Source organism: Sagittula salina, from assembly GCF_017813235.1.
Lineage (GTDB): Bacteria > Pseudomonadota > Alphaproteobacteria > Rhodobacterales > Rhodobacteraceae > Sagittula > Sagittula salina.
In genome coordinates this window covers 114362-170823 of sequence record NZ_JAGISH010000010.1, presented here as the reverse complement: position 1 = coordinate 170823, position 56462 = coordinate 114362, and the positions used below count along the sequence as shown (strand labels likewise).

The window sequence follows — 56462 nt, the reverse complement described above, 5'->3', positions numbered from 1 at the left end:
TACTGAAAGGCGGCCCCTCGGCAGAGCGTGAGGTCAGCCTTGTTTCCGGACGGGAATGTGCCGCTGCCTTGAGGGGCGAAGGATACGAGGTCGTGGAACTGGACGCGGGCGCCGATGTGGCGCAGCGACTGGCGGAGGCGCGGCCCGATGTGGTCTTCAATGCATTGCATGGCCGCTGGGGCGAGGATGGGTGCATCCAGGGAATGCTGGAGTGGTTGCGGCTACCCTATACGCATTCCGGGGTGCTTGCCTCGAGTCTTGCCATGGACAAGGAAAAGACCAAGGCGGCCTACCGGGCGGCGGGTCTCCCTGTTGCGGAAAGTATTCTCGCTAACAAGAGCGATGTCTCGGCCGCGCATGTCATGGCGCCGCCCTATGTGGTGAAGCCATACAACGAGGGGTCGTCGGTGGGCGTCTACCTTGTGCACGAGGCGGCAAACGGCCCGCCGGTGCTCAGCGCGGCCATGCCCGAAGTTGTCATGGTCGAGGCCTTCGTTCCCGGACGGGAACTGACCTGCACAGTCATGGGGGACCGGGCGCTTGGAGTGACAGAGATCCTGACCGACGGCTGGTACGATTACGAGGCAAAGTATACGGCTGGTGGATCACGCCACATCTGCCCGGCGGAGCTGCCCGAGGAGATCACCGAGGCCTGCATGGATCACGCGTTGCGCGCGCACACGGCGCTCGGGTGCCGGGGCGTGAGCCGGACTGATTTCCGCTGGGATGACGCCAAGGGGCAGGCTGGGCTGGTACTGCTGGAAACCAACACCCAGCCGGGGATGACGCCGACCTCGCTGTCGCCGGAGCATGCCGGGCTCATCGGCCTGAGCTTTGGCGAATTCTGTGCTTGGATGGTGGAGGACGCTTCTTGCGACAGATAATGCGGCGACCGCTGATTGCGCGACGGGTCGAAGGCGTGCAAAGCCGTCGCGGCCTGCAGGAGGACCCCGGAGCCGACACCGGCATGGCAAAGCTCGACCCGCGGATGAGCCGTCTGAAGTACCGGCTGGAACGGCTGATGCTGACGCCGTTGTTCCGCTTTGGCCTTCGGGTGGTGCTTCCCATCGTGGTGGTCGCTGGCGGGGTCGGGATCTGGTTTTCGATGGAGGGAAACCGCACCGCCTTTGCCGGAATGGTCGTGGATCTACGTCAAGCCGTTCAGAACCGCCCCGAGTTTCAAGTCAAGGTGATGGCGATCGATGGCGCATCCGAGCCGGTGGCGGAGGCGATCCGCGAGGCCGTACCGCTGCGTTTTCCGGTCAGTTCTTTCGACCTCGACCTGGCGGCGATGCAGGCCACGATTTCCTCGATGGACCCGGTGCGGGCGGTCGACCTGCATGTGCGGCAGGGCGGTGTGCTGCAGGTCGACGTGACAGAGCGCAAGGCGGCGGTGCTGTGGCGCTCCGCCGAGGGGCTGGTGATGCTTGATGATGGTGGCGTGACGGTGGGCGCGACCCAGAGCCGCCTTGACCATCCGGAATTGCCGGTGATCGCGGGCGAAGCGGCGCAAGGCGCGGTCGCGGAGGCGCTCAGGCTGTGGTCGGTGAGCGAACCGATCCGACAACGGCTGCGCGGGTTTGAACGCATTGGCGCGCGGCGGTGGGACGTGGTTCTGGACCGTGACCAGCGCATCAAGCTGCCGGAAACGGGCGCGGTGCAGGCGCTGGAGCGGGTGATCGCGCTGGCGATGGCGCCGCAGATGGACCTGCTGGCGCGCGACCTGACGGTGGTGGATTTGCGCCTGCCGCGTCGACCGGTGATCCGGATGAGCGATTCAGCAGCAGAGCAGATGTGGCAGATCAAGTTGATCGAGGCGGGTAAACAATGACACGGACACAGAATTCCGGGGGATACGGGCAATGATCGAGCTTTATGAATCCCAGCGCGCCATGCGTAACATGCGCCGCGCGGCGATGCAGCGTGGCGTGGTGGCGATCCTCGACGTCGGCACGTCGAAGATCGCCTGCCTCGTGCTGCGCTTCGACGGCACCGAGGCGCGCGAGGAGGGCATCGGCTCGCTGGCGGGGCAATCGGGCTTTCGTGTCATCGGGGCGGCGACGACGCGCTCCCGCGGGGTGCGGTTCGGTGAGATCCACGCCATGGGCGAGACGGAGCGCGCCATCCGCACCGCCGTGCAGGCGGCGCAGAAGATGGCGGGCATCCGCGTGGACCACGTGATCGCCGCCTTCTCCGGCGCCGAACCGCGCAGCTACGGCCTGGCGGGGCAGGTGGAGGTCATGGGCGTCACCGTGGACGAGCAGGACGTGGCCCGCGTGCTCTCAGCCTGCGACGTGCCGGAGTTCGGCCAACTCCGCGAGGTGCTGCACGCCCAGCCCGTGAACTTCGCGCTGGATCACCGCTCCGGGCTGATCGACCCGCGAGGCCAGATCGGCACCGAACTGTCCTGTGACATGCACATGCTGACCGTCGACGCGCAGTCGGTGGCGAACCTCGCCCATTGCGTGAAACGTTGCGACCTGGAACTGGCCGGGCTTGCCTCCTCGGCCTACGTGTCGGGTATCGCGGCGCTGGTCGAGGACGAGCAGGAACTGGGCGCGGCCTGCATCGACATGGGCGGCGGATCGACGGGCATCTCGATCTTCATCAAGAAGCACATGATCTATTCGGACTCCGTGCGTATGGGCGGGGATCACGTGACCTCCGACATCTCCATGGGGCTGCAGGTGCCGATGGCCACCGCGGAGCGGATCAAGACGTTCTATGGCGGTGTGGTCGCCACCGGCATGGACGACCGCGAAATGATCGAATGCGGCGGCGAGACCGGCGACTGGGAACACGACCGGCGCACGGTGAGCCGCGCGGAACTGATCGGCATCATGCGGCCACGCGTGGAGGAGATCCTCGAGGAGGTGCGGGAACGGCTGGACGTGGCGGGGTTTGACCATTTGCCGAGCCAGCAGATCGTGCTGACGGGGGCCGCGTCGCAGATCCCCGGACTGGACGGGCTGGCATCGAAGATCCTGGGTCAGCAGGTGCGGCTGGGCCGTCCCCTGCGGGTACACGGCCTGCCCCAGGCGGCGACGGGACCGGGGTTCGCCGGGGCGGTCGGGCTGTGCCTTTTCGCCGCCAACCCGCAGGACGAATGGTGGGACTTCGAGATCCCGGTGGACCGCTATCCGGCGCGTTCGCTGAAGCGTGCGGTGCAATGGTTCCGGGACAATTGGTGACAGGAATTCCCTTTGACGCACTGTCTTGTCGGGCAATCGCACCCGCCGGGACCGGGCCGAAAGGGGTGGCAAAGGATCGCCTAAGCCCCGCCCGCCCGGCTATTTGAATGGTGACAGCTCCATGTCGGGGTGTTAGTGAGGCTGTGGATAAGGCCGGGATAACCGGCCACGGAGGGATCGGGCAGATCCTTTGCTTGTATGAGTTGACCAGCTTGCTGCGGGGCCGTGTTGTCCTGTGGCTGGTGCTGCCTGTTCGCCGCCCTACAGGATCTTGTCCGCGTCGCCAAAACTCGCGGATCCCCGCCGAAAACCCGCCATATTTGGTGTTTTTACCCTGTTTTTTGCGTGACGCCGTGCTGAAGTCTCGGTAAACTCACCCTTAACAGGCAGAGGACGTGCCTGGATCGGTGAGATCACCAAATCGATAACGGTCGATAGAACACTCGATAAAGAACACAGGCGGACACACCATGGCACTGAACCTTTCCATGCCCGGACAGGAAGACTTGAAACCGCGCATCACGGTCTTTGGCGTGGGCGGGGCCGGCGGCAATGCCGTAAATAACATGATCGAAAAGCAGCTGGAGGGGGTCGATTTCGTCGTTGCGAACACCGATGCCCAGGCGCTGCAGCAGAGCATGGCGCAGAACCGCATCCAGCTGGGTGTGAAGGTGACCGAAGGGCTTGGCGCAGGGGCGCGGGCCGCAGTCGGTGCGGCAGCGGCGGAAGAGTCGATCGAGAGCATCGTCGACCATCTTGCCGGCGCGCACATGTGCTTCATCACCGCCGGAATGGGAGGCGGGACCGGGACGGGTGCGGCGCCAATCATTGCTCAGGCAGCACGTGAACTTGGCGTTCTAACCGTCGGTGTCGTCACGAAACCCTTCCAGTTCGAAGGCGGGAAGCGGATGCGCCAGGCGGAAGAGGGTGTCGAGACACTCCAGAAGATGGTCGATACGCTGATCATCATTCCGAACCAGAATCTGTTCCGCCTCGCCAACGAAAAGACGACCTTCACCGAAGCGTTTTCGATGGCTGACGACGTGCTGTACCAGGGCGTGAAGGGCGTGACCGACCTGATGGTGCGTCCGGGCCTGATCAACCTCGATTTTGCCGACGTACGCGCCGTGATGGACGAAATGGGCAAGGCAATGATGGGTACCGGCGAAGCCGAGGGCGAAGATCGCGCCGTTCAGGCCGCCGAGAAGGCCATAGCGAACCCGCTGCTGGACGAAATCTCGCTCCGGGGTGCGAAGGGCGTCCTGATCAACATCACCGGCGGTACCGATCTGACGCTGTTCGAACTGGACGAGGCGGCCAACCGCATCCGCGAGGAAGTCGACCCGGACGCGAACATCATCGTCGGCTCCACCATGGACGAAAGCCTTGGCGGCATGATGCGTGTGTCGGTTGTGGCGACGGGTATCGACGCCACCGACATGCCGCACGAGATGCCGGTTCCGCGCCGGTCCCTGTCGCATCCGATCCGCCAGCAGGCCGCACCGGAAGAGCAGGCCGTCCGGGCCGCAGCCCCCGCGCCGCAGAGCAAGCAAGAGCCGGTCCAAGAGCCGCTGTTCGACCATTTCGAGGACGACCAACTGAACGGGCGGGACGACGTTCTGGAAGACGAGGCCCCGTCGGCCGCGCCCGTGGCCATGGACGACGACGGCCTGCCTCCGCCAGCCTACCGCCCGAAGATGTCGGATTTCCTGCCGCAGCAGGATAGCATCGAAGCGGACCCGAACGATTTTGTCGCGCCGCGCAAACCCACGCCCGGCGAACCGAGCCCGGCCACGCTGGATCGCCTGAAGGCCGCCGCTGCGCGGACGCGCGAAGCACAGGGCCGTCCCGCTGCCGCACCGGCGCAGCAGACGGAAGAAAAGTCGCGTTTTTCGGTCAACTCTCTGATCGGCCGGATGACCGGCCACGGTGGCGAGGCCCCGCAGGGGCACGCTCAGGCGCGCCGCCAGCCTCCGGTTCAGGGCCATCGTCCGGCCCCGGCTCCCGCACCGGCACAGGACGTGGAGCAGGAAGAAGATCGCATCGAGATCCCCGCATTCCTGCGCCGTCAGGCAAACTGATCGAAAACCGGCGGGGCTGACCGGTCGGTCGGCCCCTTCGGGTGCACGAACCAAGGTCTACCTCGTCTCGGACTCCGAGACCCTCGTGGAAGGCACCCCCTGTGAGAACAGGGGGTGTTTTTCCGTTTGTGGGCTGTCGGGCTTTGAGCCTTTGGGTCGATGCATCGCGCGCGATCTGCTGGTCTTTACGTTGGATTGACCATGCGTCAGGCTGGGGCTGGGTGCTGTGCCTGATAACGATTTCCGGTGCAATAGGCCGAAGATGGTCATTTCCACTACACTTCCACCCCGCACGCACGTCTGTGGACATGTATGTTTTTTTAAATGTTTCAAATGGTTGCATGTCGTTCCGAGTTGGGTTGGCGGGCCATCGCTTATGGCGGATCGGGGATGTTTCACTTGGTTACAATCTTTGATTTGAGGCTGGAGGTCGCTTCGCCCTATCTCTGAAGAAAAGCCGCGCCGGGTACTTTGGGGGGCGTTGGCAGTGACAGGACGACCACGTGCAGACTACCATCGGTACCGCGATCAGCTTTGACGGCCCCGGGCTTCATTCCGGGGCACCAGCACGGCTGACAATCCGCCCGGCCGGTGCCGACCACGGCATCTGGTTCAAGCGGTGCGACGTGGAACTGGGTGATGCGATGATCCCGGCACGCTGGGACATGGTGCGGACCTCGCCCTTGTGCACGGAAATCGTCAACGCCGCCGGCGTGGCGGTGTCCACCGTCGAACACGTCATGGCCGCGCTTGCGGGCTGCGGCGTGCACAACGCGTTGGTGGAGATCGACGGCCCGGAGGCGCCGATCCTCGACGGGTCTTCCGTGCCCTTCGTGCGTGGTATCCTGAAGGCGGGTCTGCGGCCGCAGGGCGTGCCGGTTCGCGCCATCGAAATTCTCGAAGCGGTCGAGGTGGAAACACCCTCAGGGTGGGCGCGGCTATCGCCCGCAAAGCCCGGAACAGGGCTGGAAATGTCCTTTCACATCGACTTCACCGACGCCGCTATCGGGCGCCAGGAAAAACGCCTGAACCTCGCCAATGGAACCTTTGTCCGCGAACTGTGCGACAGCCGGACATTCTGCCGCGCGGCGGACGTCGAGGCAATGCATGCAGTCGGCAAGGCCTTGGGCGGAACGCTGGAGAATGCGGTTGTGGTTGACGGCGACAAGGTATTGAGCCCGGGCGGCTTCCGCCGCGAAGACGAAGCGGTGCGTCACAAGATGCTCGACGCACTCGGCGACCTCGCGCTTGCGGGGGCGCCGATCCTTGGCCTTTACGAAGGCCACAAGGCTGGCCACGCGCTGACCAACGCACTGCTGCGCGCGCTATTCGCCCGGCCGACGGCTTGGCGCATGGTGTCATGCGACGCCGAAATGGCCGAAAGCCTGCCTGGGTCGGGTGTCGAGCGCGACGAGATTCCGGCAGTCGCCTGAGGCACGGGCCGGGATATTGTCCGGGTCCGGGATGCGGGCCTGAGACGCAGGGGGGCAGCACAAAAACCTTTCTGGAAACCGGGAAACGCCGCCCGGCAACATCTTGCGTCACTTTGCGCCGAGCGGCGCCGATAGGGCGTTTTGCACCGGAATTTTCTGTGCTAGACCCGAGCCAAGGGAGGCCGCCTGACGGTGCGTGCACAAAGTGCGCCGCAGCGGTCCGAAAAGAACAGAGGACGGTGGTATGACTGGGGGCAAGTCGCGGGCTTTGGTGTTCGGGATGGGCGTGTGTGCGCTCCTGCTGTCGGGATGTGGGGAGTTGTCCCGCAAGGACCGCGGGCCCGACGGGCAACCGCTGGAAACCTACACGGCAAAGCAGATATACGAGCGCGGCGAATACGAGATGTCGCGCAAGGACTGGGAAGACGGTGCCTTCTACTTCGGTGAGGTGGAGCGGCTGTATCCCTATTCGGATTGGGCAAAGCGGGCCCTGATCATGCAGGCCTATTCTTACCACAAGAACAAGGAATACGAAAAAGCGCGCGGGTCCGCGCAGCGCTTCATCGATTTCTATCCGGCTGATGACGACGCGGCCTACGCGCAATACCTCCTTGCGCTGTCCTACTACGACCAGATCGAACTGGTAGGCCGCGATCAGGGGTTGACCTTTCAGGCACTGCAGGCGCTGCGCGCGGTGATCGAACGCTACCCGGATAGCGAATATGCGCGCTCCTCCATCCTGAAATTCGACCTCGCCTTCGACCATCTCGCGGGCAAGGAAATGGAGATCGGGCGCTACTATTTGAAGCGCGACCACTTTGGCGCGGCGATTTCGAGGTTCCGCGTGGTGGTGGAGGATTTCCAGACCACGACGCACACGCCGGAAGCGTTGCACCGACTGGTTGAGGCTTACCTCTCGCTCGGACTGACGCAGGAGGCGCAGACCGCTGCCGCGATCTTGGGCTACAATTACCAGTCGACGGAGTGGTATCAGGACAGCCACCGGCTGCTCACGAAGCACGGGCTGGAGCCGAAAGTCTTTGAAAACAACTGGCTGGGTGCGATCTACCGCCAGATGGTGAAAGGCGAGTGGCTCTGACGAGGACGGGGCTGGCGTCCAGTGGTCGCGTGCCCGTCTTGTGCCCGTCTGAGCCCCGAGAGATGACCGATGCTGCGCGCGCTTGAAATTCGGGACATGCTGATTATCGACAGGCTGGAGCTGGATTTCCGGCCAGGTCTGAACGTGCTGACCGGGGAAACCGGGGCTGGCAAATCCATCCTGCTGGATTCGCTGGGCTTTGTGCTCGGTTGGCGGGGGCGGGCAGAACTGGTCCGGGCGGGCGCCGGGCAGGGCGAGGTCGTGGCGGTCTTCGATCTTGCCTCGAACCACGCGGCATGGGGTGTGCTGCGCGAGGCGGGGCTGCCTGCGGAGGGCGAACTGATCCTGCGGCGGGTGAATACCGCTGACGGGCGCAAGACCGGATGGGTCAATGATCGTCGCGTATCCGGCGAGGTGCTGCGGGCGCTGTCGGATACCCTGGTGGAATTGCACGGACAGCACGACGACAAGGGGCTGCTGGACCCGAAGGGGCACCGCGCGATCCTCGACGATTACGCGGGGACGGACGCCGCACTGGAGGGGGTGCGCAAGACCTGGCGGGGCGTCGGGTCAGCGCGGCGCGATCTCAGCACGGCACGCGCGGCGCTGGAGGCGGTGCGCGCGGAAGAGGATTTCCTGCGGCACGCGGTAGCGGAACTGCAGGCGCTTGGCCCCGAAGAGGGCGAAGAGGCGGTTCTGGATGCCCGGCGTCGCCGGATGCAGGCAGCGGAGAAAATCCGGGACGATATCGCGCAGGCTTCGGCGGCACTTGGGTACGAGGGCGCCGAAGGCGCCATGTCCGGCGCGCTGCGCTGGCTGGAAGGGGCATCGGAAAAGGCCGAGGGGCAGCTCGATGCCCCGATCGAAGCGCTCGTGCGCGCCATGGCGGAGTTGGACGAGGCTGCGCGCGGAGTTGCGGACTGCCTGGACGCGCTGGATTTCAATCCGGCGGATCTGGAGGACTGTGAGGAAAGGCTATTCGCTCTCAGGGGCCTGGCGCGGAAACATCAGGTGATGCCGGACGCGCTGCCTGGGCTGGCTGCGGAGCTTTCGGCGCGACTGGAGGCACTCGACGCGGGAGAGGCGCGCATTGGCGGCTTGGAAAAGGCCCTGCGCGAGGCGGAAGCCGCCTATGACGCTGCGGCGCAGGCGCTGACCGCGCAGCGCAGGGAAGCGGCGTTGCGGCTGGATGCGGCGGTGGCGGCGGAGCTGGAGCCGCTCAAAATGGGCCGAGCGGTTTTCGAAACCGAAGTGGTTGTGGGGCCGGACGGGCCGGAGGGGCGCGACGCTGTGACTTTCCGTGTCGCCACCAACCCCGGCGCGCCGGCAGGTGCCCTGAACAAGATCGCCTCGGGCGGGGAATTGTCGCGTTTTCTGTTGGCCTTGAAGGTCGCGCTTCATGTCGAGGCAGGGCAAGGCGTAACGATGATTTTCGACGAGATCGACCGTGGTGTTGGCGGCGCCACGGCGGATGCGGTTGGGCGGCGCCTGAAGGCGCTGGCGGATGACGGGCAGGTGCTGGTCGTGACGCATTCGCCGCAGGTTGCCGCGCTGGGGGCGCACCACTGGCGCGTCGCGAAACGCGTTGAAGGTGGCATGACACTGTCGGAGGTCGTCCCGCTCGGCGCCGAAGAGCGCGAAGCTGAACTCGCGCGGATGCTGTCTGGCGATACCGTCACGGAGGCGGCCCGCGCTGCTGCGCGGGCCCTCCTCGACGGCTAAGGGGCTTTGTCCAATCGGCCGTAATTCGGTTTACGCGATGTTCAGGTAACGCGCTGTACGGTTGAGGCGACCGCTCAACCGGAGGTGCGAAGAGTTTGACCGATCGTCACGAACGCGAAGCTGAGATCGCCGAAGCGGCGCTGGGGCTTCTGGCGGAGAAAGGCTATGGCGGCATGTCGATGCTGGCAGTGGCCAAACGGGCTCGGGCATCGAACGAGACGCTCTATCGGTGGTACGGGGACAAGACCGGGCTGTTCGAAGTGATGATCGCCCGCAACCTCGGAGCGCTGGCGGAACGGCTGGAAACAGTGGGCGATCCCCCGGAGGCGCATACGCTAGCCCGGCTAGGGGAGGTGCTGCTGGAGGGCCAGTTGTCGCCCGCCTCCATCGGCCTGCACCGCGCTGCGGCGGCGGATGCCAGCGACCGGCTCGGAGCGACACTGGCGGAGGGCTGGTATCTGCTGGTGTACCCGGTGTTACTGTCTGCATTCAGCCGCTTGCGGAGCGCCGGCGTGATCGCGGTGGAACCGGCAGACGCGCTGGCGCTCTGGTTGGACCTGCTGCCGGGGGACAGGCCACTGCGCTGCGTCACGGGCGCGATCACCATCCCGGGCGAGGTTCTGCATCGGGCACGGGCGGCGCGGGCGCAGGCGGCGGTGCTGGCGCTATGCGGGTGAATGGTTCAGTTGCCCGGAACCAGTTTGCCCGGGTTCAGTATATTGCCGGGGTCGAGCGCGATTTTCAGGTCGCCCATGATCGACCAGGCTTCGCCATGCTCTGCGGTCATGAAGGCCTTCTTTCCGATGCCGACGCCGTGCTCTCCGGTGCAGGTACCACCCAGCGCAAGTGCGCGTTCGGCCATGCCGGTCGACAGGGCCTTTGCCCGATCGAGATCGTCGGTATTCTCCGGGTCGATCAGTAGGATGGCGTGGAAGTTGCCATCGCCAACATGCCCGAGGATCGGGCCAGGGATCCCGGACGCAGCGATGTCGGCCTGCGTTTCTTCAACGGCGCGGGCCAGTTGGCTGATCGGCACGCAGATGTCGGTGACTATCGCCCGTGCACCGGGCCGCGAGGCGAGAATAGCGTAATAGCCGTTATGGCGCATGGCCCAGAGGGCGGTGCGATCTTCCGTATTCGAGGACCACTGAAATTCCGAACCGCCGTGATCGGCGACGATTTCCGCGAAACGCGCGGCATCCTGCGCAACGCTTTCTGGCGAGCCGTGAAATTCCACCAGCAGATGCGGCAGCGCCGCCATATTGGAACCGGCGTAGGCGTTGAAGGCGCGCGCGGTTTCGCGACAGACGAATTCGATGCGGGCCAATGGAATGCCCATCTGGATGGTGTCCATCACCGCATTCACGGCCGAGGCCATGTCGGGAAAGGCGCAGATCCCGGCAGAGATCGATTCCGGTATGCCATGCAGGCGCAAGGTGATCTCAGTCACCAGCGCCAGCGTGCCTTCGGAGCCGACCAGAAGCGCGGTCAGGTCGTAACCGGCTGCGGTCTTTCGCGCGCGTGAACCGGTGCGAATTACGCGACCATCGGCAAGAACCGCCTCAAATCCCATAACATTGTCGCGCATCGTGCCGTATCTTACCGTTGTCGTTCCCGAAGCGCGCGTCATCGCCATGCCGCCGATGGTGGCGTTCGCTCCGGGATCGACCGGAAAGAAAAGGCCGGTGGCGCGCAGTTCCTCGTTCAGGGCCTCACGGGTAACACCAGGCTGGACCGTTACATCCATATCTGCGGGGCGCAGGGTGAGCACCCGGTTCATGCGCGCGAAATCCACCGTGACGCCGCCCTGAAGCGCCTGTGCCTGCGCCTCCAGCGAGGTGCCCGCGCCGTACCCCGTGACGGGAACGCCGTGACGGGCGCAAATCTGCAAGATGCGGGAGACTTCTTCGGTTGTCTCCGGCCAGGCCACCGCGTCGGGCGGCGCGGGGGCGAAGTAACTTTCCGAAAGACCGTGTGCGTCCAGATCGGGCTTGGCCGTGCTGAGCCGTTCGCCTAGGAATGCCTGTAAGTCGTCGAGCGCCTTGGCGAGGGGCATATGGGGCCTCCGAGTGGTTAACGAAGCCACTCTAGCCAAGCGTGCAAGGCGGGGGAAGTCGCGGGATCGGAGGAAGCACCTGTGTCAGGGGTGATCGGGCAACACCTTGAAACGATCCGGGGGGACCTGCGTCGGGGATGGGACCTGATCCGGCACAAGGGCCCCGGACAGGTCACCTTCTGGTTCGTGGCGCTTTCGCTGGGGACGGTCTGCGGTTTCGGCGCCATCGGGTTCCGTTTCGCGGTGGAGTGGTTGCAGGAGGCGCTGTACCGCACAGATGACGTGAACCGGCTTGCCAGTTGGGCGGGGCAACTGCACTGGCCGTGGGTCGTGGCCATCCCGGTCGCGGGCGGCATCGTCGTCGGGGTGATCCTGCAACGCTTCACGCCGGACGGGAGGGTACGGTCAGTCGGCGACGTGATCGAGGGCGCAGCGCTGAACGACGGGCGTGTGGAGCGGCGTGCGGGCGTGGCCTCTGTCCTGTGTTCGTGGATAACGCTGTCGACGGGGGGCAGCACGGGGCGCGAAGGCCCGGTGGTGCATATGGCGGCACTGCTGGCGACTTGGACGGCGAACCGGATGAAGGTCGACGGCATCACCGGGCGCGACCTGCTGGGCTGCGCAGTGGCGGCGGCGGTTTCGGCCAGCTTCAACGCGCCCATTGCGGGGGCTCTTTTCGCGCTGGAGGTCGTGTTGCGGCACTTCGCCTTGCACGCATTCGCGCCGATCGTGGTGGCTTCGGCGGCGGGGACGGTGATCAACCGGCTGGTCTATGGCGACGTGACGGAGTTCCTGTTGCCCGGTACCACGACGGTTGAGTTTTATCTGGAGTTGCCGGCCTTCTTTCTGCTGGGGCTGGTCTGCGGCATGGTCGCGGTGGTGATGATGCGGGCGATCTTCTTTGCCGACGACGTGGAGACGGCGGTGCAGCAGCGGCTGAAACTGCCGCGGTGGGCGCGCCCGGCGGTGGCCGGGCTGCTGCTGGGCATAATCGCGGTGAAATTCCCGCATATTATCGGCGTGGGATACGAAACCACGAGCCTCGCGCTGACCGGGCAATTGGTGTTGGGGCAGGCCTTTACCTTTGCCATGATAAAGGTGCTGGCGGTGTCGATCACCATGGCTGGGCGCATGGGCGGAGGGATCTTTTCACCTTCGCTGATGGTCGGGGCGCTGACCGGGCTGACCTTTGGCCATATCGCCACGGCCTTCTTTCCGGAGGCATCTTCGGCCTTCACGCTCTATGCGCTGGCGGGGATGGGGGCGTTGGCGGCGGCGGTACTGGGGGCGCCGATCTCCACCACGCTCATCGTCTTTGAACTGACGGGCGACTGGCAGACGGGGCTGGCGGTGATGATTTCCGTATCGATGTCGACGGCGCTGTCCGCACGCGTGGTGCATCGCTCGTTCTTCCTGACACAGTTGGAGCGGCGCAAGGTAGCGCTTGCCGCGGGTCCACAAAGCTACCTTCTGGGGATGTTCCGGGTGCGCGGCGTCATGCGCAAGCCCGACGATGCGCGCGCTGCCGAAGAGGCGGAGTGCATTGAGATGATCGAGACGGGGCTGTACATTCTGGAGGACGCCACGCTGAAGACTGCCCTGCCGCAACTCGATGCATCGTCGAAACCCTTCCTGCCGGTGGTGCGGATGGAGGGCGGGCAGCCGGTTCTACAGGGGGCGCTGTTCCACGTCGACGCGCTGAAAGCCTACAACAAGGCGCTGGCGGCCACGGCGGCAGAGGAGCATTCCTGACCGAAGGCAGGCACGGCAAGCGTGTCGAAGGCGTGTCGTCGGCTACGCCCCCGGCTCCTTGCTCAGTGCCAATTCGATCAGCGCCCGTCGCGCCGATCGATCTGGCGCGCGATGCAGCGGTCGAGATTTCCGGAGAATGCGCAGGCGGCCAGCAGGCCGGGCAGTTCTTGGGGCGTGACGCGGATCACGCGGCGACCGTCGCGGTATTCCTCGCGGTTTTCCTGTCGCGTCACGCGCGGAGCGGGGCGATCGACCGACAGGTAGTTTGCGGCGGCAAAGCCAACAGCGCCATCCTCCGTTCTTACCAGCCGCCAGTTGTCGGTCCCGCCGTCCAGCACCTCCACCTGCGTTCCGTGCGACATGGTGGCGGCGATGGCAAAATCCGTGCCCGGCCCCTGCCGCAGGTTCAGCGCACCGTAGTCGGGCGCATCGACAAAACGCGTGCCGCGGGCCGGCGCACCGGGCTGTGCCCGGTTGAGCGGAGCCTCGGACGTCAGGTAGTTGCCGTGTACGTAGCCGACCTGCCCTGACTCGCTGCGGACGCGGCGCCATGGATCGCCGCCGCCGAGGATGGTGACGGGGCTGCCATGCTGCAGGGTGTCGAGCACCGCCGTATTCGTCCCCGGTCCCTGCCGCAGGTTCAGCGCGCTGGTGCGGGAACTGACGTACATGCGTTCCCGTCCATCGTCGCGGCTCTGATCGCGCGGAAAGTCGCGCCCCGAGTCGCGCCCCGTCTCGCGCCCCGTCTCGCGCCAGGCCCCGGTGCTGCCCCCGCGCGAGGCATCGCGGTGAATCCAGTCGGGGCGGTCGGAGGCGCGCGGCAGCGTCGGGTTTTCCGCGCGGGGCTTTTCGGATGCCTCCACGGGCGGCTGGGCGAGTGCGGAGCGGCGAATCCAACCCTCCGCCCCGGATGGATGACGCACCTTCACCCACATGTCGGCGGGGTCGTTGCCCAGTACATCCACCGTAGCGCCGGGGCGCAGCAGGCGAACGAGGTCGAAGGCTTCCGCCGGTCCGCGGCGCATCTCGATCGTGGTGCCGCGTGGCGCGTCGATAAGGGCCTGTGCCGCCCATGCGGCCGAAAGCGGCGCGGCAGTGGCGATCACGAGGCTGGCGAGCAGGGGCAAGAGCCGGGGCATGGCGGTGTCCTTTCCTTCGTCTTCCGGTCGCTCGGCCGTTTCCCTCCCGGGCAGCGCGGGACCGGATAGGGGGAAGCTGGGGGCGGGGCCGGTGTCATGCAATAACATGGACCAGATATGGTGAAGCGACGGTAAGCGGCGTCCAGTCAGGCGCCTGTCATGAGCGATTTCCCGCGTGCCGTTGACGGCCATGAGGCCGTGACACAGCAGCGAGAGAGGGGCGTTCCGTGCATGAAAAAAGGCGCGCCCAGCGGGGTGCGCCTGTTTCCGGGATGTTCGGGGCGGGGAGGTCAGACCTGTTCCACCGCGACTCCGTCCTGAACCATGAAGGCGAGGTGGCCCTTGATCTCCGCCGCTGCCTCCAGTGGAGATTCGTAGGACCAGACGGCGTTCTCGTAGGTGCGCGACTTCGACATGATCGAATAGTAGCTCGCCGTGCCCTTCAGCGGGCAACTGGTGCTGTGGGACGTGGCGTCGAGGAAGGCCATGCCGATGTCTTCGCGCGGAAAATAGATCACGGGCGGCAGGTCGCCCTCCCGCATTTCCAGCGCACGAGAGGATTCGCCCAGCACCGCACCACCGGCCCGGACGACCCAGGTGCCGACGGCGGGCGTGATCGAAATAGTTTTGGTCGTGGTCATTGAATTCTCTCCCTTGCTCCCAGCGGCCCACGGATGCGGGCCGCTTTTTCCCCTTTCCCGACCAGATGGACGGGTTTCGTAACATCAATATGTCAGAGGGGTGCGCATGCAAGCGCCAACCATGCGCCTGCGGCATCATCTACATGCGGACCAATAGTGTCCAGCACTCTCTGGTGATAGGCGTTGATCCAGTCGCGTTCCGGCGTGGTCAGCAGTTCTGTCATGACAAGGCGGCGGTCGATGGGGACCAGTGTCAGTGTCTCGAAACGGTACATCTGCGGTACGGTCTGACCGGGCAGGGCGGGAGCTTCCTCCACCACAACGAGGTTTTCGATGCGGATGCCATAGGCACCCTCGCGGTAGAAACCGGGTTCGTTCGACAGGATCATGCCCGGCTCGAAGGGAACGGTGCCGGTGCGGGCGATGCGGGCGGGGCCCTCGTGCACACACAGGTAGGAGCCGACGCCGTGTCCGGTGCCATGCCCGTAGTCGAGCCCGGCCTCCCACAAGCTGGTGCGGGCCAGCGCGTCGATGTCGCGCCCGGCGAGCCCCTTGGGGAAACGCAGGCGCGACAGGGCGATCATGCCCTTCAGCACGCGGGTAAAGGCCTCGCGCTGTTCCTCCGAGGCCTCGCCCACGCAGATGGTGCGGGTGATGTCGGTGGTTCCGTCGACATATTGCCCGCCGGAATCGACCAACAGAAGGCCGGGATCGACAGAGCGGTTCGTCGCTTCAGTCACGCGGTAGTGCACGATGGCCCCGTTCGGGCCCGCGCCGGAGATGGTCTCAAAGGAAATGTCGCGCAGGGCATTGGTGTTGCGCCGCTCGTCCTCCAGCCGTCGGACAACATCGATCTCGGTGAAACTGCCGGGGGTCTGCTGGTCCACCCAGTGCAGAAATCGCACCATGGCTGTTGCGTCGCGGCGATGTGCCGCGCGGGTGCCGTCGAGTTCGGCGGCGTTCTTGCTTGCCTTGGGCAGGACGCAGGGATCACTGCCCTCGCTGGACTGCGCAAGCCGGTCGCTGATCGCCACGGGGCAGGTGGCGGGATCGACAAGAACGGGGCCTTTCAGCGCGTCGAGCGTGGGCATCAGCGCCTCGGGTGGCAGCAGGGCAACCTGCGGCCCGAGGTGGTCCCGGATGGCCTCGGTTTTCGCCTCCGCGACAAAGAGATCGACACGCCCTTCGCGGTGCAAAATCGCAAACCCATGCGCCACGGGATTGCGCGGGATATCCGCGCCACGGATGTTCAGCAACCAGGCGATGCTGTCCGGCAGGGTGATGACGGCGGCCGCGTTCGGGATGAGCCCGCGGGCAAGACGGGCAATCTTGTCGCCGTGCGCTTCACCCGCGAGGTCGAGCGGCTGGGCGAATGCAGGTGCCATGGGCGGGGCGGGCTGATCCTGCCAGAGCGCGTCGATCAGGTTCTCCGAGGCCACCAGCGCCAGTCCGGGAACGCTGTTTTCCAACTCGCGCTTCTGCGAGAGCGTCAGCAACCAAGGGTCATAGGCCAGCCGCCCCTCGGGCAGCGCCTTTGCCAGCCAGTCGCCCAGCGTGGTGCCGGGCCAGTCGACCTTTTCAAAGACTGTGTCGGTCTGCGCCTTTACCTGCACGGTATAGCGGCTGTCGGTGAAGATCGCGGCGCGGTCCTGCAGCGCGATTGCCCAGCCAGCGGAGCCGGTGAAACCGGTGAGCCAGGCCAGGCGATCGTCGTGCGGGGCCACGTATTCGCCCTGATGCGCATCGGCGCGGGGCACGAGGAATCCATCCAACCCACGTTCCTTCAGCTTTGCCTGCAGGGAGGCAAGGCGGGCCGGCCCCTGAGTGGGGGAGGCGGTCTCGGTAAAGGTCTGGAACATGTGGATGCCTTTCTGTTGGCCGCAAGAGTATCGGGCGGATCGCCACTGGAAAGGGGGCCAGCGAGGGGGCGGCCCCGTCACTTCCCGGCGTATTCCGGAAGCATAGGATCAGGACAGGGCACGTCCTGAGCAGGTCTGCGGGATATGTTTTCCGGTTTCCTGATTGCCATTTGCCCGCAAAAGCCGCAGCCAGTACCGCGCGCCCGCAATCCTTCAGGAGGCCCGCTTGATCCCGATCAGGCGGGCGCGCGCCCGGGGATCGGAGTCGAAGAGCGAGGCCAACTGTTCGGTCATCGCGCCCGCCAGCTGTTCGACGTCGGTGATAGTCACCGCACGGTCGTAGTAGCGTGTGACGTCGTGGCCGATGCCAATGGCGAGCAGTTCGACCTGACGGCGCTTTTCGACCATGGCGATCACATCCCGCAGGTGCTTTTCGAGGTAGTTCGCCGGGTTCACCGACAGCGTGGAATCGTCCACCGGCGCGCCGTCCGAGATCACCATCAGGATCTTCCGGGCTTCGGGGCGGTGCACCATGCGGCGATGCGCCCATTCCAGCGCCTCGCCGTCGATGTTTTCCTTCAGCAAGCCTTCCTTCATCATCAGGCCAAGGTTGTCGCGGGTGCGACGCCACGGTGCGTCGGCCTTCTTGTAGATGATGTGACGCAGATCGTTGAGGCGGCCGGGCTGCTGTTCGCGGCCCGCATTCAGCCAGGCCTCACGCGCCTGCCCGCCCTTCCAGGCTCGTGTGGTAAAGCCGAGGATCTCCACCTTGACCGAACAGCGTTCCAGGGTGCGCGCCAGCACATCGGCACAGATCGCGGCGATGGAGATGGGGCGCCCACGCATGGAACCGGAATTGTCGAGGAGCAGCGTCACCACCGTATCGCGGAACTCCATGTCCCTCTCGACCTTGAACGACAGCGGCGTCGTCGGGTTGGCCACCACGCGCGCAAGGCGGCCCGCGTCGAGCACGCCTTCCTCCTGGTCGAATTCCCAGGACCGGTTCTGCTGCGCCTGCAGGCGGCGCTGCAGCTTGTTGGCGAGACGGCTGACGGCGCCTTTCAGCGGTTCAAGCTGCTGGTCGAGGTAGGCACGCAGGCGTTCCAGCTCAACCGGTTCGGCGAGATCGTGGGCCTCGATTTCCTCGTCGTTATCGGTGGCGTAGACTTTGTAGTCGGGATCGGCCTCCGAAAAGGGCTGCGGCGCGGGGGGCTCCATCGGGGCGTCGCCCTCGGGCAGTTCTGCCTCGTCGCCCAATTCCTGATCGGCCATGTCGTCCATGGTGACCTGAGCCTGAGACGGATCCTGCGTTTCGTCCTGCGACTGCTCGGGGGAGGCTTCGGCATCTTCGGACTGATCTTCGTCGTTTCCGGTCGAGTCGGGGTTTTCCTCCTCTTCCTGACCGTCCTGTTCGCCCTCCTCGTCGGATTCGTCGTCCATGTTGTCGGGGTCGTCGCCCAGCTGATCGCCGTAGCCGAGATCGGTGATCATCTGGCGCGCGAACCGGGCAAAGGCCTGCTGGTCCGCCAGGACGTCGCCCACGGACTCGAGCGTGCCTGCGGCCTGCTCCTCCATGTAACCGCGCCACAGTTCCATGACGTTGGTGGCGTCCGCCGGCAGATCGCGCCCGGTGGCGAGGTGGCGTATCAGGTAGCCGGCGGCGACCGGCAGCGGGGCCTCCGCCTTGTCGCGGATCTGGCCATAGCCGCGGCGGGCGGCGTCGTGGCCGATCTTGGCATCGATGTTGCCCGCGGTCCCGGGCATGTCACGCGCGCCCATCGCCTCGCAACGCGCGGTTTCCATCGCCTCGTAAAGGTCGCGCGCCATGTCGCCCTGCGGCAGGTAGCGGTTGTGCGTGACCGTGTCGTGGTAGCGGCGGTGCAGCGCCAGCGCGTCGGCGGTGCCGCGTGCCAGCATCACCTCGTCGCGAGTCATCCGACGCGAGATCTGCGGCAGGCGCATGGCGTCGCCGGATACCCCGGAGGGATCGACCGAGTAGCTCACCGAAAGCTCGGGGTCGTCGGCCATGACCTTGGTCGCTTCGGCGAGGGCCTTCTTGAACGGATCGGCGGGGTTGTCGCTGGGCTTGCTCATAAGAGCAGATTTGAACCCTTGCGACGGTATTGGCAAGAGGCAGGCGCCGTCCAGTCAGATGCCGAGATAGCGTCTGCCGAGGAAGAGCGCGTCGCAGCCCGCCAGATTGCGGCGGATCTGGGCGCTGGCCAGCCGCCGACGGCGGGGATCGCCGTCGAATTCGGCGGTGGAAAAGAGGCTGCGCATTTCCGCGCGGGCGTTGACCCGGTTGCGCATCAGTTCGATACCGTAGCTGCGATGGTCGAGGAATTCCTGGGCTATGGCGTTCATCATCGCCTCGAGCCAGCCAAGACGGAGTTTCGCCGCGTCGTTCTCCGTTGCAACAAGGCGGCTGTGTTCCACCGTGGCCATGTAGCGGCCGTGGCATGTGGCCAGTGTCAGCGCCTGATCCGAAGGCCTGGGGCCTTCGGCGGCGGATGTCGGTGCGGCTGCGAGGGCGCAGAGGAGGAGCGCGAGCCGGGCAAGGGGGCGCGGTGTCATCATGGGCGTGCAGGCTAGCAACTGTATCTTTCGATTTGGTTGCGGGGGCCTACAGCAGCAGCGCGGCGCAAGGGCGCAGGGCGAGCGCGGCCTGCGCGCGGGCGCGGCGCTTCCGGTCGGGATCGGTGTGGAAGCGCGCGACGGACAGAAGCCGCGCCTGCGCGAACTTCGCTTCGAGCCGCAATTGCAGGATTTGTGGGCCGGACAGGGCGGAGGCAGGACGCACGGCCTCCAGCAGATCCTCGAAGGTGGCGCGGTTCGCCTCGGCCGGATCGTCGGCGGCATAGGCATTCCACGCATCCTCCGTCTGTGCGGAGTAGCGCCCGAGGCAGGCAGCAAAGAGCGGGGCGAGATCGTTGTCCGGGGCCTCCGGCAGGGCCATGCCGGGCGCTGGCTGATGCGCGAGCGCGGCGCACAGGAGCGCCGGAGAAAGGATTCTCGAAATGCCCATTTTGCGACTATAGCGCGAAATTGCCGCTTAAAAGTAAGGCGGTTTGAAAACTTTCCCATGGCGTGTCGCCCGGGCCGACGCCACCCCGGATCATCCATCGGATCAGGACTTCCAGGCTGCCTGTTGCAAGACGATCCGGTAGCCGTCGGGATCCTCGAAGGTGGCGCCTGCGCGGTCCCAGTAGGGATTGTGGGCCGCCACCGGGCGGTGACCATGATCGGCCATGCGCCGCACCGCCGCCTGCCACGCGTCTTCCTGCGGCAGGTAGAGGACGAGCAGGTGCTCCTCCGAGGGAGCACCGCCCGCCGCCACGCCGGCCTCGCGCGTGAATTCGAGGTGCCAGGCCGCATCCGGGTGACCCGGCGTTACCCCGTCGAACCCGTTATGGTCGCGAAATCCGGCAAGCACGGCCAGCCCCAGGCCATCGCGGTAGAAGGCCGTCACCTCTTCGAGACGATCGGTCGGACGGGCGACGCGCAGGGTCGGGGCGGGGCGGCTCATTCGGAGGTCTCCTCGGGCGTTAAGGACGTGTTGAGTAAAAATCGACTCAAAAGAGTCCGTTCATCTTTACCTTACAGAATGCGGTTTGGGGGCAGGAAGGTAGAGAGGTCATGCAGAGGGAAGACAAGGAAAGAATTTGCGCCGGCGCGATTGCCATGGACGGTCACAGCACCAACGACACGGGGGCGCTGGGGCGGACGCTGGCGCGTCTTGGCGCGGAATCCTCCGGCGTAGGTGGTGCGCTTGATGCGCTGGATGACCGGCTCGAGGCGCTGGAACGCGAACTGCGCCGCATACGGCCCGTGGCTGGATGGACAGACGTGCGGCAGACGTCTTGAAAAAGCCCCCGACAGGATATGCAGGCTCGTTCCGGATTTTGGGGCGCAATTAAAACGGTTATCGAGAGAAATCTCGGTACCCTTTTGGCTGTATGTAATTTTACGTTTATTGGGCGGCCCATGGAAATTTTGTGCCGACGCAACAGTAAGCTGGAAAATCGTTTCGGGATTTCGTCTGGCACACAAAACAGGCAACCTGCCGGGCGGTCATGGTGGCCTTTCTTGACGGTTATATACCGAAAGATCGGAGAACGAATGGTCAAGAAGATTTAGCAGTTGTACCGAGCTCAAGTTTACCCTGCCGTGCGGGCAGATCATCCTCAATACCTATTGCGATCCGGACTGCGGCAACTGCGGTGTCGCCCGACCTTCTCACTTCCTGTGTTCATGGGGAAGAACGCCGCGGGACGGCGACCGGCGGCGTCGGCGAGAAGTCCGGCCCTTCTGACGGGGCTTTGCGTCTACACGAGGTCGAGCAACGAGCACATCGATGTGCCTCGGAGGTCTTCGAATTCGCGGGCGATCCTGTCGGCTGGAATGATGGGCGCTGCCCTTTTCCATCTGATGATCGAATGTGGGTAATGTCACCGAATACTTCGTCGCTCAAGCTCGCCGAGCTTGTGAAGCCAGAGCCGTCAAAGGCAAGAAATCCGTGGGGATCGCTGAGAAGGGCAGCCACTTCTTCACGGAACATGCGGTTATGGGTCGCTAGAAATCCTTGTCCTAGGCCGGTGGTTCGAGGTCATCGACATGTGTAGCCTTAATCTCGCCTGGGCCAAGCGTGAAAGCCAAGCGCCGCATGCTTTCCACGCCCCGCCTGGTCTGGGCATATGGACCACTGCAACCGAACCAGACCCGGATTGCCGGATGACGGTTCCAGGTCCAGGCCGGCGCGAAACCTGCGAAAAACACTTTCCCAACGGCCAACTTGGAAAGACAGGGGTTCGAGGCGGTATCTACGAAAATCCTGAACAGATCGTCGCTGACCTCGACCGCGATGTCCTCCAACGTGGAAAACTGCCGCGCCCCGTATGCGAGGTTCGTTGGAATTCTGCGCCATGTACCAACATTGGCGCCAAAACAGATCGAATTCGATTTCGGTACGCACGAGGGAGACCGGCCTGCCAGCAGATCCCGAAACCATCGCAGGATATGCTGGAGGCCTGTGTCTGATCATCGAAAGCAGCCTTGCGCGCCGTGGCCCGCCTCCGCATCCGTCGCTGTTTTCAGGTGATGCTGATGGACGCTGCGCTTTCAGGCAGTTCCTCGTCAAAGCAGCGCTGGTAGAATTCGGCGACGGTCTGGCGCTCCAGCTCGTCGCACTTGTTCAGGAAGGACACGCGGAAGGCGTAGCCCACATTGCGGAAGATCTCGGCGTTGGTGGCCCACGCGATCACAGTCCGCGGCGACATCACGGTGGACAGTTCCCCGTTCATGAAGGCGCGCCGGGTGAAGTCCGCGACGGTGACCATCTGGCGCACGGTCTTGCGGCCCTTTTCGTTGTTGTAATGCGGCGCCTTCGACAGCACGATGGCGGTCTCGGCGTCGATGCTGAGGTAGTTCAGCGTCGCGACCAGCGACCAGCGGTCCATCTGGCCCTGGTTGATCTGCTGCGTGCCGTGATACAGCCCGGTGGTGTCTCCCAGGCCCACGGTGTTGGCCGTGGCGAAGATGCGGAAATACCTGTGCGGCGTGATGACCTCGTTCTGATCCAGAAGCGTCAGCTTGCCGTCGGTTTCCAGCACGCGCTGGATCACGAACATCACGTCGGCGCGGCCAGCGTCGTATTCGTCGAAGACGATGGCACAGGGATTGCGCAGCGCCCAGGGCAGGATACCCTCCTGGAACTGGGTAACCTGCTTGCCGTCCACCAGTTTGATCGCGTCCTTGCCGATCAGGTCGATGCGAGAGATGTGGCTGTCGAGGTTCACGCGAACGGCGGGCCAGTTCAGACGGCTCGCCACCTGCTCGATGTGGGTCGATTTACCGGTGCCGTGGTAGCCCTGGATCATCACGCGGCGGTTGTTTCGGAATCCCGCGAGAATGGCCAGCGTGGTATCGGGATCAAACTTGTAGGTGGAATCCAGATCCGGCACGCGGTCGGTGCGATCCGGGAAACCGTGCACTATCATGTCGGTGTCGATGCCGAAGACTTCGCGGACCGATATTTCCTCGGTCGGTTTCGCGTTGATATCGATCATGCCGTCGGCCATGGTGCCCGTATCCTTCATCCGAATGTCTTGCCCGCGTTGGTGCAACATATCGCGGGGAGGAGCAAGAGGGATGGGAGCCGGGCGCCATGACACCTCGGGATGAGATTGAGGCGCTGATCGCGCGGGTGGCGATGGCAGATCGCCGGGCATTTGCGACACTCTACGTGCGCACGTCGGCAAAGCTATACGGTATCTGTATTCGCGTCCTGCGCGACGAGGCCATGGCGGAGGACGTGCTTCAGGAGGTCTACGTGCGGATCTGGAACCGGGCGGGGCAATACCGTGCGAACAGGTTTTCCCCAATGACGTGGCTTATCGCTATCGCGCGCCACGCGGCGATCGACCGGCTGCGTCGCGCCCGGCGTGAGGGTCGGGCCGTTGAGCCGGTGGAGATCGCGGAACGGTTGTACGATACGGAGCCCGGCCCCGCCCAACAGGCAGAGGCCCGGTCCGAGGCGCGGGCTCTGGCGGCCTGCCTCGCGGAACTGGCGGAAGATCGGGCGGAGATGGTGCGCCGCGTCTACCTGCACGGGCAGACCTACGCAGAGATGGCGGAGGCAAGCGGCGTGAAGCTGAACACCGTGCGCACATGGCTGCGGCGCAGTCTCATGCAGTTGAGGGAGTGCCTGGGCGGATGACCGGACGCGAAGAGGACCTGCCCGGCGGGGCAGAGGCAGATGCGGCGGAATATGCGCTGGGCGTGTTGCCAGAGCCTGAACGCGAGGCTTTCGAGGCGCGCCTGGCGACAGAACCGGACCTCGCACAGGATGTGGCCGTATGGACAGAATATTTCGCGACGCTGGTGGATCATTTCCCGGCAAGGGAACCGCCCCCGGCCATCTTTCGCCGCATCGAGGCGGCGCTGCACGGACCTCCACGCAAACCGATATGGCGGTTGTTGCTGCCCTATCTGGTGGGCGCGGTAGCGGGCGCGACCATGGCTTGGGTCGCCATGATCTCGGGCGTGCTGCTGGATCCGGAAGGCCAGCCGCCGGAGGTCCGCGCGGAGTTGACGGGCGACATGACGCTTGCGGTGCGGTTCGACCCTCCGGGCCGGACGCTGGCGGTCGATCTTACGGACGGGGCGGCGCCCGAGGGGCGCGTGCTGGAACTCTGGCTGATCCCGGCGGGACGCGCGCCGCTGTCGCTTGGCGTATTGGGAGCGGACGGGCGCCTTGTCCGCGTATTGCCCGCGCTGCTGGCGGAGCACATGCCCGGCGCTGTTCTGGCGGTGACGGATGAACCCACGGGCGGCGCCCCCGATGGCGCCCCCACCGGGAAAATCAGGGCGCGCGGCGCGCCGTTGCCGTCATGAAGTACGCAGTATGGCAGAAAGCGTCATGACCGCAGGCTGCGTTCGGCCTCGCCGGATGCCGTAGGTCGCGGCGAGGACGGCATCGACCGACGTCGACCGCCCCGTCCCCTGCGGAGGAACAAGACCCACGGGCTGAGCTTGGCGGGCCATTCGGGTAAAAAGGTCGGCCCGCCGCGGGCGTGCTCCACCACAAAGGCGGTCCATCTGGAAATGCTCCGGCATGAGGGCTCTCCCTTCGGGTTGCGTACCACCGCAGCCTGCGCGTAGCAGGTGGCGGAATGGTGGCATCCCCGTGGCGGGGCCGGGACCGCTGTGGCGACCTTTGTCCGACCGGTCCGAATGAGACGTTTTATTGTCGCGAAAGGCCGTGGGCGGGGCGGTCAATGGGCCACGCCGGGTAGGTCCGGTGCGGTCCTTGGGTCGGCCTGTGGCCAGAACTTGAGGCGCCGCCACCTGCCCACTGCGTGATTGCTGCTCGCCTCCAGGGGGCTGGTTGGTATAAGACGATCCAGGGGCGCAACAGGGGGAACGACATGTCCGGAGAGCTCTCGCCGATCGACAAAGCCAAGTTCGTCGCCGCCCGGCAGGCGGCCGAATTCGTGGAGTCCGGGATGCGCGTCGGTCTCGGCACCGGCTCTACCGCAGCGTGGCTGGTGCGCTGCCTCGGAGAGAAAGTGCGCGAGGAGGGGCTGCGGATCAAGGGCGTGCCGACATCCACCCGCACGGCGGAACTCGCGCGGGACGTTGGCCTGGAGGTCATCAGTCTGGACGAGGCAAAGTGGCTGGACCTGACCATCGACGGGGCGGATGAGTTCGACACCGAACTGAGCCTGATCAAAGGCGGCGGCGGGGCTCTGCTGCAGGAAAAGATCGTGGCCACCGCATCGGACCAGATGATTGTCATCGCCGATGCAGCCAAGGAAGTCCGCATGCTCGGCGGCTTCCCTCTGCCGGTGGAGGTGATCCCCTTTGGCTGGCAGTCCACGCAGGCGCTCGTGGAAGAGATCCTGATTTCCATGGACGTCATGGGCCGACAGGCGACCATGCGGATGAACGGTGACAGGCCCTTTGTCACTGACGAGGCAAACCACATCATCGATCTGCACCTCAGCCGGATCGGTAACCCGCGCCAGTTGTCCATGGTTCTGAACCAGATCCCCGGCGTGGTGGAAAACGGGCTATTCATCGACATCTGCGACAAGGTGGTGATCGGCCATTCAGATGGACGTGTCGAGGTGCGCGACATCAACGAAGGCACGGTAACCGAAAGCCAGCTGGATTTCGTTGAGGACGAAAACCTGTTCCGCGACATCTGACGTCTTCTTCTTCGGTTACGCTTGCGCGGGGCGGTTTTACCCCCGGACCCCGAAGTGTATTCGGAGCAGAGCAGAGCAGAGCAGAGCAGAGCAGGGCATGAGGATGGGATCGGAGGCGCCGTCCCCCTGCTTCTTTGGTTTCCAAATACCCGCGGGGGTTCGGGGGCGGAGCCCCCGTGCGGTCGCCGGTTGCCGCCCGGTGCAACGCATAGCCGGCGAAACGCACTGGGTGACCTGTGTCGCGCGGGGGAGGGCGTTTCCGGCTCTGGCCTTCCGGGGCGCAGCGTGAAATACCCTCTGGCGAAGAACGAGCGCCAGCACGACGGAGCGGACCATGAGCGACTTTGACTACGATCTCTTTGTCATCGGCGGCGGTTCGGGCGGCGTGCGTGCCGCACGGGTCGCGGCGGGCGAGGCGGGTGCGAAGGTCGCGCTGGCGGAGGAGGATCGTTACGGTGGCACCTGCGTGATCCGCGGCTGCGTGCCGAAAAAGTTGTTGGTCTTTGCCTCCGAGTATCGTGACATGCCGGCGCAGGCCCGCGCCTATGGCTGGGATATCGCGGACGGGGCGTTCGACTGGCACGCGTTCCGGGAAAAGCTGAATGCCGAGCTCGACCGCCTCGAAGGGGTCTACCGCAAGCTGCTGAAGGGCTCCGGGGTGGAGACCTTCGACACCCGTGCCACGATCAAGGACGCGCATACGGTCACGCTTTCGACCGGAGAGGAAAAGACCGCCAGGCATATCCTGATCGCCACTGGCGGGCGGCCGGTGCGGCCCGATATGCCGAATGCGCATCTTGGCATGGTCTCGGACGACATCTTTCACCTGGAAAAGCTGCCGAAGCGCATCCTGATCGTCGGCGGCGGTTATATCGCCTGCGAATTCGCCTGCATCCTGAACGGGCTTGGCGTCGAGGTGACACAGTTCTATCGCGGGGCACAGATCCTGCGCGGCTTCGACGAGGAAGCGCGCGGCCTGATCGCGGATGCGATGAAGGATCGCGGCGTCGACCTGCACACCGGGACCACCATCGTCGAAATGCACCGCGTCGGTACGCCCGAGGCCGAGGCCATGGGCCAGGCACCGGTGGACGACGCGCAATACGGTCAGCCCGGCATCGAGGAAATCGGCGACGGTCCGGTTCGGGTGAAGGCCACCAACGGGGTGATCCGCGACTTTGACGCGGTGTTCTTTGCCACGGGCCGCGCCCCCAATACCGATGGGCTGGGGCTGGAGAACGTCGGGCTGGACCTTGGCCGCAACGGCGCGGTGCAGGTGGATGAATACAGCCAGACGGACGTCCCTTCGATCTATGCCATTGGCGACGTCACCGACCGGGTGAACCTTACGCCGGTAGCCATCCGCGAGGGTATGGCCTTCGTCAACACGGTCTTCAACGGCGTTCCGACCCCGGTGGATCACGACCTGATCCCATCGGCTGTCTTCACGCAGCCCGAAATGGGCACGGTCGGCCTGACGGAGGAGGAGGCCGCCGAGCAGGAGGAGATCGAGGTCTACTGCACGTCGTTCCGTCCGATGCAGACCGCCTTTGCGGATGCGCCGGATCGTGTTCTGATGAAATTGATCGTGTCGAAGGCGTCGCGCCGGGTTCTGGGCTGTCACATCGTGGCGCCGGGGGCGGGCGAGATGATCCAGCTTGCAGGCATCGCCGTAAAGATGGGCGCGACCAAGGAAGATTTCGACCGCACCGTGGCGGTCCACCCGACCATGTCGGAAGAGATCGTGACCATGCGTTCTCCGACGCGGACGCGGTAAGGCACTGCGGCAGAGCCGCGCGGCGGATGACTGGGCCGGGGTCGGGCGGTTGAATTCCCGGCAGGCGTGCACAGGTATGCATGCAACGCAAAGCAAAAGACCAAGGGAAGGGTAGAGCTTCATGGCAGGAAACAGCGGCGGCCCATGGGGGGGCGGTGGCAACCAGGGTGGCAATAACCGTCCGCCCTCGGGCGGCAACGGTGGCAACGGTGGCGGGCGGCGCCCGGAGGACAACCAGATCCCCGAGATCGACGAGCTCATGAAGAAGGGCCAGGAGCAGCTGCGCGTCCTGATGGGCGGCCGTGGCGGCAACCGTTCCGGCGGCGGAAATGGTGGCGGTGGCGGCACCGGCGGCCCCGGCCTCACCAAGGGCACGGTCGCTATCGGTGCGCTGGTGCTGGTCGGTCTCTGGGCATTCTCCAGCTTCTACACGGTGAAACCGGAAGAGCAGTCGGTCGAACTCTTGCTTGGCGAATATTCCAGCACCGGGGAGCCGGGCCTGAATTTCGCGCCCTGGCCGCTGGTGACCTTCGAGAAGGTCAACGTGACCTCCGAGCGGACTGAAACCGTCGGGGGCGGGCGGGCCGGCAATGACGGCCTGATGCTGACCACGGATGCCAATATCGTCGACATCGATTTCCAGGTTGTCTGGAATGTCTCAGACCCGGCACGGATGCTGTTCAACATCGCCGAGCCGCAGGAAACCGTTCAGGCGGTGTCTGAATCGGTCATGCGGGAAATCATCTCGGCCACGAACCTCGCCCCGATCCTGAACCGCGACCGTGGTCTGATCGCGGATACCGCGCGCGAGAACATCCAGTCGACACTGGACGAATACGACAGCGGCATTCGTATCGTGCGGGTCAACCTGCGTGGCGCGGAACCGCCGCGCGAGGTGATCGACGCCTTCCGCGAGGTGCAGGCCGCCGAGCAGGAGCGCGACAGGCTGGAACGTCAGGCCGACGCCTATGCCAACAAGGTCGTCGCCGAAGCGCGCGGTCAGGCGGCGCAGACGCGTGAACAGTCCGAAGGTTACCGTGCTCAGGTGGTCAACGAGGCGCTGGGCCAGGCTGCCCGCTTTACCTCCGTGCAGGAGGAATACGCGCAGGCCCCCGAGGTCACGCGGCGGCGTCTGTATCTGGAAACTATGGAAAAGGTGCTGGGCGGCGTGAACAAGACGATCCTCGACGAGCGTCTGACCGAAGGCGGGAGCGGCGTTGTGCCCTACCTGCCGCTGAACGAACTGAACCGGCCGTCGCAGGCCGGTGGCTCGAACTGAGGAGGTGGCGAGATGAACAAGACGACATACCTGTTGCCCGCCGCCGTGGTGATTCTGGTGGTGGCGCTATCCTCGATATTTGTCGTGGACGAACGGGAAAAGGCGCTGGTGCTGCGCTTTGGCCAGATCCAGGCAGTGAAGGAGGATCCGGGCCTCGGTTTCAAGATGCCGCTGCTCGACGAGGTCGTGACCTATGACGACCGGATCCTGTCGCTCGATACCGACACCATCGAGGTGACGCCCTCGGATGACCGCCGCCTGGTGGTCGACGCATTCGCGCGGTATCGCATCGCGGACGTTGTGCGGTTCCGTCAGGCCGTCGGCGTCGGCGGTATCCGCGTTGCGGAGGATCGCCTGCAGGGAATCCTGAATGCGCAGATCCGCGAAGTTCTGGGTGCGGATCAGGTGACGTCTGACACCATCCTGTCCTCGGACCGGGGGACGCTGATGGTACGCATCCGGGATCAGGCGCGGGCAGAGGCGCTGTCGCTCGGGCTTGACGTCGTGGACGTGCGGTTGAAGCAGACCAACCTCCCGGCGCAGAACCTCGATGCGACCTTTGCCCGGATGCGGGCAGAGCGCGAGCGCGAAGCGGCGGACGAGATCGCGCGCGGTAACGAGGCGGCGCAACGTGTGCGCGCGCTGGCCGACCGTACCGTGGTCGAGACGCTGTCGGAAGCGGAGCGCGAAGCCAACGTGATCCGTGGTGAGGCAGACGCGGAGCGGAACGGAATCTTTGCGGAGGCTTATGGCGCAGACCCGGAGTTCTTTGCCTTCTACCGCTCCATGCAGGCCTATGAGAACGCGCTGCAGGGCGGTAATTCCTCCATGGTCATGACACCGGCCTCGGAGTTCTTCGAGTACTTCAACGCACAAGGCACGGGGGCAACGCCGGCGCCGGACGCAGAGACACCGGCTGGCGAGCCCGCTCCGCAGGAGGACGCATCAGCGCCCGCCTCCGATGAGTCGCCTGCCGCACAGGAAGCCCCGGCTTCCGAACCGGCCTCCGACACCGCCCCCGTCGGGGAACCGGTGACCGAGCCGGGCGCGCCGACGGAAAACAACTGAGGCCATGGGCACTCAGGACATACTGGCGGGGATCGGCATGGTCCTCGTCATCGAGGGGCTGGTGTACGCACTGGCCCCTTCGCTTGTCGAGCGTATGCTCGAAGCACTCAAGGCCATGCCGATCGAAATGCGCCGCAATCTTGGGTTGCTGACGCTGGTGACCGGCGTGCTGCTGGTCTGGCTGGCAAAGCACTGATCCCCGTCGGTCGGGGATGGTCCGTACCCGTTGCCTGACCGGACGCAGCGCCCTATATCCTGCCTGCGTTCCTTCACCGTCCGTCACTTGGGCGTGAGATCGCCTGTACACGTCTTTGGTGTTGCGTCATCACTCTTATGTACGACACACTAACGAGGTCGGCAGGACAGTCGTGGCCTGAGGGTGGAGGCGGCTGACCGCGCCAGAAAAAAGGAGATTTCCTTGAAACCGCAAGTCATCGCACGAACCCGGGAGAACGTGACGCCGCTGAGAGTCTTCTGGCTGGCCACGCTCTCGATGGTGCTTATCCTGTCTCAATCGCTGATGGCGGCCGCTCGTGGTGCCCCGGAAAGCTTTGCCGATCTGGCGGAGCGGATCAGCCCCGCGGTGGTCAACATCACCACGTCGACCACTGTCGCGGGCCGGACCGGTCCGCAGGGCATCGTGCCTGAGGGATCGCCTTTCGAGGATTTCTTCCGCGAGTTCCAGGACCGCAACGGGGATCAGACGCCACGCAAGTCCTCCGCGCTCGGTTCCGGCTTTGTCATCTCCGAAGACGGCTTCATCGTGACCAACAACCACGTCATCGATGGCGCCGACGAGATCGAGATCGAGTTCTTCGAGGGCTTCACGCTGCCCGCGACGCTGGTCGGCACCGACCCCAACACGGACATCGCCCTGCTCAAGGTCGAGGCCGACAACGCGCTTAAGTTCGTCTCCTTCGGGGATTCAGACATCGCCCGCGTGGGTGACTGGGTCATGGCGATGGGCAACCCGCTGGGGCAGGGTTTTTCCGTATCCGCCGGGATCGTGTCGGCCCGCAACCGGGCGCTCTCCGGCACCTATGACGACTACATCCAGACCGACGCGGCGATCAACCGTGGCAACTCCGGCGGTCCGCTGTTCAACATGAACGGCGACGTGATCGGTGTGAACACCGCGATCCTGTCTCCGAACGGAGGTTCCATCGGCATCGGCTTCTCCATGGCGTCGAACGTGGTGACGAAGGTCGTCGACCAGCTGAAGGAATACGGCGAGACCCGCCGTGGCTGGCTGGGCGTGCGCATTCAGGACGTGACTGACGACGTGGCGGAGGCGCTTGCCCTTGCCGAAGCCACCGGCGCGCTGGTTTCCGACGTGCCCGACGGCCCGGCAAAGGACGGCGGCATGAAGGCCGGTGACGTTATCCTGTCCTTCGACGGGACGGATGTCGAGGATACCCGCCAGCTGGTCCGCACCGTGGCGAACACACCCGTCGGCAAGACGGTCCGCGTCGTGGTCAACCGTGACGGCAAGACCGAGACGCTGAAGATCACCCTCGGCCGCCGCGAAGAAGCCGAGAGCGCGATCCCCGCCTCGGCCGATGCCCCGGAGGCGGCAGAACCCCAGGCGCTCGACGCACTGGGTCTGACACTCGCTCCTTTGACTGAGGAGATGCGTACCGAACTGCAGGTGCCGACAGGCACCGACGGTCTCGCCGTCACCGCGGTCGACGAGGCGAGTCAGGCCTTCGAGAAGGGCCTGCGCGCCGGTGACGTGATCACCGAGGCCGGCCAGAGCACGGTCCGCACCGTGGCCGAACTGCAGGACCGCATCGACGAGGCAAAGTCGGAGGGCCGCAAGTCGATCCTGCTGCTGGTCCGCCGCGCCGGTGACCCGCGCTTTGTGGCGCTGGGGCTGGACGAAGGCTGACGGTTCATGAATGGTCTGCGAATGGGCGTCCTTCGGGGCGCCCTTTTCGTATGCCGGGATGGATTGGATCCGGAAGGTCGCGGGGGCGTGCTGAACGGGGCAGGGCGGCGCAGGTCTTATCCCGCCGTTGAACCCGCCTTGGCGCCCGATGATGGTGGGGCCGATGTCGACTGGTTTAAGGTCTCGTTCAGCGGGACGATGATCAGGCCCAGCGTGCGCGCCGTCTCCAGCGAAAGCTGGTCGCTGTCCAGACCGCGATCGGCTTGATATTTGCGGATCGCCGCCGCCGTGGGTGGGTCGATCCAGCCCGAGACGTTGCCGTCGAAATAGCCCCGCGCTGCCAGCGCGCGTTGCAGCGAAGAGATGAAGTCCGGCGTCATCTGGTGGCCGCAGACCGCGTCAAAGATGATTTCCGAACGTTCCTGGACAACTTTCGGCACCGGTGCGCGGCGGTAGACCGGGGGCGTGATCACCGTGCCGTCCGGGGCGATCTCGGCCTGGATCACCTGCACCTCGCCCATGACGTGTTCGTAGACGGCGGGCAGTTCCTCGCGCGCCTGACAGCGGCCGTCCGACAGCGCGATCACCGGCGTGGCAAGCCGCACCGGGGAGAGCATCACCGGCTGAATGTCTGAGAACTCCTCGCGCGTGACGTCTTCGCCCTCGGAGAGGGGGGTTGGCCGATGACTGGGCTGGGTGCAGGCGGATAGCAGCAAAGCGCACAGGACCGCCCGGCTTGCGCCGGTTCGGACGAAACGCGCGGAAAGGCGCGTATCGGGGCGGGATCTCACTGCTCTGGCCTCTTTTCTGGCCTCTTCGGGCCGGTCCTGACCGCGACCCTAGCGAATTTGCTGCGGGCTGGGAAGATCGGGGTCGAGCAACAGGTCGAGGAGTTGCGAAATGTCCTCAATATGGTCCGCGATCACATGCGTGACGCCGTGTTCGCGCTGCAACAGCCCTGTAACGCGCAGCATTCGCCCTGCGATCACCGCCCGGCGGAAGCGTTCATAGAGCGCGCGCCAGACGATCACGTTCACCACGCCGGTCTCGTCCTCCAGGGTGATGAAAATCACTCCCTTCGCGGTACCGGGCCGCTGACGCAGGATCACCAGCCCCGCCACGGTGACGCGCGCGCCCGGGGGCGGCCTGTGCAGGTGATCGGCGGGGATGGCAGAGGGAGGGCGGGGCCAGTTCATGAGAACAAAAATAGAACAATCCTGATCGGCACAAAAGCCCCCGTTACGTGATCGTGATGCCGCGACAAGCGCTCAGGATGGCGCATCTCGCCGCAGGACGCGCAAAACCCACTGGCGGCGGGCGGCGTGGAAGCTTAGGTATGCGGTCGACGAGCTACAAAGGAGCGGTGAAATGGCAAAGATCACCTACATCGAGCACAACGGAACCGAGCACGTGGTGGATGTGCCCAACGGTCTGACCGTGATGGAAGGCGCGCGGGACAACAACATTCCCGGCATCGAGGCGGATTGTGGCGGCGCCTGCGCCTGCTCGACTTGCCACGTCTATGTGGACCCGGCATGGATCGACAAACTGCCGCCGAAGGAAGACATGGAAGAGGACATGCTGGACTTCGCCTACCAGCCGGACCCGGCGCGGTCGCGCCTGACCTGCCAGCTGAAGGTTTCCGACGCGCTGGACGGGCTGGTCGTGCGGATGCCGGAAAAGCAGATCTGATGGCTTGCCCCGGAGTACCTCCGGGGCAGGGACGGCACCCCCCCGCGGAGGCGCCGTGCCGCCCGCGCGCGAGCCGCCCGCGCGCGACCTGGCGCGCGCTCGCCTGCGGCGCGGGGCTGGCTCTGGTGTTCGTGGGGGCCGGGACAGCGGCGTGGGCCTTTCCTTGTGTCACCAACGCGGCCTACGCCGATCCGGTCACGCGCTATGGCCACGATGTGCTGGGCGGGGCCGGAGAATTCGGCGCGCTTGAATTGCGCACCACTCATCCCCCGGTTTGGGAACTGCCGCGCGATATACCGTTCACGGGGAAGGCCCGGCGCGAAACGGTCACTGTCCGGCTGCCCGAAGAGCGCGTCTTTGAAGACCTGGCCCCGCGCATCTACGATCTCGACGGTGACACCTGCCGGGAGGCGGTGGTGGTCGAGAGCCATGTCGAACGCGGCGCGCAATTGGCGGTCTACAACGGTTCGGGAGAAAAGATAGCGGCGACGCCCTACATCGGGCGTGCCTTCCGCTGGCTCGCGCCGGTGGGAATCGGCGACCTTGACGGCGACGGTGCTGTGGAACTCGCCTATGTGGACCGCCCGCACCTGGCGAAGGTGCTGCGCGTCTGGCGCTATTCCGATGGCGCGCTGACCGAGGTCGCAAGGGCCGAAGGATTCACCAATCACCAGATCGGTTGGGACCGCGTCGCGGGCGGGTTGCGTGATTGCGGCGACGGGCCGGAGATGATCGTGGCCTCAGACGACTGGCGCGACGTGGTGGCGCTGCGTTTCGATGGCTCCCTGAGGGCCCGGCGGCTGGCGGAGTACAGCGAAAAAGCCATGGAGGACGCGCTGGCCTGCCGCTGACGCTAACGGCAGAGCAAGACGCGCGGCCCCCGGACGGGCCGCGCTTTTCTATTCAGAGGGCGGCAGGGTTCAGGTCTTGAACAGACGGTAAATCGCCGGGATCACCAGCACGGTCAGCGCCGTGGACGAGATCAGCCCGAAAAGCAGCGAGATTGCCAAACCCTGGAAGATCGGATCGGTCAGGATCACCGCCGCGCCGATCATCGCCGCCAGTGCCGTCAGCAGGATCGGTTTGAACCGCGTCGCCCCGGCTTCGATCAGCGTGTCGATGGAGACGGCGCCGGATGGATCGGCATGGCGGATGAAGTCCACCAGCAGGATGGAGTTCCGCACGATGATCCCCGCCAGCGCGATGAAGCCGATCATGGAGGTCGCCGAAAACGGCGCGTTGAACAGCCAGTGCCCACCGATGATGCCGAGGAAGGTCAGCGGCACCGGCGTCAGGATCACCAGCGGCAGACGGAAGGATCCGAACTGCGCCACCACGAGGATGTAGATCCCCAGAAGCGCCACGGCGAAGGCCGCTCCCATATCGCGGAAGGTGACCCAAGTGACCTCCCATTCGCCATCCCAGAGCAGCACAGGGTGATCGACCTCCGCTGGCTGGCCGTTCAGTCTGATGACGGGTTTCTCCCCGTCTTCCCACGTCATGCCGTCCAGTTGCTCGGCCACGGCGAGCATCCCGTAAAGCGGGGCCTCGAAAGTGCCGGCCATTTCGCCGGTGACCATGACCACGTCGTAACCGTTGTGGCGGAAGACGGGGAAGGAGGTGCGTTCTTCGGTGACCGACACGATGTCGCCCAGCTCCACCACACCGCGCGCGCCGGGGATGGCGTTGGCAGGGACGGGGACGGCGAGCGCGCGTTCGTCCAGCGTGCGGTCGGCGCGGGCGCGGCCCATGACGATGGGGATCGGGCGGCGGCCATCGCCGCGATGCGAATAGCCCACCGTGGTCGATCCGTTGAGCAGTCGCAGCGTCTGCAGGGCGTCGGCCTCCTGCACCCGGTAGAAATCCAGATCGCTGACGTCAAGCTCCGCCCGCAGACGGCGCGGCTGTCGGCCCAGGCTGTCGTCCACATCGACGACGTAGGGCACCGCCTCGAAGGCCTCGCGGACTTTCGCAGCCGTGGCCTGGCGGCTTGCCCGGTCGGGGCCGTAGACCTCCGCCAGCAGGGTGGAGATCACCGGCGGGCCGGGCGGCGGTTCGACGACCTTGATGACGGTGCCTTCGGGGGTATCGAGTGCGGACAGACGCTGGCGCAGATCCAGTGCGATGTCATGCGAACTGCGGTCGCGGTCTCCCTTGGGCGAGAGGTTCAACTGCACCTCGCCCATCTCCGGGTTCTGGCGCAGGAAGTAATGCCGCACGAGGCCGTTGAAATTGAAGGGTGCGGCGGTGCCAGCGTGGCTCTGGGCGGAACGGACCTCCGGCAGGTCCAGTGCTAGTTGCGTGGCGCCGCTGGCGACAGCGTCGGTGGCCTCCACGCTGGCGCCTTCGGGCAGGTCGATGACGATGGCCAGCTCGGACTTGTTGTCGAAGGGCAGCAGTTTCACCGTCACATCGCGGGTATAAAGCGCGCCCAGCGAACCGAACGACAGCACGATCACCACCAGGAGGAAGACCCCGCTGACCGCCTTGCTGCGCAGCAGGGGGCGCGCGACACCGGAGTACAGCCGCCCCAGCCAACCGCCCTGCGCGTCATGTGCGTGGGCGCTGTCGGCGTAGGCCTTGCCCGCGATCTTCAGCATCAGCCAGGGCGTGATCATCATGGCCACGAAGAAAGAGAAGATCATCGCCGCCGATGCGTTCGCCGGGATCGGGCTCATGTACGGACCCATGAGCCCGGAGACGAAGAGCATCGGCAGCAGTGCCACCACGACCGTGAGCGTGGCGACGATGGTCGGGTTGCCCACCTCCGCCACGGCGGCGATAGCGGCGGGCAAAGGCTTGCGCCCGCCGATGCGGCCTGCCCAGTGCCGGGCGATGTTCTCGATTACAACGATGGCATCGTCCACGAGGATGCCGATGGAGAAGATCAGCGCGAACAGTGACACACGGTTCAGCGTGTAGCCCATGATGTAGGCGGCAAAGAGCGTCAGCAGGATCGTCACCGGAATCACGATCGCCACCACGAAAGCCTCGCGCCACCCGATCGCCAGCAGCACCAGAACCACGATGGAAACAGTCGCCAGCGCGAGATGGAAGAGCAGCTCGTTGGCCTTCTCGTCGGCGGTCTCGCCGTAGTCGCGGGTGACTTCGACGGCGACACTGTCGGGGATCAGCTTGCCCTCCATCGCCGCGACCCGGTGCAGGATCTCCTCGGCGACCAGCACGGCGTTCGACCCCGCGCGCTTGGCGATGGCCAGCGTGACGGCAGGGGCGCGGGTGATGGCGCCGTCCTCCGCCCGCTGCCAGGTGGCGACGGTGTGTTCGTCGAGGTCGGTGACAAAGGAAACCTCTGCCACGTCGCGCACGTAGACGGTGCGCCCGTCGCGGGTGGTCAGTTCGAGGTTGGCGATTTCCTCCGGCGTCGAGAGCGTCCTGCCGATGGCCAGGCCGATCTGTTCGCCGCCGTCACGCAAGAGGCCCGCCGGGGCGGCGCTGTTGGCACCTTCGACCTTGGCATACAGCTGTTGCAGCGTGACCCCATAAAGCGCCAGCTTCTCCGGGTCGGGGGCCACGCGCAGCGCTTCGTCCGTTTCGCCCACCAGGTAGGACAGCCCAACATCCTCGATCTTGGCCAGTTCCATCTGCACCTCGCGCGCGATGCGGGTGAGGTCGGCTGCGGTGACGATCTCCTGTCCCGGCGCCGGGCCGAAGGTCAGCGCGACGATGGCCACGTCGTTGATCCCGCGCCCCTTCACGATGGGTTCGGGGATGCCCACGGGAATGCGGTCGAGGTTGGCCAGAAGTTTGTCGCGCACGCGCAGGATGGCAGTGTCGGTGGAAACGCCGACGAGGAAACGCGCCGTCACCATGACACTGTCGTCGCGCGTGTCGGAATAGACGTGTTCGACCTGATCGATGCCTTTGACGATGCTTTCCAACGGTTCGGTGATCAGCTTTACCGCGTCCTCGGCCCTCAGCCCGTCGGCCTGAACGTGGATGTCTACCAAGGGCACCGAGATTTGCGGTTCTTCCTCACGCGGCAGGCTTGCCAACGCGATCAGCCCCACGGCGATCGAGGCCAGAAGGAACAGCGGCGTCAGCGGCGAGGCGATGAACGCGCGGGTCAGCCGCCCGGCAAGCCCGAGCGGGGTTTGTTCGTCACTCATCGTTCAGGACCACCTCTTCGCCGCCCCGCAGGCCGGTCAGGATTTCGCGCCATGCTGCACCGTCTTTCATTACGGTGCCGCCGGGGACGACGGTCAACGTGCGCGTCTCCGCGCCCTCGCTGACGGTCACGTAGTCGAGCCCGCCGTGCCGGAACAGCGCGGCGTCTGGCACCAGCATGGCCTCGCGTTCGCCCACAGGCAGACGCACCGGGACCCGGCGGCCGACGAAACGCGCGTCGAGTCCTTCGACCTCCACGTCGGCCTGGACGCGCCCGCCCTCGATCTGGGGATAGAGCTTGACCAGCGTGCCGGTCTGCTCCGTTTCCGACCCGGTGCCGATCTCGATAACATCGCCTTCGGTCAGGTCCTCCGCATGACGTTCCGGCACCGACAGGCGCAGGTAGGTGCCGCCACCGCCGATTACCGCCGCAGCCTCTCCGGGCGTCAGGACAGACCCGCGCGAGACCGGCACCGACAGCACGATGCCCTCCTGCGGCGAAAGGATCTCGCCCTCGCTGATCTGTTGTTCCACCACCAGCCGCTGAGCATCCAGCCCGCGCATCTGGCCTTCGATCACGTCGACGGCGGTCTGCAACTGATCGAGACGCTGTTGCGTGATGACGCCGCGTTCGCGCAGCGTCTCGCCGCGCGTGAGATCGGTCTGCGCCGTCTCCAGCTGGGCGCGCAGCGCGTCAAGCTGCGCGTCGACCGAGTCGATCTGGAATTGCAGCTTGTCGTCTTCGACCACTGCAATACGCTGGCCGGCGGTGACACGGTCGCCTTCGGTCACGGCAAGCGATACCAGAGTGCCGCCAATACGCGCCCGGGCGGGCACCCGGTCGCGCGATTCCACCTGACCGTAGACCGCTTTCCATTCGGTGACCGGCTGCGGGGTTACGGTGACGGTCGACGTCTGCGCCCAAAGCGGTGGCCCGGCGAGCGCGGCAAGAAGTGTCAGAAGGGGCGGTATACGCATGCGTGCCTCCGGTCGCGCGGGAAATCGTGACTTCAGTTCGCATGAATTGGGCGCAGGCTACCTTGATTACGATCAAGTCTTCGGACTCTGCGCGTTTTGCACGAAGGGCCGCAGCGGCACGGGGCGGCGGCGCAGATCGGGGCTTTGCTTTCCGCGCGGTGCGGGATAGGCGTGCGGCCATGCGTATACTCTTTCTTGGCGATGTGATGGGCCGCGCGGGGCGGCAGGGGATCACGGACCGTCTGCCCGCCCTGCGCGCGGACTGGCGGCTCGATTTCGTGATCGTGAATGGCGAGAACGCCACCAACGGGCACGGGCTCAGCGCCGCCCATGCGAAGGCGATTTTCGATGCGGGCGCAGACGTGATCACGCTGGGCGACCATGCCTTTGACCAGAAGGAGATGCTGGCCCATATCGAGACGGATACTCGCATCATCCGCCCGCTGAACTTTGCCCGGCAAGCGCCGGGTCGGGGTGCCGCGCTGTACAAGGACGCGCGCGGGCGCAAGGTTCTGGTGGTACAGGCACTGGGCCAGGTTTTCATGTCGCGCAACTACGATTCGCCATTTGCCGCGGTCGACGAGACGCTGAAACGGCATCCGCTGGGCGGTCAGGCGCAGGCCATCGTGGTGGACATGCATTGCGAGGCGACGTCCGAGAAGATGGGCATGGGCCATTTCTGCGACGGCCGCGCCAGCCTGGTGGTGGGCACGCATACGCATGTGCCCACGGCGGACACGCAGATCCTGCCGAAGGGTACCGCCTTCCAGTCGGACGCGGGCATGTGCGGCGATTACAACTCCGTCATCGGGATGGAGCCGGAGGAACCCCTGCGCCGCTTTGTCAACGGTATGGCCAAGGGCCGGTTCGAACCTGCGGGCGGGGAGGCGACATTGTCCGGCGTCTTTGTCGAGACCGACGACATGACGGGCAAGGCAAAGAGCGTCGCAATGGTTCGCCAGGGTGGTCGCCTGCCGCAGTGCGGCCCGTGAGAGCATCCTGAGGGCGCGCTGCCCTTTTGTGGGGCAGGCAGTCGAGCGGCGTCGGCACCGCAGCGCTTCGGTATGGCGATATTTACCGGATGTTATCACACCGTGGTGATCCTCCGGCGATCCGGTGCCCGAACGGGGACCGGCCCCGGCGCTGGTCGCAATGCGCTCTGAACCGGCACCGAGGCGGCCGAAACCGTTCGCCGCCCCCCTGCGCCGAAGCGTCCGCTTGCCTAGCGCCCGGCGGCCCGGCAGAATGCAAGCGTTTGTGTGACGGCGAAAAAAAGGGCAGGGCCGCATGGGATTGATCGAACTGGGCCAGACGACGCAGGCCTGGGTGACGCTGGGCACGCTGGCGGTGATGCTGCTGCTCTTTGTGCGCGAAACCTACCCGACCGAGGTGATTGCCATCGGCGGCGCCGCGTTCCTGCTGCTGACGGGCATCCTCGACTACGACGCTGGCGTGGCCGTTCTGGCGAACCCGGCGCCGTGGACCATCGCGGCCATGTTCATCATCATGGGCGCGCTGGTTCGAACGGGTGCGCTCGATGCCTTTACCGGGCTGGCGCAGAGACAGGTTCGCGAAAGGCCCAAGGTCGCCATGGTCGGCATTTTCGCTGCCGTTCTGGTGGCGTCGGCCTTTCTGAACAACACACCGGTCGTGGTGGTCATGCTGCCGATCATGGTGCAGATCGCGGCACAGCTCGGCACCACGCCGTCAAAGCTCCTGATCCCGCTCAGCTACGCGGCGATCCTCGGCGGCACCACGACGCTGATCGGGACGTCGACCAACCTGCTGGTGGACGGCGTGGCGCGCAACGCGGGTCTGGAGCCATTCACCATTTTCGAGGTCACGCCGCTGGCTGTGGTGCTGGCGGTGGCGGGTATGGGCTTCATCGCCTTTGTCGGGCGCTTTCTGCTGCCCGAGCGGCATTCGATGGCGGGCATGCTTTCGGACCGGTCGCGGATGAAGTTCTTTACCGAAGCGGTGATTCCGCCGGAAAGCAACCTCGTCGGTCGCGAGGTGCTGGGTGTGCAGCTGTTCAAGCGCGAAGGCGTGCGGCTGGTCGACGTGGTGCGCGGCGATGAATCGCTGCGCCGCAATCTGCAGGACGTGGAGCTGCAGGTGGGCGACCGGGTAGTGCTGCGCACGCAGATGACGGAGCTGCTGTCACTCCAGCGCGACAAGTCGCTGAAGCGCGTCGATCAGGTTTCGGCAAAGGAAACCACGACCGTCGAAGTTCTGATCTCGCCGGGCTGCAAGATGGTGGGCCGATCGCTGGGCGGGCTGCGCTTGCGGCGGCGCTACGGCGTCTATCCGCTGGCGGTGCACCGGCGGAACCAGAATATCGGTCGGCAGCTGGACGAACTGGTGGTCCGCGTCGGCGACACGCTGCTGCTGGAGGGCAATCCGGAGGACATCAAGCGTCTTGCCGACGACATGGCGCTCGTGGACGTGACGCAACCTTCGGCCCGGGCGTTTCGCCGCGCACAGGCGCCCATCGCCATCGGTGCGCTTCTGGGGATCGTGGTGCTCTCGGCGCTGGGCGTCGCCAATATCCTGACACTTGCGGTCATCGCCATGGCGGTGGTGCTGCTGACACGTTGCATCGATGCCGATGAGGCGTTCACCTTCATCGAAGGGCAGCTTTTGGCGCTGATCTTCGCCATGCTGGCAATCGGGGCGGCGCTGGAAAGCTCTGGCGCGGTGAAGCTGGTGGTGGATGCCGTCGCGCCCCTTCTGGCGGAACTGCCCGGCTGGGCGGTGGTCATGGCGGTCTTTTTGCTGGCCTCCACCCTGACGGAAATCGTGTCGAACAACGCCGTCGCCGTGGTGGTCACCCCAATCGCCATCAGCCTTGCGCATACGCTGGGACTGGAGCCGCGGCCCCTGGTGGTGGCGGTCATGCTGGCGGCGTCGTGCAGCTTTGCCACGCCGATCGGCTACCAGACCAACACGCTGGTCTACGGGCCGGGTGGCTACAGTTTCATCGACTTCCTGCGCATCGGCGTGCCGATGAACGTGCTGGTGGCGCTCCTGGGATCGCTGTTGATCCCGGTGTTCTTCCCGCTCTGAGGATGTGCTCCGATGGTGCCTCCGGTTCTCTGCCACGGACCCCGCAGTATTTCCGGCCAGGCAGAAGCAGGGGCCGTCTCAGCCGTACCGTTGCACGAAGCCTTCGAGCAGGCGGGCGGGATGCGTGACTTGGGCCGCGCGGCACATCTCGATCAGGGCGTCCGCTTCTTCGGGTGGGAAGTAGCCTTTGTGACGGTAGATGCGGATGCGGGTTTCAAAGCCCGCCGCGTCCGCCTCCGGATGAAACTGGGTCGCGTAGACGTTGCGACCGTGACGGATCATCTGGAGGGGGCAGCCGTCGGACGTCACGAGGTGGGCGGCGCCTGCAGGGAGGTGCTGCACGGCCTCCTTGTGGCCCACGAAGGCACTGAAGGTTGCCGGGAGCAACGCGGTCAGCGGGTCCTTCGCGCCCTCGGACGTGAGCCGGCAACGGGCGGCGGAGACGGGTTCGCCGTAGCGCGCCTTTGACACGTCGGCGCCGAGGTGATGGGCCAGGATGCCGATGCCATAGCAGCAACCCATGAAGGGAATATCGCCTCCGGTAATGGCAGGCATGAGCGACAGGCAGGCGGCCTCGATGCGCGCCTCGACCGGGTCCTTGGCCACGGGCGGGTCGGATACACAGCCCGGCCCGCCGCCGACGATGACGCCTGAATAATCGCTTGGGTCAAGCGCTGCTGGCAGCGCCTCGCGGTCGAGCCGGATACGGTGGACCTGTGCCTCGCGCAGCCCGCCCTTGTCGAGGAAGGCGTGGTATTCGTCATCGCTGGCCTCGGTTTCGGGGCGCAGCTGGAGGAGGAGGAAGCGTGCCATGGCGCGAGGCTATGCGCGGGGCGGGGCCACCGCAAGCCGCCCTTGGCAAGGGGGGCGCGCATGGCTTATAGAGGCGCGAATTTTCAGAATACGTGACCGAGAGGCAAGACCATGGCCGGCCATTCCAAATGGGCAAACATCCAGCACCGCAAGGGCCGTCAGGACAAACTGCGGGCGAAAGTCTTTTCCAAGCTGTCGAAGGAGATCACGGTCGCCGCGAAGATGGGCGACCCCGACCCGGAGAAGAATCCGCGCCTGCGTCTGGCGGTGAAGGAAGCCCGGTCGCAGTCGATGCCGAAGGACAACATCGAGCGGGCCATCAAGAAGGCTGTCGGCGGCGAGGGCGAGGATTACGCCGAGATCCGCTACGAGGGGTACGGCCCGAACGGGGTCGCGGTGATCGTGGAGACCATGACCGACAACCGCAACCGGACCGCGTCGACCGTGCGATCGCTGTTTTCGAAGAACGGCGGCAATCTGGGCGAGACGGGGTCGGTCGGTTTCATGTTCGAGCGCAAGGGCGAGATCGTCTACCCGGCCTCCGTGGGCAGTGCCGATGACGTGATGATGGCGGCGATCGAGGCGGGCGCGGAGGATGTGGAATCCTCGGAGGACGGCCACATCGTCTACTGTGCCGATACGGACCTGAACGAGGTCTCCACCGCGCTGGAAGAGGCGCTGGGCGAGTCGGAGTCCACGAAGCTGGTCTGGCAGCCGACCACGACCACGGAAATGGATCTCGAGTCGCTTCAGGGGCTGATGCGGCTGGTCGATGCCCTTGAGGACGATGACGACGTCCAGCGGGTCACGACGAATTTCGAGGCCACCGACGAGGTCATGTCCCAGCTCGAAGGCTGAGGATCGAGCGTCCGCGAACCGGGTTAGAGGACTGGGGCCGCAGGGCTGGGTCAAGATCGGGGAGCGCGTCGTGTCCCAGCGTGGGACATCTTTCGGACTCAATGTATTCAGGATGTTAGGCGGGCCCGTTCAGGGCCCGTTTACTTTCGCAGGACCCGGCCTGCGCAGGGGCCACGGGCCGCGATGACCGCTTCGGGGCTTGCTGTTCGGGTTGGCCGGGTCGCTTGCGCCACTGCCGGATCGCCGCTGTGCAGGAGAATTCGGGGCGGGGTTTTGCCGGGCGTGGCCCTGGTGGCGGCGGATAACAGGCCCGATACCCGTCCGGTTCGCAGAATGGCCCCGGTCCCTTGTTGCAGGCCGGTTGGCTTACCTCTTATGTCTGCCGAGGCGGCCTTTTCGATCCTGATCGCCCGCCTGGAAGACGTGCGCGCGGGCCGAAAAGGAGCCAGCACCGGCGGCGTCAGGGTGCGGGCAGCAGGGCCGCGCGGGCGTGGCGGCGCAGGGCTTGGGTCAGCGGGCGGATCGCGGCGGCGGTGAGGCTGCGGACCTGCCAATGGAGCGCCACGTCGTGCGGGCGGTCGGGGTGCATTGCCAGCAGCGCGCCGCTGTCGAGATGCGCCTGCACCAGCGGCAGCGGGTTGAGCGCCCAACCCAGACCCTCGCGCGCGGCGGTGACAAAGCCGTGGGTCGAGGGCAGGTGATGCACAGGTGGCCCGAGCCGCCGTCCCGGTTGCCCCGTGTGACCAGCCAGCCCCGTCAACCCGGCCAGCCAGCCGCGTTGCAGCACGTCCTTGCCCGAGAAATCCAGCATCGGTGCCTGCGAGAGCGCCTCGACCGTGACACCGTTTGCGAAGTGGCGGGCGTGGAAGGCCGGCGAACAGGTGGCGAAGTAGCGCATGGTCCCGAGCGCAAGGCTGTCGCAGCCCTGTACCGGGCGCGCGCGCGCGGTGATCGCCGCCATCACGTCGCCGTCGCGGAGGCGGGCGTGGCTGACGCTCTCGTCCTCCACCACCACGTCAAACAGGAAATCCGTCGCCGCAAGCGCGGGGATCGCCCATGTATCAAGGCTGTCGGCGTTGACGGCGATGCGCAGACGGGCGGTGGCGGAATGCCCCAGATCGCGGGCAAGGTCCGCATCGAGAAGGGCCATGTCGCGGGCGTGCCGGGCGAGGCGACGGCCGGTTTCCGTCGCCGTTACGGGCGTGGTGCGCAACACGAGGGGGGCACCGACGCGATCCTCCAGCGCGCGGATACGCTGCGAGATCGCGGAGGGCGTGACGTTCAGCGCGCCCGCCGCCGCGTCGAAGGCGCCGAGACGCAGAACGGCCTCGAGGGCCATGAGCTGGGCGGGGTCGTGCATGAGCATCTCTTATCTATGTGTAGACAGTTTAATTCGGCTTTTGCGCCGCGTCACGCTAGGACGGCGAAAAAGGAGAGCGGAATGACGGGATACCTGCAGGGGATGGCGCTGGGGCTGAGCCTGATCGTGGCGATCGGGGCGCAGAACGCTTTCGTGCTGCGGCAGGGGTTGCGGCGCGCACATGTGCTGCCTGTGGTGCTGGTCTGTGCGGTCTCCGACGCGGTGCTGATCGCCGCCGGGGTCGCGGGATTCGGCGCCCTGGCTGAGGCGCTGCCGGGGCTGGACTGGGGGATGCGGGTTTTCGGCGCGGCGTTCCTGGTGTGGTACGGGGCGCGGTCGCTGTGGGCGGCATGGCGCGGCGGCGTGGCGCTGGAGGCGGGCGAGGGCACCCAGAGCCTGCGCGCGGCGGTGCTGACATGCCTCGCGCTGACTTGGCTCAACCCGCATGTCTACCTCGATACGGTGGTGCTGCTCGGCTCGGTTTCGGCGCGCTATGATGCGCTGCCCTTCGCTCTGGGCGCCATGTCGGGATCGTTCCTGTTCTTCTTCGCGCTGGGCTACGGCGCGCGCGGGCTGGCGCCGCTCTTCGCGCGGCCGCTGGCCTGGCGTCTGCTGGACCTCGTCATCGGGCTGACCATGTGGGGGATCGCACTGGGACTGCTGCTGGGCTGACCGGGGGCCTTGCCGGGGGCCTTGCCGGGTGGAGCGCCGCCTGCGCGGTTGCGCCGGTGAGAATTTGTAAAGCAGAGATGCAGGGGCCGCGGGGCGTTCCTGCCTGTTTCTCTGCTTGAAAAATACTCCCGCCGTCTGGCGCAGCGCTTCGGGGCGCGTTACCCCTTCGGCCATGGACACGCAGCAACGGCCCGGCATGGGCATTTTCTGGATGGCGGTGACGGGGCTGTGCTTTGTCATGGTGACGGCCCTTGTGAAATCCCTCGATGGGGCAGTGCCCGCGGTGGAGGCGGGTTTCCTGCGCTATCTCATGGGGTTGGTCTTTCTCATCCCGGTCTGGCGAAGGCTGGCCGCGGTGCGGCTGACACGGCGGCAATGGGGGTTGTTTTCCCTGCGCGGCGCCATGCACACCATTGGCGTGGCGCTGTGGTTCTACGCCATGTCGCGCATCCCGTTGGCCGAGGTCACGGCGATGAACTACCTCAACCCGGTCTATGTGACCCTGCTGGCGGTGTTCTTTCTGGGCGAGACGCTGCACATCCGGCGCATCATGGCAATCGTGGCGGCGTTGATCGGAACATTGCTGATCCTGCGGCCTGGCTTCCGCGAGCTTGATCCCGGTCATTTCGCAATGCTGGCGACGGCGCTGGTCTACGGCGTGTCCTACCTGCTGGCCAAGGTGCTGTCGGGCGAGGTCAGCGCCACGGTGGTGGTGGCGATGCTGTCGGTCACGGTGACCATCGGGCTGGCGCCCATGGCGCTGGCGGTCTGGGTCTGGCCGACGGGATGGCAGGTCTTTGTGCTGTTCGGCGTGGCCTGTTTCGCCACGGCGGGACATTACGCGATGACGCTGGCCTTTGCCGCGGCGCCGGTGACGGTGACGCAGCCAGTGACCTTCCTGCAGCTGGTGTGGTCGGTGATTCTGGGCGCGCTGTTCTTTGCCGAGCCGGTGGATGTCTGGGTCGTGGCGGGGGGCTCGCTGATCATGGCGGCGGTGGTGTTCATCACATGGCGCGAGGCGGTGCTGAACCGGCGGGTGACGCCGGTGGTGGCGGAGACCAAGCACTAGGCTGACGCGGGCTGAGCGCACGTAACCTTAAAAATCCGCAAGTCGGGCGCAATCCTGCCCGATTCGGTAGGCATTTCTTAATCCGTAAACAGTCAGTTTCAGGAGGGTGGACAATGTTTGCGGAGAACAAGTTGACGGACGACATGGCTGAAATCGAGGCTTTCCTCGTGCGTGAACGCGCGAAGGTGCTGTCGGAGGCCGAGTGGAAGTTCCGCATGCGGGGCTACGGCTACAACCTGCGCCGGACCAATGGCGGGGTGGAGGTGGCACGCCTGCCGCAAAACACCGTGCTGGGCACGCTGGCGCTGTGATGATGACACGCGGCTTGCGGCCCCGGTCGCAGGACGCCTGACGCGCGACCCAAAGGGTGGGCATTCGGGTCGCCTGTCAGATGGGTGCAAAACTGCGCGAGTCTTGATTGACTCGTCAGTCAAGAAACGGCAGTCGTGGAGACATGCCGAAGCAAGGACAGCAACCGATACGGCGCGCGGCGCTGGTGGCGGCCACGATCGAGGAGATCGGGGCGAAGGGGTCCCTTGACGTGACCGTCAGCGCGATCGCGAAGCGTGCCGGCATGTCCAGCGCGCTGGCGCATCACTATTTCGGCGGCAAGACGGATATTTTCCTTGCCGCCATGCGACACATCCTGAGGGAATACGCCGCCGAAGTCCGGCAGGCGCTACACGCCGCCGACCCGGCCACGCGGCTGGAGGCGGTGATCGCGGCGAACTTCGCCCCGTCGAGCTTCGAGGCGGCGACGGTGTCGGCATGGCTCGCGTTCTACGGGCTGGCGCAGCGCGATGCGCAGGCGCGGCGGCTGCTGGCGGTTTACCACGCGCGGTTGCGGTCGAACCTGCGTTTCGCGCTGCGGGGCCGCTGCACCGCACCCGACCGTGTGGCGGAGGTGCTGGGCGCGCTGATCGACGGCGTCTACCTGCGAGCGGCGCTGGCGGGGACGGGGGTCTCCGGCTCCGCCGAGGAGGTCACGCGCGTGGCCCATGCACTCATGACAGAAGGAGGGGCCGATGCCCTATGACACGCAACCCGTGGCGAGCCACTATGTCGATGGCGCCTACCTGGAGGACAGCGCGGGCGAGGTGATCGAGGTGATCTACCCGGCCACCGGCGCCACAATCGCGCGCGTGCACGCGGCGACGCCCGACGTGATCGAGAAGGCGGTCCAGAGCGGCCTGCGTGCCCAGTCCGCCTGGGCCGCCATGAAGGGCGTCGAGCGCGGCCGCGTCCTGTTGCGTGCCGCCGCGATCCTGCGGGAGCGCAATCACGGCCTGTCGGTGCTTGAAACCTGGGACACCGGCAAACCCCTGTCCGAGACGATCTGCGCGGATGCCACCAGCGCGGCCGACGCGCTGGAATACTTCGGCGGCCTCGCCGGCACACTGACCGGCGAGCACGTCCAGCTTGGCGCCGACTGGGGCTATACCGTACGTGAACCGCTGGGGCTGTGTGTCGGCATCGGCGCCTGGAACTACCCCACGCAGATTTCCTGCTGGAAGGCCGCGCCCGCGCTGGCCTGCGGCAACGCCATGATCTTCAAACCCTCCGAAGTGACGCCGCTTTGCGCGCTGAAGGTGGCGGAGATCATGGTGGAAGCGGGCGCACCGCCCGGACTGTTCAACGTGGTGCAGGGCGCGGGTGCGGTCGGTGCCGCTCTGGTCGGCGATCCGCGTGTGGCGAAGGTCTCGCTCACCGGCTCCGTCGCCACCGGGCGCCGCGTCTATGCAGCCGCCGCCGAGGGGGTGAAGAACGTCACCATGGAACTGGGCGGCAAGTCGCCGCTGATCGTCTTCGACGACGCCGACATCGAGAACGCCGTGGGGGGCGCGATCCTCGGCAATTTCTATTCAACGGGGCAGGTCTGTTCGAACGGGACGCGGGTCTTCGTGCAGAAGGCGATCAAGCAGCGCTTCCTCGACCGGCTTGCCGCCCGTCTGCAGGGCGCCGTGATCGGTGACCCGATGGACGAGGCGACGACGCTGGGGCCGATGGTCTCGCAGCGCCAGCGCGACATCGTGTTGGGCTACATCGAAAAGGGGATCGCGGAAGGCGCGCGTCTGGTCTGTGGTGGCAATGCGCTGGCGGGCGATGGGTTCTACATCGCGCCCACGGTCTTTGCCGATGTCAGCGACGACATGACCATCGCGCGCGAAGAGATCTTTGGCCCGGTGCTGTCGGTTCTCGACTTCGACACCGAGGAGGAGGTCATCGCCCGCGCCAACGCAACGGAGATGGGCCTCTCGGGCGGCGTCTTCACCCGCGATCTCGCCCGGGCACACCGGGTGGTCGGGCAGATGCAGGCGGGAACCTGCTTCATCAATTCCTACAACGACGCGCCGGTGGAACTGCCCTTCGGCGGGGCAAAGATGTCGGGCGTGGGGCGCGAGAACTCCAAGGCCGCCATCGAGCATTATTCGCAATTGAAGTCGGTCTATGTGCGCATGGGCGACGTGGAAGCACCCTTCTGAGGCGCCCCGCCCGCGGCGGCCTCGCGTCGGTGAGTATTTGGAAAAACAGAGAAGCAGAGGCCCCTGTTTCTCTGCTTCGAGAAATACTCCCGCCGGAGGCGCCAGGCGCTCGAGGCATGCAGAACGGTCAATATCCGGGAGAGACGTAATGGACGCGGATTACATCGTCGTAGGTGCCGGGTCGGCCGGTTGTGCGCTGGCCTATCGGCTGGTCGAGGCGGGCAAGCGGGTGATTGTCGTGGAATTCGGCGGCACCGACTGGGGGCCGTTCATCAACATGCCCGGCGCTTTGAGCTATCCGATGAACATGAAGCGCTACGACTGGGGTTTCATGACGGAGCCGGAACCGCACCTGGGCGGGCGGCGTCTGGCCTGTCCACGCGGCAAGGTCGTGGGCGGGTCATCCTCGGTCAATGGCATGATCTACGTGCGCGGTCACGCGCTGGATTACGAACACTGGGAGGCCCAGGGCGCGGCGGGCTGGGGCCATGCCGACGTGCTGCCCTATTTCAAGCGCATGGAGGACTGGCACCACGGCGGCCACGGCGGCGATCCTGCGTGGCGGGGGCGGGGCGGGCCGCTGCATGTGACGCGCGGGCGGCGGAACAACCCGCTTGTGCGGGCCTTTGTCGAGGCCGGGCGGCAGGCCGGTTACCCGGAGACGGGCGATTACAACGGGTTCCAGCAGGAGGGATTCGGCGCCTTTGACATGACGGTGTGGCAGGGGGCGCGTTGGTCCGCGGCGAAGGCCTATCTGCGGCCGGCCAAGAAACGCGGCCTTCGGCTGGTGCGCGGGCTGGCGCGGCGGGTGGTCTTTGACGGGCAGCGCGCCACGGGGGTCGAACTGGACATGGGCGGGCGCGTCGAGGTGCTGCACGCGCGCGAGGAGGTGGTGATCTCCGCCTCTGCGATCAACTCGCCGAAGCTGTTGATGCTGTCGGGGATCGGCCCGGCGGAGGATCTGCACGCGCAGGGCATCGCGGTGCGTGCCGACCGCCCCGGGGTGGGGCGGAACCTGCAGGACCACCTGGAGCTTTACATCCAGATGGCCGCCACCCAGCCGGTGACGCTGGCGAGGTACTGGCACCTCATGGGCAAGGCTTATGTGGGCGCGCGGTGGCTGTTTGGCCGGGCCGGGCCGGGGGCGTCGAACCAGTTCGAGAGCGCGGGGTTCATCCGCTCGAAGGCCGGGGTGAAATATCCTGACATTCAATACCATTTCCTGCCCATCGCGGTGCGATACGACGGCCGCGTCGCGCCCGAGGGCCATGGCTTTCAGGCGCATGTGGGGCCGATGCGCTCGTCCTCGCGGGGTGCGGTCACACTGCGGTCTGCCGATCCGGCAGAGGCGCCGCGCATCCGGTTCAACTACATGAGCGTGGCACAGGACTGGGAGGATTTCCGCGCCTGTATCCGCCTGACGCGGGAGATCTTTGGACAGGAAGCTTTTGCCCCCTATCGCGGTCACGAAATCCAGCCGGGGGCGGCGGTGCAGACGGATGAGGAGCTGGACGGGTTCATCCGGGAGCACGTGGAGAGCGCCTATCACCCCTGCGGCACCTGCCGGATGGGGGCGGAGGAAGACGCAGGCGCGGTGGTCGATCCGGAGGGCCGGGTGATCGGCGTGGCGGGGTTGCGGGTGGCGGACAGTTCGATCTTTCCGCGCATCACCAACGGCAACCTGAACGCGCCGTCCATAATGGTGGGTGAGAAGATTGCCGATCACATGCTGGGGCGGCGGCTGCCGCGCGATGACTCCGTGTCCTGGGTACACCCGGAGTGGCAGTCACAGCAGCGCTGATTTCGGGCTGGTGGGCCGAGGGGGGGCGTCCAGATAGTATTTCGGGCGTGCGTTAAGTACGATTGAAGGCCGTGCTTGCTGTCGGCTTGGGCAGTGGTCAGTTTAACGGAATGTTAAACTTTCTGAAAATCGTCGGTGTTCTGGTTTTGGCCCCTATGGCGGTGCAGGCCGATGTCGCCAGTTCCGGGCCTGCGCGGATGCTGGACGGCGGACGGATAGAGGTCGGGGGCACGGTGTTCCGGCTGCACGGCGTGACCGGCGTGGCGCGCGGGGCGGTCTGCGGACAGGGGCGCTGGGCCTGGGGCTGCGGTGCGTGGCTGGGGGCGGAACTGCACGCGCGCTATGAGGGGCGGATACTGGATTGCTTTGAACTGTTCCGCGACTCCAAAGGGATGGTCGTAGGCTTCTGCCTCGACGGCGGTGCGGATCTGGGCCGCGAATTGGTGCGGAGCGGTCTGGCCTATGGCGCGGAGGCGGGGGCCTATGCGCAGGAGGCGCGGCGGGCGGCGCGGATGCGGGCGGGGATATACGCGCTGGGTGACCGGCCGCATCTGGCGGCCGGGCAGGACTCCGCGACGCGCCGGGCGTATTGGCGCAAGTGACCTCAGCAACACACGCCTGCGTTTAAGGTTAATAGAGGATTTCCCTTGAAGCGGCCCGAAACCCGCCAGATGTTAGGGAAATGTTCAGATATCTTGCCATTGTAGCGGTCCTTCTTGGCGGACCGGTCGCGGCCTCCGACCTGGTCGGGGCCGTTCATGTGATCGACGGGGACACCATCGACGTGGGCGATCACCGTGTACGGTTGCACGGCATCGATACGCCGGAAATGAAACAACGCTGCGGTGGCGAGGGCAGGGCAACCTGGGCCTGCGGGGCCTGGGTGGCGCGCCATGTCGCGCAGGTCTACGAAGGCCGGATGGCGCGCTGCGACGTGCGGGACGTTGACCGGTATGGACGGCTGGTGGCGCGCTGCACGGTCGACGGGCAGGACATCGGGCGGGGTCTTGTACAGCAGGGACTGGCGCTGGCCTACACGACATATTCGAACGAGTATGCCAGCGACGAGGCGCGGGCAAAGGCCGCCGGGCTGGGGCTGCACGCCGTCGAGATGGATGACCCGGCGCAGTTCCGCAAGCGCGCGACTACGGCGCAGACCGAGGCTTTGCATGTCTCAGGAAACTGCCAGATCAAGGGCAATATCAGCGGCGGCGGCACGCGCAGGATTTACCATATGCCCGGCCAGCAGCATTACCGCGATACGCGTATCAGCGCGTCGAAGGGCGAGCGCTGGTTCTGCTCCGCCGCGGAGGCCGAGGCCGCGGGCTGGCGCGCCGCGAAGCGCTGAGAGTTTTCGCGAAAAAAAGCGTGGCGAGGATATTCCATTTGACCCGTGTCAATGTGCGGGGCCGGCGGATGCGCCATCTTGTCTTTGAACAAGGAAGACAAAGGAGACGCAGATGTCCCACGTTCCCCATCAGTTGGCCGAGGAATTCCCGGAATTCGCGGAGAAGATCCACACCCTCAAGACCTCGGACGCGCATTTCGCGAAGGTGGCCGAAGCCTACCGGGATGTGAACGAGAAGGTCCACAAGGCAGAGACCAACGTCGCCCCCATGGAGCAGCTGGCCGAAGAACAGCTGCGTAAGGAGCGCGCCGCGTTGAAGGACGAGCTTTACGCCCTGTTGCGGGCCTGATCGGTCTTCATACGACCTGTATCGTGCCGGGCGTCCCCTTGGGGCGCCCGTTTTCGTTCATTTGAGGTAGGGCGCGATGGCCTCGGTGATCGGCGCGGATTGCGGCCGGGCCGTGGCGCCCCATGTCGCCACCGGCCGGCCTTCGGGGTCGAGCAGGATCTTGTTGAAATTCCATGCGGGTTCGAAGCCCTCGGTGGCTTTCAGCCATGCGTAGAAGGGATGCGCCTCGGAGCCCCTGACGTGCGTGATGGTGGTCATCGGCAGGGTCAGGTCGAAGTTCACGGCGCAGAAATCGGCGACCGCCGCGTTGCTGGCCAGTTCCTGACGGAAATCACCCGACGGCACCGCAAGAACCACGAGGCCACGGTCCTTTTCTGCGTCATACAGCGCCTGAAGCCCGTCAAACTGCGGGGTGAAGCCGCAGCGCGAGGCGGTGTTGACGACCAGCACCGGATGGCCCCGGAAATCATCGAGCGCGATCTGCCCGCCGTCGATGCTGTCGAATGTAAAGCTGTCTGCGAAGGCGGGGGAAGCCAGAAGGCAGAGGAGGAGGGGAAGGCGCATCGGGGTCTCCTTGGCGGGTATGCAAGAAAGATACGTCAGGCGGAACGAAGTGGTTTCAAGATTTTCTGGGGCAGGGCGCGTCCCCTGGCGCCGGTCCGGGGCTGGGGTTCGTCCGGCAGATGGGCGGTAAACGCGCGGTCTTGTGAAGCGAGGACGCCATGTGCCGCGCTTGCCTTGGCGCGGGACGCGTGGTGGGATGGGGCTTTGTGGCACGATGTTCGTCAGGAGATGCGCGATGGCCGGAGGATGGAGCCGGGACGGGGCCGAAAACGAGCAGATGGAGGCATCCATCCAGGAGGAACTGGAGCGGATGAAGCTGCGGCGCGGGCCGGTGGGCGAAAGTTTCACCGAATGCGCGGAATGCGGGGAGGAGATCCCGGAGAAACGGCGGCTGGCTCTGCCGGGGGTCAAGCTCTGCGTGGACTGCGCATCTGAGCGGCAGGGGCGCGCGGTGCGGTCCGGCGGGGTCAACCGGCGCGGATCGAAGGACAGCCAGTTGAAGTGAGCGGTGCGTCGGAAGCTCACGCAACGGGCCGGGGCCGATCAATAGCGAAGGGGCGCCGAGCGGCGCCCCTGTCCTGTTTCGGTGCAGACTGTGTCAGTCTTCCATCGCCTCAAGCTGGTCGATGAAGCCCTCGATCATCGACAGGCCCTTGTCCCAGAAGGCGGGGTCGGTGGCGTCCAGACCGAAGGGGGCCAGAAGGTCCTTGTGGTGCTTCGAACCGCCGGCCTTCAGCATGTCGAAGTATTTGTCCTGGAAGCCCTCGGGCGCGTCCTTGTAGGCGGCGTAGAGCGCGTTCACCAGGCCATCGCCGAAGGCATAGGCGTAGACGTAGAAGGGCGAGTGCACGAAGTGCGGGATATAGGCCCAGAAGGTTTCGTAACCCTCCATGAAGTCGAAGGCATCGCCCAGCGATTCCGCCTGCACCGACATCCAGAGCGCGTTGATGTCATCGGGGGTCAGTTCGCCGCCGCGCCGCGCCGCATGCAGTTTGCATTCGAAGTCATAAAAAGCGATCTGGCGGACGACCGTATTGATCATGTCCTCGACCTTGCCGGCGAGAAGGACCTTGCGTTCCTTGTCGTCCTTCGCGTTCTCCAGCATCTTCTGGAAGGTCAGCATCTCGCCGAAGACCGAGGCCGTCTCCGCCAGAGTGAGCGGCGTGGCGGCCAGCATCTCGCCCTGTCCGGCGGCCAGAACCTGGTGTACGCCATGCCCGAGTTCGTGCGCCAGGGTCATGACATCGCGGGGTTTTCCGAGATAGTTCAGCATGACGTAGGGGTGCACGTCGGTCACGGTGGGATGGGCGAATGCGCCCGGTGCCTTGCCGGGTTTCACCGCCGCGTCGATCCAGCCCTTCTCGAAGAAGGGGGTGGCGATCTCGCCCATGCGGGGATCGAAGTCGGTGTAGGCGTCCATGACCATGCTGCGCGCCTCCGGCCACTTCACGATGCGGTCGGTTTCCATCGGCAGCGGCGCATTGCGGTCCCAGACCTGCATCCGGTCGAGGCCCAGCCACTTGCGCTTCAACTCATAGTAGCGGTGCGACAGGCGCGGGTAGGCGTTGACCACGGCATTGCGCAGGGCCTCGACCACCTCCGGTTCGACGTCGTTCGACAGGTGGCGGCCGGTCTGCGCCGTGGGCATCTTGCGCCAGCGGTCCAGGATCTCCTTTTCCTTGGTCTGCGTGTTGTGAACGCGGGCGAAGGTCTTGATGTTGTCGCTGAAGACCCGGGCCAGTTCGCGGGCGGCTTCCTCGCGCTTGGCGCGGTTCTGGTCGGTGAGGTAGTTCAGCGTGGCCTCGATATTCTGGGTCTCGCCGTCGACGTCGAAAGTCAGCGCGGCAATGGTCTCGTCGAACAGCCGTTCCCACGCATCGCCCACCACGCCGAGGTCGTGCAGGAATTTCTCCAGCTCGTCGGACAGTTGGTAGGGCTTCATCGCGCGGATGCGGCGGATGGCGGGTTTGTAGCGTGCAAGGTCGCTGTCCGCATCAAACAGGGCATCCAGCGTCGCATCGTCCAAGCGGTTCAACTCAAGCGTGAAGAAAACCAGCGGCGTGGTGTAGTTGGTGATCTTCTCCTGCATGTCGGAGAGGAATTTCGCCCGCTCCGGATCGACGGTCATCTGGTAGTAGCGCAGACCCGCGAAGGACATGATGCGCCCGGCGACGGATTCGATCTTTTCGTGGCGATGCAGCGCGTCGAGGAAGCCCCTGGCGTCCAGCGTGCCGAGCTTGCTCTCGTAATCGGCGGCGAAGCTGGCGCAGGCCTGTTCCAGCCAGTCGAGATCACGCTTCAGTTCGGGGGCGTCGGGGGCGGCGTAGAGATCGCTCAGATCCCATTCAGGCAGCGGACCGAGGTCCTTGCCACCTGCGCTGGCGTTGGCGTCGAAAACCGGTCGGGGAAGGGTGATGCGCATGTGTACCTCTGTTTGCTTTGCCCCTGACATAGGGGGGGCGTGTGGGGGGTGACAAGGCGGGGTGGCGGTAAAAGAATGGAGACTCCGACTGAGTCTGCCCTAAGCTGAGGGCGAGGCGGGGGGCGAGGCCCCGATTCACGCAGTCAATTGCATTAGGGGAGGCGTTTTCAAAGATGGACAACAAGGCGGTTTTATACGGTGTCGGTGGCGTTCTGGTAGGTCTGCTGGGCGGCGCGGCGATCGGCGGGGCGGTGAGCTCAGGCAAGATGGAGAAGGCGATCGGGCGCACGCTGGCCCCCGCGCAGGAGGCCCAGGCCACCGCCACGAGCGACACACAGGCGGCGCTGGCCGGGATCGGGGAAAAACTCGCCGCGCTGGAGGCGGCGGTGACCGGGGCCAAGGTGGATCCGGAGACGCTGGGCGCGCAGATCGGTGAACAGACACAAGGAGTGTCGGACGCGATCTCCGGGAAGCTTGATGACATGCAGGGGGCGCTGGGCCAGCGCATCGACGCGGCGGCCAAGGCGCAGACGGAGGCGATGCAGACGGCCATGGCGGACCTCTCGGGCAGTCTGACACAGAGCGCGCAGATCGCGGCTTCGGCGGTGGCGGCAGCGGACGGCGGCGAAAGCGGCATGAGAGTCGCGAGCGAGGCTATGGAGCTGAGCGACGCGCTGGGCGTCGGGCAGACGGTGGTCTTTGCCGGTGGCGATCTGCGGGTCTTTGTTTCGCGGCTGGACAAGGCGGGCGGGTCCGCCAGGCTGATGATCGACGGGGACATGGTGGATATCGGGACCGGCGGGACGACGCGGGTAAGCCTGAACGAGGCGGAGTGTTCCGTAGCGGTCATGGCGCTGACCCCGGAGGGCGTTACGCTTGGATCGGATTGCGCGGGGTCGGGGGCGCAAACGGCGGACAGCGCCGAGGCGGAGGCCGAGCCGGAGGAGGCCATGGACCAAGGCACGGACCAAGGTGCGGGCCAAGGTGCGGATCAGGGCGCTTTTGACGCGGAAAACGCGGTGAAGGCGGGCGGCACCCTGCGATTCGCGGACGGCAAACTGCGCGCCTATGTGGTGTCGGTCGATGAATCCGCCGGTGCGGCGAAGGTGGCGATCAACGGGTTTTCACAGACGCGGCTGTCGGTAGGCGAAAGCGTCGAGGTTGCGGTG

General features: G+C 65.6%; 51 protein-coding genes (2 of these 51 running past the window's edge). 34 read left to right on the top strand and 17 right to left on the bottom strand.

The window, feature by feature from the left end:
* From J5474_RS17365 to J5474_RS17330, 8 genes are all read left to right on the top strand, one after another.
* Window positions 1–884 carry the 3' portion of a D-alanine--D-alanine ligase gene (locus tag J5474_RS17365; protein WP_209362393.1) on the top strand. The gene continues 31 nt to the left of window position 1, outside the view, so the window shows 884 of its 915 coding nt (coding positions 32–915); the start codon falls outside the window, past its left edge; its stop codon occupies window positions 882–884.
* Window positions 872–1831: a cell division protein FtsQ/DivIB gene (locus J5474_RS17360; protein WP_342454059.1), complete on the top strand. Its 960-nt coding sequence runs from the start codon at window positions 872–874 to the stop codon at window positions 1829–1831. The genes J5474_RS17365 and J5474_RS17360 overlap by 13 nt, the downstream gene beginning before the upstream one ends.
* A 31-nt stretch (window positions 1832–1862) precedes the next feature.
* Complete coding sequence (gene ftsA, locus J5474_RS17355; RefSeq protein ID WP_209362390.1) at window positions 1863–3191, top strand: cell division protein FtsA; 1329 nt, start codon at window positions 1863–1865, stop codon at window positions 3189–3191.
* 470 nt (window positions 3192–3661) lie between these two features.
* Window positions 3662–5272 carry a cell division protein FtsZ gene (gene ftsZ / locus J5474_RS17350; protein ID WP_209362388.1) on the top strand — a complete coding sequence of 537 codons (1611 nt, stop codon included), beginning with the start codon at window positions 3662–3664 and terminating at the stop codon, window positions 5270–5272.
* A 503-nt stretch (window positions 5273–5775) separates the two neighbouring features.
* Complete coding sequence (gene lpxC, locus J5474_RS17345) at window positions 5776–6705, top strand: UDP-3-O-acyl-N-acetylglucosamine deacetylase (RefSeq protein WP_209362386.1); 930 nt, start codon at window positions 5776–5778, stop codon at window positions 6703–6705.
* A gap of 244 nt (window positions 6706–6949) precedes the next feature.
* Entirely contained in the window at window positions 6950–7804 is an 855-nt protein-coding gene (locus tag J5474_RS17340; RefSeq protein ID WP_209362384.1) for an outer membrane protein assembly factor BamD, read from the top strand.
* A gap of 69 nt (window positions 7805–7873) precedes the next feature.
* On the top strand, window positions 7874–9526 hold the full coding sequence (gene recN, locus J5474_RS17335; protein WP_209362381.1) for a DNA repair protein RecN: 1653 nt from the start codon (window positions 7874–7876) through the stop codon (window positions 9524–9526).
* A 95-nt stretch (window positions 9527–9621) separates the two neighbouring features.
* A complete protein-coding gene (locus J5474_RS17330; protein WP_209362379.1) occupies window positions 9622–10203 on the top strand; it encodes a TetR/AcrR family transcriptional regulator in 582 nt (193 codons plus the stop codon).
* A gap of 5 nt (window positions 10204–10208) precedes the next feature.
* Here the strand turns inward: J5474_RS17330 and J5474_RS17325 are convergent, their stop codons facing one another.
* The gene (locus J5474_RS17325) at window positions 10209–11582 is read right to left on the bottom strand and encodes an FAD-binding oxidoreductase (RefSeq protein ID WP_209362376.1); all 1374 of its coding nucleotides are present in this window, start codon (window positions 11580–11582) and stop codon (window positions 10209–10211) included.
* 81 nt (window positions 11583–11663) lie between these two features.
* Between J5474_RS17325 and J5474_RS17320 the strand changes: the two genes are divergently transcribed.
* Window positions 11664–13334 carry a chloride channel protein gene (locus J5474_RS17320; protein WP_209362375.1) on the top strand — a complete coding sequence of 557 codons (1671 nt, stop codon included), beginning with the start codon at window positions 11664–11666 and terminating at the stop codon, window positions 13332–13334.
* Window positions 13335–13411: 77 nt separating this feature from the next.
* On the opposite strand, the gene J5474_RS17315 is transcribed toward J5474_RS17320, so the two are convergent.
* The 7 genes from J5474_RS17315 to J5474_RS17285 all read right to left on the bottom strand — a co-directional run bounded on the left by J5474_RS17315 (window position 13412) and on the right by J5474_RS17285 (window position 20499).
* Complete coding sequence (locus J5474_RS17315) at window positions 13412–14473, bottom strand: SH3 domain-containing protein (protein ID WP_209362374.1); 1062 nt, start codon at window positions 14471–14473, stop codon at window positions 13412–13414.
* 290 nt (window positions 14474–14763) lie between these two features.
* On the bottom strand, window positions 14764–15114 hold the full coding sequence (locus J5474_RS17310) for a DUF427 domain-containing protein (protein WP_209362373.1): 351 nt from the start codon (window positions 15112–15114) through the stop codon (window positions 14764–14766).
* 92 nt (window positions 15115–15206) lie between these two features.
* Window positions 15207–16973 (bottom strand): aminopeptidase P family protein, encoded by a 1767-nt coding sequence (locus J5474_RS17305; RefSeq protein ID WP_209362372.1) that lies wholly within the window; start codon window positions 16971–16973, stop codon window positions 15207–15209.
* A gap of 213 nt (window positions 16974–17186) precedes the next feature.
* Window positions 17187–19067 carry a cobaltochelatase subunit CobT gene (gene cobT / locus J5474_RS17300; protein WP_209362371.1) on the bottom strand — a complete coding sequence of 627 codons (1881 nt, stop codon included), beginning with the start codon at window positions 19065–19067 and terminating at the stop codon, window positions 17187–17189.
* Window positions 19068–19121: 54 nt separating this feature from the next.
* A complete protein-coding gene (locus J5474_RS17295) occupies window positions 19122–19547 on the bottom strand; it encodes a hypothetical protein (RefSeq protein ID WP_209362370.1) in 426 nt (141 codons plus the stop codon).
* Window positions 19548–19596: 49 nt separating this feature from the next.
* The gene (locus tag J5474_RS17290; protein WP_209362369.1) at window positions 19597–19998 is read right to left on the bottom strand and encodes a hypothetical protein; all 402 of its coding nucleotides are present in this window, start codon (window positions 19996–19998) and stop codon (window positions 19597–19599) included.
* Between the two features lie 102 nt (window positions 19999–20100).
* Window positions 20101–20499, bottom strand: a complete 399-nt coding sequence (locus tag J5474_RS17285) for a VOC family protein (protein WP_209362368.1) — start codon at window positions 20497–20499, stop codon at window positions 20101–20103.
* A gap of 110 nt (window positions 20500–20609) precedes the next feature.
* Here J5474_RS17285 and J5474_RS17280 point away from each other — a divergent pair, with 110 nt between their 5' ends.
* On the top strand, window positions 20610–20837 hold the full coding sequence (locus tag J5474_RS17280; RefSeq protein WP_209362366.1) for a hypothetical protein: 228 nt from the start codon (window positions 20610–20612) through the stop codon (window positions 20835–20837).
* Between the two features lie 1226 nt (window positions 20838–22063).
* On the opposite strand, the gene cobS is transcribed toward J5474_RS17280, so the two are convergent.
* Window positions 22064–23068, bottom strand: coding sequence for a cobaltochelatase subunit CobS (gene cobS, locus J5474_RS17275; protein WP_425342899.1), 1005 nt, complete (start codon window positions 23066–23068; stop codon window positions 22064–22066).
* Window positions 23069–23136: 68 nt separating this feature from the next.
* Between cobS and J5474_RS17270 the strand changes: the two genes are divergently transcribed.
* The 8 genes from J5474_RS17270 (at window position 23137) to J5474_RS17235 (ending at window position 31693) form a co-directional block, all read left to right on the top strand.
* Window positions 23137–23688, top strand: a complete 552-nt coding sequence (locus tag J5474_RS17270) for a sigma-70 family RNA polymerase sigma factor (RefSeq protein WP_209362365.1) — start codon at window positions 23137–23139, stop codon at window positions 23686–23688.
* Entirely contained in the window at window positions 23685–24365 is a 681-nt protein-coding gene (locus J5474_RS17265; RefSeq protein WP_209362362.1) for an anti-sigma factor, read from the top strand. Before J5474_RS17270 ends, J5474_RS17265 begins: the two co-directional genes overlap by 4 nt.
* 533 nt (window positions 24366–24898) lie before the next feature.
* The gene (rpiA, locus tag J5474_RS17260) at window positions 24899–25681 is read left to right on the top strand and encodes a ribose-5-phosphate isomerase RpiA (protein ID WP_209362360.1); all 783 of its coding nucleotides are present in this window, start codon (window positions 24899–24901) and stop codon (window positions 25679–25681) included.
* A gap of 334 nt (window positions 25682–26015) precedes the next feature.
* Window positions 26016–27458: an FAD-dependent oxidoreductase gene (locus J5474_RS17255; protein ID WP_209362358.1), complete on the top strand. Its 1443-nt coding sequence runs from the start codon at window positions 26016–26018 to the stop codon at window positions 27456–27458.
* A gap of 121 nt (window positions 27459–27579) precedes the next feature.
* Entirely contained in the window at window positions 27580–28737 is a 1158-nt protein-coding gene (gene hflK / locus J5474_RS17250) for an FtsH protease activity modulator HflK (protein ID WP_209362356.1), read from the top strand.
* A 12-nt stretch (window positions 28738–28749) separates the two neighbouring features.
* Window positions 28750–29805, top strand: a complete 1056-nt coding sequence (gene hflC, locus J5474_RS17245; protein WP_209362353.1) for a protease modulator HflC — start codon at window positions 28750–28752, stop codon at window positions 29803–29805.
* Between the two features lie 4 nt (window positions 29806–29809).
* Complete coding sequence (locus J5474_RS17240; protein WP_209362351.1) at window positions 29810–30001, top strand: DUF2065 domain-containing protein; 192 nt, start codon at window positions 29810–29812, stop codon at window positions 29999–30001.
* 297 nt (window positions 30002–30298) lie between these two features.
* Window positions 30299–31693, top strand: a complete 1395-nt coding sequence (locus J5474_RS17235) for a Do family serine endopeptidase (protein ID WP_425342900.1) — start codon at window positions 30299–30301, stop codon at window positions 31691–31693.
* Window positions 31694–31809: 116 nt separating this feature from the next.
* On the opposite strand, the gene J5474_RS17230 is transcribed toward J5474_RS17235, so the two are convergent.
* A complete protein-coding gene (locus tag J5474_RS17230; RefSeq protein ID WP_209362438.1) occupies window positions 31810–32310 on the bottom strand; it encodes a peptidoglycan-binding domain-containing protein in 501 nt (166 codons plus the stop codon).
* Window positions 32311–32532: 222 nt separating this feature from the next.
* On the bottom strand, window positions 32533–32889 hold the full coding sequence (locus tag J5474_RS17225; protein WP_209362347.1) for an OB-fold nucleic acid binding domain-containing protein: 357 nt from the start codon (window positions 32887–32889) through the stop codon (window positions 32533–32535).
* 172 nt (window positions 32890–33061) lie between these two features.
* On the opposite strand from J5474_RS17225, the gene J5474_RS17220 reads away from it, so the two are divergent.
* Together J5474_RS17220 and J5474_RS17215 are read left to right on the top strand one after the other, a co-directional pair.
* On the top strand, window positions 33062–33385 hold the full coding sequence (locus J5474_RS17220) for a 2Fe-2S iron-sulfur cluster-binding protein (RefSeq protein ID WP_209362345.1): 324 nt from the start codon (window positions 33062–33064) through the stop codon (window positions 33383–33385).
* Window positions 33385–34236 carry an FG-GAP repeat domain-containing protein gene (locus J5474_RS17215; RefSeq protein ID WP_245216535.1) on the top strand — a complete coding sequence of 284 codons (852 nt, stop codon included), beginning with the start codon at window positions 33385–33387 and terminating at the stop codon, window positions 34234–34236. The genes J5474_RS17220 and J5474_RS17215 overlap by 1 nt, the downstream gene beginning before the upstream one ends.
* 69 nt (window positions 34237–34305) lie before the next feature.
* Here the strand turns inward: J5474_RS17215 and J5474_RS17210 are convergent, their stop codons facing one another.
* Window positions 34306–37512, bottom strand: coding sequence for an efflux RND transporter permease subunit (locus J5474_RS17210; RefSeq protein WP_209362343.1), 3207 nt, complete (start codon window positions 37510–37512; stop codon window positions 34306–34308).
* Window positions 37505–38488 carry an efflux RND transporter periplasmic adaptor subunit gene (locus J5474_RS17205; RefSeq protein ID WP_209362340.1) on the bottom strand — a complete coding sequence of 328 codons (984 nt, stop codon included), beginning with the start codon at window positions 38486–38488 and terminating at the stop codon, window positions 37505–37507. Before J5474_RS17205 ends, J5474_RS17210 begins: the two co-directional genes overlap by 8 nt.
* Window positions 38489–38667: 179 nt before the next feature.
* Between J5474_RS17205 and J5474_RS17200 the strand changes: the two genes are divergently transcribed.
* Window positions 38668–39480, top strand: coding sequence for a TIGR00282 family metallophosphoesterase (locus J5474_RS17200; RefSeq protein WP_209362339.1), 813 nt, complete (start codon window positions 38668–38670; stop codon window positions 39478–39480).
* A gap of 295 nt (window positions 39481–39775) precedes the next feature.
* Window positions 39776–41554 (top strand): SLC13 family permease, encoded by a 1779-nt coding sequence (locus tag J5474_RS17195; RefSeq protein ID WP_209362338.1) that lies wholly within the window; start codon window positions 39776–39778, stop codon window positions 41552–41554.
* 78 nt (window positions 41555–41632) lie between these two features.
* Here the strand turns inward: J5474_RS17195 and J5474_RS17190 are convergent, their stop codons facing one another.
* Window positions 41633–42367, bottom strand: coding sequence for a glutamine amidotransferase (locus J5474_RS17190; RefSeq protein ID WP_209362337.1), 735 nt, complete (start codon window positions 42365–42367; stop codon window positions 41633–41635).
* 111 nt (window positions 42368–42478) lie between these two features.
* On the opposite strand from J5474_RS17190, the gene J5474_RS17185 reads away from it, so the two are divergent.
* Window positions 42479–43225 (top strand): YebC/PmpR family DNA-binding transcriptional regulator, encoded by a 747-nt coding sequence (locus J5474_RS17185; protein WP_209362336.1) that lies wholly within the window; start codon window positions 42479–42481, stop codon window positions 43223–43225.
* Window positions 43226–43685: 460 nt separating this feature from the next.
* On the opposite strand, the gene J5474_RS17180 is transcribed toward J5474_RS17185, so the two are convergent.
* The gene (locus J5474_RS17180; protein WP_209362335.1) at window positions 43686–44585 is read right to left on the bottom strand and encodes a LysR family transcriptional regulator ArgP; all 900 of its coding nucleotides are present in this window, start codon (window positions 44583–44585) and stop codon (window positions 43686–43688) included.
* An 81-nt stretch (window positions 44586–44666) separates the two neighbouring features.
* Between J5474_RS17180 and J5474_RS17175 the strand changes: the two genes are divergently transcribed.
* The 9 genes from J5474_RS17175 to J5474_RS17135 all read left to right on the top strand — a co-directional run bounded on the left by J5474_RS17175 (window position 44667) and on the right by J5474_RS17135 (window position 52307).
* Window positions 44667–45257, top strand: coding sequence for a LysE/ArgO family amino acid transporter (locus J5474_RS17175; RefSeq protein ID WP_209362334.1), 591 nt, complete (start codon window positions 44667–44669; stop codon window positions 45255–45257).
* Window positions 45258–45453: 196 nt separating this feature from the next.
* Entirely contained in the window at window positions 45454–46326 is an 873-nt protein-coding gene (locus J5474_RS17170) for a DMT family transporter (RefSeq protein ID WP_425342898.1), read from the top strand.
* 113 nt (window positions 46327–46439) lie between these two features.
* Window positions 46440–46637 (top strand): hypothetical protein, encoded by a 198-nt coding sequence (locus tag J5474_RS17165; RefSeq protein ID WP_209362333.1) that lies wholly within the window; start codon window positions 46440–46442, stop codon window positions 46635–46637.
* A 143-nt stretch (window positions 46638–46780) separates the two neighbouring features.
* The gene (betI, locus tag J5474_RS17160; protein WP_209362332.1) at window positions 46781–47362 is read left to right on the top strand and encodes a choline-binding transcriptional repressor BetI; all 582 of its coding nucleotides are present in this window, start codon (window positions 46781–46783) and stop codon (window positions 47360–47362) included.
* On the top strand, window positions 47352–48809 hold the full coding sequence (gene betB, locus J5474_RS17155) for a betaine-aldehyde dehydrogenase (protein ID WP_209362330.1): 1458 nt from the start codon (window positions 47352–47354) through the stop codon (window positions 48807–48809). The genes betI and betB overlap by 11 nt, the downstream gene beginning before the upstream one ends.
* Window positions 48810–48957: 148 nt before the next feature.
* On the top strand, window positions 48958–50610 hold the full coding sequence (gene betA / locus J5474_RS17150; protein ID WP_209362328.1) for a choline dehydrogenase: 1653 nt from the start codon (window positions 48958–48960) through the stop codon (window positions 50608–50610).
* A 110-nt stretch (window positions 50611–50720) separates the two neighbouring features.
* Window positions 50721–51212, top strand: a complete 492-nt coding sequence (locus tag J5474_RS17145; RefSeq protein ID WP_209362326.1) for a hypothetical protein — start codon at window positions 50721–50723, stop codon at window positions 51210–51212.
* A gap of 80 nt (window positions 51213–51292) precedes the next feature.
* The gene (locus tag J5474_RS17140) at window positions 51293–51958 is read left to right on the top strand and encodes a thermonuclease family protein (protein ID WP_209362325.1); all 666 of its coding nucleotides are present in this window, start codon (window positions 51293–51295) and stop codon (window positions 51956–51958) included.
* A gap of 112 nt (window positions 51959–52070) precedes the next feature.
* The gene (locus J5474_RS17135) at window positions 52071–52307 is read left to right on the top strand and encodes an HP1242/YdcH family protein (RefSeq protein ID WP_209362324.1); all 237 of its coding nucleotides are present in this window, start codon (window positions 52071–52073) and stop codon (window positions 52305–52307) included.
* 57 nt (window positions 52308–52364) lie between these two features.
* Here the strand turns inward: J5474_RS17135 and J5474_RS17130 are convergent, their stop codons facing one another.
* Window positions 52365–52871: a glutathione peroxidase gene (locus J5474_RS17130; protein ID WP_209362323.1), complete on the bottom strand. Its 507-nt coding sequence runs from the start codon at window positions 52869–52871 to the stop codon at window positions 52365–52367.
* A 235-nt stretch (window positions 52872–53106) separates the two neighbouring features.
* Here J5474_RS17130 and J5474_RS17125 point away from each other — a divergent pair, with 235 nt between their 5' ends.
* Window positions 53107–53376: a DksA/TraR family C4-type zinc finger protein gene (locus J5474_RS17125; RefSeq protein ID WP_209362322.1), complete on the top strand. Its 270-nt coding sequence runs from the start codon at window positions 53107–53109 to the stop codon at window positions 53374–53376.
* Between the two features lie 93 nt (window positions 53377–53469).
* Here J5474_RS17125 and J5474_RS17120 read toward each other — a convergent pair whose 3' ends face one another.
* A complete protein-coding gene (locus tag J5474_RS17120; protein WP_209362321.1) occupies window positions 53470–55293 on the bottom strand; it encodes a M3 family oligoendopeptidase in 1824 nt (607 codons plus the stop codon).
* 173 nt (window positions 55294–55466) lie between these two features.
* Here J5474_RS17120 and J5474_RS17115 point away from each other — a divergent pair, with 173 nt between their 5' ends.
* Window positions 55467–56462, top strand: partial view of a hypothetical protein gene (locus tag J5474_RS17115; protein ID WP_209362320.1) — the 5' portion only. The gene runs 75 nt beyond the window's last position; 996 of the gene's 1071 nt are visible here — the first part of the coding sequence; the start codon lies at window positions 55467–55469; its stop codon lies off the right edge, out of view.

What these genes read in the sequence shown, in the direction of transcription:
- J5474_RS17135 (WP_209362324.1), top strand. Translation starts at nt 52,071, where the DNA reads ATGTCCCACGTTCCCCATCAGTTGGCCGAGGAATTCCCGGAATTCGCG.
- J5474_RS17290 (WP_209362369.1), bottom strand. Translation starts at nt 19,998, where the DNA reads ATGGGCATTTCGAGAATCCTTTCTCCGGCGCTCCTGTGCGCCGCGCTC.
- J5474_RS17185 (WP_209362336.1), top strand. Translation starts at nt 42,479, where the DNA reads ATGGCCGGCCATTCCAAATGGGCAAACATCCAGCACCGCAAGGGCCGT.
- betB (WP_209362330.1), top strand. Translation starts at nt 47,352, where the DNA reads ATGCCCTATGACACGCAACCCGTGGCGAGCCACTATGTCGATGGCGCC.
- J5474_RS17215 (WP_245216535.1), top strand. Translation starts at nt 33,385, where the DNA reads ATGGCTTGCCCCGGAGTACCTCCGGGGCAGGGACGGCACCCCCCCGCG.
- hflK (WP_209362356.1), top strand. Translation starts at nt 27,580, where the DNA reads ATGGCAGGAAACAGCGGCGGCCCATGGGGGGGCGGTGGCAACCAGGGT.
- rpiA (WP_209362360.1), top strand. Translation starts at nt 24,899, where the DNA reads ATGTCCGGAGAGCTCTCGCCGATCGACAAAGCCAAGTTCGTCGCCGCC.
- J5474_RS17325 (WP_209362376.1), bottom strand. Translation starts at nt 11,582, where the DNA reads ATGCCCCTCGCCAAGGCGCTCGACGACTTACAGGCATTCCTAGGCGAA.
- J5474_RS17265 (WP_209362362.1), top strand. Translation starts at nt 23,685, where the DNA reads ATGACCGGACGCGAAGAGGACCTGCCCGGCGGGGCAGAGGCAGATGCG.
- J5474_RS17120 (WP_209362321.1), bottom strand. Translation starts at nt 55,293, where the DNA reads ATGCGCATCACCCTTCCCCGACCGGTTTTCGACGCCAACGCCAGCGCA.
- J5474_RS17175 (WP_209362334.1), top strand. Translation starts at nt 44,667, where the DNA reads ATGACGGGATACCTGCAGGGGATGGCGCTGGGGCTGAGCCTGATCGTG.
- J5474_RS17340 (WP_209362384.1), top strand. Translation starts at nt 6,950, where the DNA reads ATGACTGGGGGCAAGTCGCGGGCTTTGGTGTTCGGGATGGGCGTGTGT.
- cobS (WP_425342899.1), bottom strand. Translation starts at nt 23,068, where the DNA reads ATGAAGGATACGGGCACCATGGCCGACGGCATGATCGATATCAACGCG.
- J5474_RS17270 (WP_209362365.1), top strand. Translation starts at nt 23,137, where the DNA reads ATGACACCTCGGGATGAGATTGAGGCGCTGATCGCGCGGGTGGCGATG.
- ftsZ (WP_209362388.1), top strand. Translation starts at nt 3,662, where the DNA reads ATGGCACTGAACCTTTCCATGCCCGGACAGGAAGACTTGAAACCGCGC.
- ftsA (WP_209362390.1), top strand. Translation starts at nt 1,863, where the DNA reads ATGATCGAGCTTTATGAATCCCAGCGCGCCATGCGTAACATGCGCCGC.
- J5474_RS17195 (WP_209362338.1), top strand. Translation starts at nt 39,776, where the DNA reads ATGGGATTGATCGAACTGGGCCAGACGACGCAGGCCTGGGTGACGCTG.
- J5474_RS17225 (WP_209362347.1), bottom strand. Translation starts at nt 32,889, where the DNA reads ATGAACTGGCCCCGCCCTCCCTCTGCCATCCCCGCCGATCACCTGCAC.
- J5474_RS17170 (WP_425342898.1), top strand. Translation starts at nt 45,454, where the DNA reads ATGGGCATTTTCTGGATGGCGGTGACGGGGCTGTGCTTTGTCATGGTG.
- recN (WP_209362381.1), top strand. Translation starts at nt 7,874, where the DNA reads ATGCTGCGCGCGCTTGAAATTCGGGACATGCTGATTATCGACAGGCTG.
- J5474_RS17145 (WP_209362326.1), top strand. Translation starts at nt 50,721, where the DNA reads ATGTTAAACTTTCTGAAAATCGTCGGTGTTCTGGTTTTGGCCCCTATG.
- hflC (WP_209362353.1), top strand. Translation starts at nt 28,750, where the DNA reads ATGAACAAGACGACATACCTGTTGCCCGCCGCCGTGGTGATTCTGGTG.
- J5474_RS17130 (WP_209362323.1), bottom strand. Translation starts at nt 52,871, where the DNA reads ATGCGCCTTCCCCTCCTCCTCTGCCTTCTGGCTTCCCCCGCCTTCGCA.
- J5474_RS17210 (WP_209362343.1), bottom strand. Translation starts at nt 37,512, where the DNA reads ATGAGTGACGAACAAACCCCGCTCGGGCTTGCCGGGCGGCTGACCCGC.
- J5474_RS17315 (WP_209362374.1), bottom strand. Translation starts at nt 14,473, where the DNA reads ATGCCCCGGCTCTTGCCCCTGCTCGCCAGCCTCGTGATCGCCACTGCC.
- J5474_RS17280 (WP_209362366.1), top strand. Translation starts at nt 20,610, where the DNA reads ATGCAGAGGGAAGACAAGGAAAGAATTTGCGCCGGCGCGATTGCCATG.
- cobT (WP_209362371.1), bottom strand. Translation starts at nt 19,067, where the DNA reads ATGAGCAAGCCCAGCGACAACCCCGCCGATCCGTTCAAGAAGGCCCTC.
- J5474_RS17200 (WP_209362339.1), top strand. Translation starts at nt 38,668, where the DNA reads ATGCGTATACTCTTTCTTGGCGATGTGATGGGCCGCGCGGGGCGGCAG.
- J5474_RS17310 (WP_209362373.1), bottom strand. Translation starts at nt 15,114, where the DNA reads ATGACCACGACCAAAACTATTTCGATCACGCCCGCCGTCGGCACCTGG.
- betA (WP_209362328.1), top strand. Translation starts at nt 48,958, where the DNA reads ATGGACGCGGATTACATCGTCGTAGGTGCCGGGTCGGCCGGTTGTGCG.
- J5474_RS17220 (WP_209362345.1), top strand. Translation starts at nt 33,062, where the DNA reads ATGGCAAAGATCACCTACATCGAGCACAACGGAACCGAGCACGTGGTG.
- J5474_RS17140 (WP_209362325.1), top strand. Translation starts at nt 51,293, where the DNA reads ATGTTCAGATATCTTGCCATTGTAGCGGTCCTTCTTGGCGGACCGGTC.
- betI (WP_209362332.1), top strand. Translation starts at nt 46,781, where the DNA reads ATGCCGAAGCAAGGACAGCAACCGATACGGCGCGCGGCGCTGGTGGCG.
- J5474_RS17285 (WP_209362368.1), bottom strand. Translation starts at nt 20,499, where the DNA reads ATGAGCCGCCCCGCCCCGACCCTGCGCGTCGCCCGTCCGACCGATCGT.
- J5474_RS17190 (WP_209362337.1), bottom strand. Translation starts at nt 42,367, where the DNA reads ATGGCACGCTTCCTCCTCCTCCAGCTGCGCCCCGAAACCGAGGCCAGC.
- J5474_RS17205 (WP_209362340.1), bottom strand. Translation starts at nt 38,488, where the DNA reads ATGCGTATACCGCCCCTTCTGACACTTCTTGCCGCGCTCGCCGGGCCA.
- J5474_RS17230 (WP_209362438.1), bottom strand. Translation starts at nt 32,310, where the DNA reads ATGCTCTCCCCGGTGCGGCTTGCCACGCCGGTGATCGCGCTGTCGGAC.
- J5474_RS17305 (WP_209362372.1), bottom strand. Translation starts at nt 16,973, where the DNA reads ATGTTCCAGACCTTTACCGAGACCGCCTCCCCCACTCAGGGGCCGGCC.
- J5474_RS17180 (WP_209362335.1), bottom strand. Translation starts at nt 44,585, where the DNA reads ATGCACGACCCCGCCCAGCTCATGGCCCTCGAGGCCGTTCTGCGTCTC.
- J5474_RS17255 (WP_209362358.1), top strand. Translation starts at nt 26,016, where the DNA reads ATGAGCGACTTTGACTACGATCTCTTTGTCATCGGCGGCGGTTCGGGC.
- J5474_RS17165 (WP_209362333.1), top strand. Translation starts at nt 46,440, where the DNA reads ATGTTTGCGGAGAACAAGTTGACGGACGACATGGCTGAAATCGAGGCT.
- J5474_RS17240 (WP_209362351.1), top strand. Translation starts at nt 29,810, where the DNA reads ATGGGCACTCAGGACATACTGGCGGGGATCGGCATGGTCCTCGTCATC.
- J5474_RS17235 (WP_425342900.1), top strand. Translation starts at nt 30,299, where the DNA reads ATGGTGCTTATCCTGTCTCAATCGCTGATGGCGGCCGCTCGTGGTGCC.
- J5474_RS17125 (WP_209362322.1), top strand. Translation starts at nt 53,107, where the DNA reads ATGGCCGGAGGATGGAGCCGGGACGGGGCCGAAAACGAGCAGATGGAG.
- J5474_RS17295 (WP_209362370.1), bottom strand. Translation starts at nt 19,547, where the DNA reads ATGACACCGCGCCCCCTTGCCCGGCTCGCGCTCCTCCTCTGCGCCCTC.